The sequence below is a fragment of the Micromonospora sp. NPDC005979 genome, from assembly GCF_040614415.1.
In the GTDB taxonomy this organism is placed as follows: Bacteria; Actinomycetota; Actinomycetes; order Mycobacteriales; family Micromonosporaceae; genus Micromonospora.
In genome coordinates this window covers 1-57671 of record NZ_JBEXUR010000019.1, presented here as the reverse complement: position 1 = coordinate 57671, position 57671 = coordinate 1, and the positions used below count along the sequence as shown (strand labels likewise).

General features: G+C 72.8%; 49 protein-coding genes. 34 read left to right on the top strand and 15 right to left on the bottom strand.

Features of this window, described 5'->3' with window-relative positions; translation table 11 throughout:
- Positions 1–174 precede the first annotated feature (174 nt).
- Genes ABZ272_RS26620 through ABZ272_RS26605 form a run of 4 tightly spaced genes read left to right on the top strand, consistent with a single transcriptional unit; the run spans position 175 to position 4398 of the window.
- A complete protein-coding gene (locus ABZ272_RS26620) occupies positions 175–1065 on the top strand; it encodes a glycosyltransferase (protein WP_355052650.1) in 891 nt (296 codons plus the stop codon).
- Positions 1066–1088: 23 nt separating this feature from the next.
- Entirely contained in the window at positions 1089–2060 is a 972-nt protein-coding gene (locus tag ABZ272_RS26615; protein ID WP_355052649.1) for an NAD(P)-dependent oxidoreductase, read from the top strand.
- Between the two features lie 21 nt (positions 2061–2081).
- Positions 2082–3389, top strand: a complete 1308-nt coding sequence (locus tag ABZ272_RS26610) for an acyltransferase (protein ID WP_355052648.1) — start codon at positions 2082–2084, stop codon at positions 3387–3389.
- Between the two features lie 37 nt (positions 3390–3426).
- Positions 3427–4398 carry a DNA primase small subunit domain-containing protein gene (locus ABZ272_RS26605; protein ID WP_355052647.1) on the top strand — a complete coding sequence of 324 codons (972 nt, stop codon included), beginning with the start codon at positions 3427–3429 and terminating at the stop codon, positions 4396–4398.
- 53 nt (positions 4399–4451) lie between these two features.
- Here the strand turns inward: ABZ272_RS26605 and ABZ272_RS26600 are convergent, their stop codons facing one another.
- Entirely contained in the window at positions 4452–4934 is a 483-nt protein-coding gene (locus tag ABZ272_RS26600; protein ID WP_355052700.1) for an Lrp/AsnC family transcriptional regulator, read from the bottom strand.
- A 97-nt stretch (positions 4935–5031) separates the two neighbouring features.
- Here ABZ272_RS26600 and pdhA point away from each other — a divergent pair, with 97 nt between their 5' ends.
- The 4 genes from pdhA to ABZ272_RS26580 all read left to right on the top strand — a co-directional run bounded on the left by pdhA (position 5032) and on the right by ABZ272_RS26580 (position 10542).
- Entirely contained in the window at positions 5032–6231 is a 1200-nt protein-coding gene (gene pdhA, locus ABZ272_RS26595; protein ID WP_355052699.1) for a pyruvate dehydrogenase (acetyl-transferring) E1 component subunit alpha, read from the top strand.
- The gene (locus ABZ272_RS26590) at positions 6228–7232 is read left to right on the top strand and encodes an alpha-ketoacid dehydrogenase subunit beta (protein ID WP_355052698.1); all 1005 of its coding nucleotides are present in this window, start codon (positions 6228–6230) and stop codon (positions 7230–7232) included. Before pdhA ends, ABZ272_RS26590 begins: the two co-directional genes overlap by 4 nt.
- Positions 7229–8725, top strand: coding sequence for a dihydrolipoamide acetyltransferase family protein (locus ABZ272_RS26585; protein WP_355052646.1), 1497 nt, complete (start codon positions 7229–7231; stop codon positions 8723–8725). The genes ABZ272_RS26590 and ABZ272_RS26585 overlap by 4 nt, the downstream gene beginning before the upstream one ends.
- 137 nt (positions 8726–8862) lie before the next feature.
- Positions 8863–10542: a right-handed parallel beta-helix repeat-containing protein gene (locus tag ABZ272_RS26580; protein WP_355052697.1), complete on the top strand. Its 1680-nt coding sequence runs from the start codon at positions 8863–8865 to the stop codon at positions 10540–10542.
- 137 nt (positions 10543–10679) lie between these two features.
- Here the strand turns inward: ABZ272_RS26580 and ABZ272_RS26575 are convergent, their stop codons facing one another.
- Both ABZ272_RS26575 and ABZ272_RS26570 read right to left on the bottom strand, forming a co-directional pair.
- Positions 10680–12779 (bottom strand): PQQ-dependent sugar dehydrogenase, encoded by a 2100-nt coding sequence (locus ABZ272_RS26575; protein ID WP_355052645.1) that lies wholly within the window; start codon positions 12777–12779, stop codon positions 10680–10682.
- Between the two features lie 20 nt (positions 12780–12799).
- Complete coding sequence (locus ABZ272_RS26570; RefSeq protein WP_355052644.1) at positions 12800–13774, bottom strand: sugar phosphate isomerase/epimerase; 975 nt, start codon at positions 13772–13774, stop codon at positions 12800–12802.
- Positions 13775–14689: 915 nt separating this feature from the next.
- On the opposite strand from ABZ272_RS26570, the gene ABZ272_RS26565 reads away from it, so the two are divergent.
- Positions 14690–15958, top strand: a complete 1269-nt coding sequence (locus ABZ272_RS26565) for an Ig-like domain-containing protein (protein WP_355052643.1) — start codon at positions 14690–14692, stop codon at positions 15956–15958.
- 121 nt (positions 15959–16079) lie between these two features.
- On the opposite strand, the gene ABZ272_RS26560 is transcribed toward ABZ272_RS26565, so the two are convergent.
- Positions 16080–17096, bottom strand: a complete 1017-nt coding sequence (locus ABZ272_RS26560) for an SMP-30/gluconolactonase/LRE family protein (RefSeq protein ID WP_355052642.1) — start codon at positions 17094–17096, stop codon at positions 16080–16082.
- A 189-nt stretch (positions 17097–17285) separates the two neighbouring features.
- On the opposite strand from ABZ272_RS26560, the gene ABZ272_RS26555 reads away from it, so the two are divergent.
- Entirely contained in the window at positions 17286–17708 is a 423-nt protein-coding gene (locus ABZ272_RS26555; RefSeq protein WP_355052641.1) for an STAS domain-containing protein, read from the top strand.
- Between the two features lie 178 nt (positions 17709–17886).
- On the opposite strand, the gene ABZ272_RS26550 is transcribed toward ABZ272_RS26555, so the two are convergent.
- Entirely contained in the window at positions 17887–18279 is a 393-nt protein-coding gene (locus ABZ272_RS26550) for an FKBP-type peptidyl-prolyl cis-trans isomerase (protein ID WP_355052640.1), read from the bottom strand.
- A 183-nt stretch (positions 18280–18462) separates the two neighbouring features.
- On the bottom strand, positions 18463–19020 hold the full coding sequence (locus ABZ272_RS26545; protein ID WP_355052639.1) for a hypothetical protein: 558 nt from the start codon (positions 19018–19020) through the stop codon (positions 18463–18465).
- Positions 19021–19271: 251 nt separating this feature from the next.
- Here ABZ272_RS26545 and ABZ272_RS26540 point away from each other — a divergent pair, with 251 nt between their 5' ends.
- The gene (locus ABZ272_RS26540; RefSeq protein WP_355052638.1) at positions 19272–20210 is read left to right on the top strand and encodes a TerC/Alx family metal homeostasis membrane protein; all 939 of its coding nucleotides are present in this window, start codon (positions 19272–19274) and stop codon (positions 20208–20210) included.
- An 18-nt stretch (positions 20211–20228) separates the two neighbouring features.
- Here ABZ272_RS26540 and ABZ272_RS26535 read toward each other — a convergent pair whose 3' ends face one another.
- Positions 20229–20789 (bottom strand): hypothetical protein, encoded by a 561-nt coding sequence (locus tag ABZ272_RS26535; protein ID WP_355052637.1) that lies wholly within the window; start codon positions 20787–20789, stop codon positions 20229–20231.
- Positions 20786–21856: an Asp23/Gls24 family envelope stress response protein gene (locus ABZ272_RS26530; RefSeq protein WP_355052636.1), complete on the bottom strand. Its 1071-nt coding sequence runs from the start codon at positions 21854–21856 to the stop codon at positions 20786–20788. Before ABZ272_RS26530 ends, ABZ272_RS26535 begins: the two co-directional genes overlap by 4 nt.
- 320 nt (positions 21857–22176) lie before the next feature.
- Between ABZ272_RS26530 and ABZ272_RS26525 the strand changes: the two genes are divergently transcribed.
- The 3 genes from ABZ272_RS26525 to ABZ272_RS26515 all read left to right on the top strand — a co-directional run bounded on the left by ABZ272_RS26525 (position 22177) and on the right by ABZ272_RS26515 (position 26338).
- Positions 22177–23793: an Ig-like domain-containing protein gene (locus ABZ272_RS26525; protein ID WP_355052635.1), complete on the top strand. Its 1617-nt coding sequence runs from the start codon at positions 22177–22179 to the stop codon at positions 23791–23793.
- Positions 23794–23882: 89 nt separating this feature from the next.
- Positions 23883–24749, top strand: a complete 867-nt coding sequence (locus ABZ272_RS26520) for a hypothetical protein (RefSeq protein WP_355052634.1) — start codon at positions 23883–23885, stop codon at positions 24747–24749.
- A 293-nt stretch (positions 24750–25042) separates the two neighbouring features.
- Complete coding sequence (locus ABZ272_RS26515) at positions 25043–26338, top strand: hypothetical protein (protein WP_355052633.1); 1296 nt, start codon at positions 25043–25045, stop codon at positions 26336–26338.
- 110 nt (positions 26339–26448) lie between these two features.
- Here ABZ272_RS26515 and ABZ272_RS26510 read toward each other — a convergent pair whose 3' ends face one another.
- Together ABZ272_RS26510 and ABZ272_RS26505 are read right to left on the bottom strand one after the other, a co-directional pair.
- A complete protein-coding gene (locus tag ABZ272_RS26510) occupies positions 26449–26796 on the bottom strand; it encodes an Lsr2 family protein (RefSeq protein WP_355052632.1) in 348 nt (115 codons plus the stop codon).
- A gap of 155 nt (positions 26797–26951) precedes the next feature.
- Positions 26952–27560 (bottom strand): response regulator transcription factor, encoded by a 609-nt coding sequence (locus tag ABZ272_RS26505; protein ID WP_355052631.1) that lies wholly within the window; start codon positions 27558–27560, stop codon positions 26952–26954.
- Between the two features lie 98 nt (positions 27561–27658).
- Here ABZ272_RS26505 and ABZ272_RS26500 point away from each other — a divergent pair, with 98 nt between their 5' ends.
- From ABZ272_RS26500 to ABZ272_RS26480, 5 genes are all read left to right on the top strand, one after another.
- Entirely contained in the window at positions 27659–28390 is a 732-nt protein-coding gene (locus ABZ272_RS26500) for a HAMP domain-containing sensor histidine kinase (protein WP_355052630.1), read from the top strand.
- A gap of 85 nt (positions 28391–28475) precedes the next feature.
- On the top strand, positions 28476–29318 hold the full coding sequence (locus ABZ272_RS26495) for a manganese catalase family protein (protein ID WP_355052629.1): 843 nt from the start codon (positions 28476–28478) through the stop codon (positions 29316–29318).
- 95 nt (positions 29319–29413) lie between these two features.
- Complete coding sequence (locus ABZ272_RS26490; protein ID WP_355052628.1) at positions 29414–29695, top strand: hypothetical protein; 282 nt, start codon at positions 29414–29416, stop codon at positions 29693–29695.
- Positions 29696–29732: 37 nt separating this feature from the next.
- The gene (gene lon / locus ABZ272_RS26485; RefSeq protein WP_355052627.1) at positions 29733–32063 is read left to right on the top strand and encodes an endopeptidase La; all 2331 of its coding nucleotides are present in this window, start codon (positions 29733–29735) and stop codon (positions 32061–32063) included.
- Positions 32064–32148: 85 nt separating this feature from the next.
- Positions 32149–32604: a DoxX family protein gene (locus tag ABZ272_RS26480; RefSeq protein WP_355052626.1), complete on the top strand. Its 456-nt coding sequence runs from the start codon at positions 32149–32151 to the stop codon at positions 32602–32604.
- Positions 32605–32651: 47 nt separating this feature from the next.
- Here ABZ272_RS26480 and ABZ272_RS26475 read toward each other — a convergent pair whose 3' ends face one another.
- Positions 32652–34376: a DEAD/DEAH box helicase gene (locus ABZ272_RS26475; protein WP_355052625.1), complete on the bottom strand. Its 1725-nt coding sequence runs from the start codon at positions 34374–34376 to the stop codon at positions 32652–32654.
- A 219-nt stretch (positions 34377–34595) separates the two neighbouring features.
- Here ABZ272_RS26475 and ABZ272_RS26470 point away from each other — a divergent pair, with 219 nt between their 5' ends.
- The 4 genes from ABZ272_RS26470 (at position 34596) to ABZ272_RS26455 (ending at position 38984) form a co-directional block, all read left to right on the top strand.
- Positions 34596–35114 carry a 2'-5' RNA ligase family protein gene (locus ABZ272_RS26470; protein ID WP_355052624.1) on the top strand — a complete coding sequence of 173 codons (519 nt, stop codon included), beginning with the start codon at positions 34596–34598 and terminating at the stop codon, positions 35112–35114.
- Between the two features lie 419 nt (positions 35115–35533).
- On the top strand, positions 35534–36496 hold the full coding sequence (locus tag ABZ272_RS26465; RefSeq protein ID WP_355052623.1) for a DUF5715 family protein: 963 nt from the start codon (positions 35534–35536) through the stop codon (positions 36494–36496).
- Positions 36497–36500: 4 nt separating this feature from the next.
- Positions 36501–38102 (top strand): asparagine synthase-related protein, encoded by a 1602-nt coding sequence (locus ABZ272_RS26460; RefSeq protein ID WP_355052622.1) that lies wholly within the window; start codon positions 36501–36503, stop codon positions 38100–38102.
- Positions 38103–38156: 54 nt separating this feature from the next.
- On the top strand, positions 38157–38984 hold the full coding sequence (locus tag ABZ272_RS26455) for a MerR family transcriptional regulator (RefSeq protein WP_355052621.1): 828 nt from the start codon (positions 38157–38159) through the stop codon (positions 38982–38984).
- 20 nt (positions 38985–39004) lie between these two features.
- Here ABZ272_RS26455 and ABZ272_RS26450 read toward each other — a convergent pair whose 3' ends face one another.
- Both ABZ272_RS26450 and ABZ272_RS26445 read right to left on the bottom strand, forming a co-directional pair.
- Positions 39005–40231 (bottom strand): SLC13 family permease, encoded by a 1227-nt coding sequence (locus ABZ272_RS26450; protein WP_355052620.1) that lies wholly within the window; start codon positions 40229–40231, stop codon positions 39005–39007.
- Positions 40232–40356: 125 nt separating this feature from the next.
- Positions 40357–41808: a hypothetical protein gene (locus ABZ272_RS26445; RefSeq protein WP_355052619.1), complete on the bottom strand. Its 1452-nt coding sequence runs from the start codon at positions 41806–41808 to the stop codon at positions 40357–40359.
- A gap of 140 nt (positions 41809–41948) precedes the next feature.
- Here ABZ272_RS26445 and ABZ272_RS26440 point away from each other — a divergent pair, with 140 nt between their 5' ends.
- The 4 genes from ABZ272_RS26440 to ABZ272_RS26425 all read left to right on the top strand — a co-directional run bounded on the left by ABZ272_RS26440 (position 41949) and on the right by ABZ272_RS26425 (position 47172).
- On the top strand, positions 41949–42650 hold the full coding sequence (locus ABZ272_RS26440) for a DUF305 domain-containing protein (protein ID WP_355052618.1): 702 nt from the start codon (positions 41949–41951) through the stop codon (positions 42648–42650).
- Between the two features lie 23 nt (positions 42651–42673).
- A complete protein-coding gene (locus tag ABZ272_RS26435; RefSeq protein WP_355052617.1) occupies positions 42674–43879 on the top strand; it encodes a sensor histidine kinase in 1206 nt (401 codons plus the stop codon).
- Positions 43876–44541, top strand: coding sequence for a response regulator transcription factor (locus tag ABZ272_RS26430; protein WP_355052616.1), 666 nt, complete (start codon positions 43876–43878; stop codon positions 44539–44541). Before ABZ272_RS26435 ends, ABZ272_RS26430 begins: the two co-directional genes overlap by 4 nt.
- A gap of 147 nt (positions 44542–44688) precedes the next feature.
- Positions 44689–47172: an ABC transporter permease gene (locus ABZ272_RS26425; RefSeq protein ID WP_355052615.1), complete on the top strand. Its 2484-nt coding sequence runs from the start codon at positions 44689–44691 to the stop codon at positions 47170–47172.
- A gap of 96 nt (positions 47173–47268) precedes the next feature.
- Here ABZ272_RS26425 and ABZ272_RS26420 read toward each other — a convergent pair whose 3' ends face one another.
- Entirely contained in the window at positions 47269–48531 is a 1263-nt protein-coding gene (locus ABZ272_RS26420) for a nucleotide sugar dehydrogenase (RefSeq protein ID WP_355052614.1), read from the bottom strand.
- A 101-nt stretch (positions 48532–48632) separates the two neighbouring features.
- The gene (locus tag ABZ272_RS26415; protein ID WP_355052613.1) at positions 48633–50003 is read right to left on the bottom strand and encodes a serine/threonine-protein kinase; all 1371 of its coding nucleotides are present in this window, start codon (positions 50001–50003) and stop codon (positions 48633–48635) included.
- A gap of 515 nt (positions 50004–50518) precedes the next feature.
- Here ABZ272_RS26415 and ABZ272_RS26410 point away from each other — a divergent pair.
- The 7 genes from ABZ272_RS26410 to ABZ272_RS26380 all read left to right on the top strand — a co-directional run bounded on the left by ABZ272_RS26410 (position 50519) and on the right by ABZ272_RS26380 (position 57532).
- A complete protein-coding gene (locus ABZ272_RS26410) occupies positions 50519–51241 on the top strand; it encodes an RNA polymerase sigma factor (RefSeq protein WP_355052612.1) in 723 nt (240 codons plus the stop codon).
- A gap of 16 nt (positions 51242–51257) precedes the next feature.
- The gene (locus ABZ272_RS26405; RefSeq protein WP_355052611.1) at positions 51258–52085 is read left to right on the top strand and encodes a hypothetical protein; all 828 of its coding nucleotides are present in this window, start codon (positions 51258–51260) and stop codon (positions 52083–52085) included.
- Positions 52086–52264: 179 nt separating this feature from the next.
- Complete coding sequence (gene egtA / locus ABZ272_RS26400; protein WP_355052610.1) at positions 52265–53500, top strand: ergothioneine biosynthesis glutamate--cysteine ligase EgtA; 1236 nt, start codon at positions 52265–52267, stop codon at positions 53498–53500.
- Positions 53501–53595: 95 nt separating this feature from the next.
- Positions 53596–54933 carry an ergothioneine biosynthesis protein EgtB gene (gene egtB / locus ABZ272_RS26395; protein ID WP_355052609.1) on the top strand — a complete coding sequence of 446 codons (1338 nt, stop codon included), beginning with the start codon at positions 53596–53598 and terminating at the stop codon, positions 54931–54933.
- 28 nt (positions 54934–54961) lie between these two features.
- Positions 54962–55708: an ergothioneine biosynthesis protein EgtC gene (gene egtC / locus ABZ272_RS26390; RefSeq protein ID WP_355052608.1), complete on the top strand. Its 747-nt coding sequence runs from the start codon at positions 54962–54964 to the stop codon at positions 55706–55708.
- A gap of 55 nt (positions 55709–55763) precedes the next feature.
- Entirely contained in the window at positions 55764–56729 is a 966-nt protein-coding gene (gene egtD, locus ABZ272_RS26385; RefSeq protein ID WP_355052607.1) for an L-histidine N(alpha)-methyltransferase, read from the top strand.
- A 215-nt stretch (positions 56730–56944) separates the two neighbouring features.
- Positions 56945–57532: a TMEM165/GDT1 family protein gene (locus ABZ272_RS26380; protein ID WP_355052606.1), complete on the top strand. Its 588-nt coding sequence runs from the start codon at positions 56945–56947 to the stop codon at positions 57530–57532.
- The last annotated feature ends 139 nt before the right edge of the window (positions 57533–57671 follow it).

The following is a 57671-nucleotide window of genomic DNA, read 5'->3' as shown; positions in this document are numbered from 1 at the left end:
ACGATGATAGCCGTCGGCGTGGTCGCCGGAGGACCCGTCGTCCGGTCACCGCCGGTGGTGGCGACGGCGAGCCCCGGGGCCGGATCGCCGGTACTGGATTCGGACGCCGTGCCTGATAATGTGGCCCGCGCCCGTCGCGCACGTCCACCACGCAGAGTAAGGCCCGGGGAACCGATGATTGTCGACATCATGTTGCCGTACTACGGGAGTGTGCCCCTCATGCAGGCGGCGGTGCGCAGCGTGATGGCACAGAGTGATCCGGGTTGGCGTCTGACCGTGGTCGACGACGGCACCGAGCCGGGCGTGCCGGAGTGGTTCGCGCAGATCTCCGACGAGCGGGTCCGCTACCAGCGCAACGAGCGCAACCTCGGCATCACCAACAACTACCGCAAGTGCGTCGGCCTCGCCGAGCACGAGTACCTGGTGATGATGGGCACGGACGACATCATGCACCCCAACTACGTCGCGACCGTGCGATCGGTGATCGAGCAGTACCCGGGCGTCGGTATGGTGCAGCCGGGAGTCGAGATCATCGACGCCGACGGCACGGTGGTCAACACCATCGTCGACGAGGCCAAGCGTCGGCTCTACGCCCCGCGCGTGGAGTCCCGGACGCTGATGGGTGGCGAGGACCTGGCGGCCAGCCTGCTGCGCGGCTGCTGGTTCTACTTCCCGTCGATCTGCTGGCGGACGGACGCCCTCAAGGCCGTCGACTTCCGCGAGGAGTTCCAGGTCATCCAGGACCTCGCGCTGGTGATCGACCTGATCCAGCGCGGCGAGCAGATGGCGATCGACAACACCCTGTGCTTCCAGTACCGGCGACACGCGGTGAGCAAGTCCGCCGCCGACGCGATCACCGGCACCCGGTTCACCGAGGCGCGGGCGTACTTCGTCCAGGTCGCCCGGCGGATGGACGAGCAGGGCTGGCCCCGGGCGGCACGGGCGGCCCGCCGCTACATGTCGTCCCGGCTGCACGCCATCACGCTGCTGCCGACGGCTGTGCTCGCCGGCCGGATGACCGGTGTGAAGAGCCTGTCGCGGCACGCGTTCGGGCCGGGCCGATGAGCGACCACAGCCAGGGAGAAGCCATGATCGTCGAGCAGCGGCAGCCGGCGCCGGAGGGCGACGGGCGGCGGGTGGTGGTGCTCGGCGGCACCGGCTTCCTGGGCCGTCCGATCTGCCGGGCGCTGGCCGACGCGGGGCACACCGTCATCGCCGTCGCCCGTACGCCGCGCGACATCGGGCCGGGCGTCGCCGTCCGTGCTCTGGACCTCGCCGCAGCCGACGTGGACGAGATCACCGCCCTGCTGCGCGACCTCGAACCGGACGTGGTCGTCAACTCCGCGGGCGGCATGTGGGGGCTCAACGACGCGCAGATGCTCGCCGTCAACGTGACCCTGGTCGAGCGCCTCATCGAGGCCGCCGGCCGGCTGCCCGGACGGGTCCGGGTGGTCCAGCTGGGCAGCGTGCACGAGTACGGGCTGGTGCCGGTCGACACGTCGATGGCCGAAGGGCTCCGGCCCGCGCCGGTGATGCCGTACGGCGAGTTCAAGCTCCGCTGCACCACCGCGGTCGCCGAGGCCGACCGGGCGGGCCTGATCGAGGGCGTGACGCTGCGGGTCGGCAACGTGATCGGCGCCGGCCAGCCCGGGCACAGCCTGCTCGGGGTGGTCGCGGGTCGGCTGCGCGACGCCCAGCGCGCCGGCGAGCGGGCCCGGCTGGAGCTGGCTCCGCTGGGCTCGCGGCGGGACTTCGTGGGCCTGAGCGACGTGGTGGCCGCCGTGCTGCTGGCCACGACCCGACCCGCGGCGGCCGGCCACGTGATCAACATCGGTCGCGGAGTCGCCGCCAGCGCCCGTGATATGGTCCAGCTCCTCATCGACGTCAGTGAGGTGCCGACCGATCTGGTCGAGGCCGAGCACACCGGCCCGGCCGAGACGAGCTGGCAGCGGCTGGACGTCGGGCTCGCCGCCGAGGTGCTCGGCTGGTCGCCGGGCGACGATCTGCACACCGAAATGAAGCAGTTGTGGGAGCACGCCGGCGCCGAGGTGCCCGCCTGATGGTCGAGAGGTCCTGACCGCATGACTACCCCCGCCCTCGTCCGCTCCCGTGGCACGCTCGCCGACCTGCTCTCCGGCCGCAGCAACGGCATCGGGCTCATCCGGCTCTGCCTCGCGGTCGGCGTGGTGTTGTCGCACTCCAAGCCGCTCGGCTTCGGCGCCAACGACCTCGGCTACCACCTGACCGGCCGGCAGACCAACGTCGGCACCATGGCGGTGTACGGCTTCTTCGTGCTCTCCGGCCTGCTGATCACCCGCAGCGCCCGGCGTACCGGCATCATCCGCTACGCCTGGCACCGCGCGCTGCGCATCTTCCCCGGCCTCTGGGTGTGCCTGCTGATCACCGCGCTGGTGGTGGCCCCGCTGGTGGCCCTGCGCGAGCACGGGACCACGGCCGGCTTCTTCGAGAACGCCTGGGACCGGGGCGGCCCGCTGGCCTACCTACAGGCCAACTGGTGGACCGGTGTCCGTCAGTACGGCATTCAGGACCTGCTCAAGGCGACCACCCCGTGGGGTGAGAAGAGCGGCTCCAGCGTCTTCAACGGCGCCCTGTGGTCACTCAAGTACGAGATGTTCTGCTACGTCGTGGTGGGTGTCCTGGCCATCACCGCGGTGCTGCGCAACGCCCGCCGGTTCGTGCTGTTCCTGACCGTCGCGCTCTACCTGAGCATCCTGCAGGACTGGGTGAGCTCCGGGCAGTTCAGCGGGCCGGCGTCCACGGCGAGCTGGTCGTTCGACTCGCCCCTGGTGGGCGTGATGAGCTTCCACTACATCGTCTACCTGGGCTTCCTGTTCGCGTTCGGCGCGACCCTGGACCTCTACCGGGAGCGGGTGCCGATCAACGACGCGCTGGGCATCGGCTCGGCCGTGGCGCTGGGACTGTCCCTGCTCTTCGGCGGGTTCTTCGCCATCGGGCTGCCGGCGTTCGCGTACCTGCTGGTGTGGCTGTCGGTGCGGATGCCCCGCCAGCTGCACTGGGTGGGCCGTAAGAACGACTACTCGTACGGCATCTACATCTACGGGTTCGTCGGCCAGCAGGTGATGGCGAGTCTGGGTTGGAGCCGCTGGGGGTACGTCCCGTTCGCCGCGATGTCGCTCGCGGTCGCCTTCGTCGCCGCGTTCGTCTCGTGGAAGCTCGTCGAGCGCCCGGCGCTGCGATTGAAGGACTGGACGCCGGGCTTCGTGGCCCGCCGGTCGGCGCAGACGCTACCGGTCGAGCAGCAGACCGCCGTGGCCGAGGAGCCGCCCGGGACGACGCAGCCGGCGTCGGTCGGCGGCCCGACCGAGGAACTGCCGCAGCAGCACGCCACGCTGGTCACCGGCCGGTAGCCCACCGGGTCCGCCCCCACGTCGTACCCTCGGGGGCATGGCCACGGCGGCGGAGGAGATCCGGGTGGGGGAGCGGCTGGTCCGCGTCTCCAGCCCCGACAAGCCGTACTTCCCGGAACGTGGGCTGACCAAGCTGGACGTGGTCCGCTACTTCCTGGCGGTCGGCGACGGGATCCTGCGGGCGCTGCGCGACCGGCCGACCATGTTGGAACGCTGGCCGCGCGGCGTCTTCGAGGGCGCGACGATCGCGACCCGGCAGACCAACCGCGGCGACGCGTTCTACCAGAAGCGGCTGCCGGCGGGCGCGCCCGAGTGGGTGCGCACCGCGCACATCACGTTCCCGAGCGGCCGGACGGCCGACGAGGTCGCGCCGAGCGAGCTGGCCGTGGTGATCTGGGCGGCCAACCTGGGCACCCTGCGGTTCCATCCGTGGCCGGTCTCCGCCCGCGACGTGGAGCGCCCCGACCAGTTGCGCATCGACCTCGACCCGCTGCCGGGCGTCGGCTTCGAGCAGGTGGTGCCGGTGGCCCGGGAGGTACGCGCGTTCCTCGCCGAGCTGGGCATGACGGGCTACCCGAAGACGACCGGCGGGCGGGGCCTGCACGTGTACCTGTCGATCGAGCCGCGGTGGAGTTTCGGCGAGTGCCGCCGGGCGGTGCTCGCGCTGGGACGGGAGATGCAGCGTCGGCTGCCGGACCTGGTCACCACCACCTGGTGGCGGGACCAGCGGGACCGGCCGGTCTTCGTCGACTACAACCAGATGTCCCGCGACCACACCATGGCGTCGGCGTACTCGATCCGGCCGACGCCGCAGGCGTTGGTGTCGGCGCCGTTGGACTGGGCGGAGCTGGACGACGCCCGTCCGGAGGACTTCGATGTGCTCACCATGCCGGCCCGGTTCGCCGAGCGCGGCGACCCGCACGCCGGCCTGGACGGCGACCGGCACTCGCTGGAGCCGTTGCTGGAACTGGCCGACCGCGAAGGCCTGGAGGCCCCGCCTGAGGTGTAAGGAAGGGCCCCTTATTAGACACCAGGCGGTAATAGGGGGCCCTTCCTTACACCTCAGGCCCACGGGCTCTGCGTGCCCTCGAACTCCTCGAAGACCAGCCACGACCGCGTCGACAGCACCCCGGAGATGCGCTGCACCCGGTCGAGTACGACGTCCCGCAGGGCGGCGTTGTCCGGCGCCCGGACCAGGGCCAGCACGTCGTGCTCGCCGCTGAGCAGTGCGACGTGCTCGACGTAGCGCACCTGGGCCAGCTCGGCCGACACCTCCCGCCAGGTGTTCTGCTCGATCGTCAACGCCATGTACGCCGAGGTGCCCAGACCGGCCGCCTCCGGCGCGACCTGTGCCCGGAACCCCGTGATCACGCCGTCGCGCACCAGGCGCTCGACCCGGGCGTACGCGTTGGTGCGCGAGATGTGGATCCGTTCGGCCAGCGTGCGCACCGACGTACGCCCGTCGCGGACCAGTTCGTCCACGATCCGCCGGTCGACCTCGTCCAAGGCTCGGGCCGATCGTCCCGCTCCGGCCGCCCGGCCCACCCCGTCTTCGGTCTCCTGGCTCACCGATCTGCCTCCCGCATGCCAGACGTCCCGCCTTCTTCGTGGATCTTGAGTCAATCATCCGTCAGGCGGAAGCATAGGCTCACCACACGTCCCAGGAGGTCCCGCCGTGACGACCACACCCCAGGCGGTCCGCAGGGCATCCCCGCGCGCCCGTCGGACGGTCACCCCGCCCGACCCGGCGCGTTCGCTGCTGCCGGACGCCGAACCGGTCCGCCTGCTCGACGAGACCGGCACGCCGCTGCCGGCCCGCACCGACTACCCGGAGCCGCCCGTCGAGGCGCTGCGGGAGCTGTACCGCCGGATGGTGCTCGGCCGCCGGTTCGACACCCAGGCGACCGCGCTGACCAAGCAGGGCCGCCTCGCCGTCTACCCGTCGTCCCGGGGCCAGGAGGCGTGCCAGGTGGCCGCCACGCTCGCCGTCCGCGACACCGACTGGGTGTTCCCCACCTACCGCGAATCGATGGCGCTGGTTGCCCGAGGCATCGATCCGGTCGAGGTTCTCACCCTGCTGCGCGGCGACTGGCACTGCGGCTACGACCCGACCCGGGTGCACACCGCGCCGCAGTGCACCCCGCTCGCCACCCAGTGCGTGCACGCCGCCGGCCTCGCCCACGGTGAGGCGTACCAGGGCCGCGACACCGTGGCGCTGGCCTTCATCGGCGACGGGGCGACCAGCGAGGGCGACTTCCACGAGGGCGTCAACTTCGCCGCCGTGTTCAAAGCCCCGGTCGTCTACTTCGTGCAGAACAACAGGTACGCCATCAGCGTCCCGCTGTCCCGGCAGACCGCCGCGCCCTCCTTGGCGTACAAGGGCGTCGGCTACGGCGTACCCAGTGAGCAGGTCGACGGCAACGACCCGGTCGCCGTGCTCGCCGTGCTGACCCGCGCGGTCGCGCACGCCCGCGCCGGCAACGGGCCGTTCCTGGTGGAGGCGCACACCTACCGGATGGAGCCGCACACCAACGCCGACGACGCCAGCCGCTACCGCGACGGCGCGGAGGTCGACGCCTGGCGGGACCGCGACCCGGTCGCCCGCCTCCAGGCCTACCTGCGCGCCCGTGGGGTGCTCGACGACGCGGCGGTCGCCGAGATCGCCGAGCAGGCCGAGGCGTACGCGGCGGACCTGCGGACCCGGATGAACAGCCAGCCCACGGTCGACCCGCTGAGCCTGTTCGACCACGTCTACGCCGAGCCCACCCCGCAGCTCGTCGAGCAGCGCGAACTCATCCGCGCCGAGCTGGCCGCCGTGCACGACCAGGAGGGTGACGCCTGATGGCCACCACCATGGCGAAGGCCCTCAACACCGCCCTCGCCGACGCGCTCGCCGCCGACGAGAAGGTCGTCGTCTTCGGCGAGGACGTCGGGCAGCTCGGCGGCGTCTTCCGGATCACCGACGGCCTCCAGGCACGCTTCGGCGAATCCCGCTGCTTCGACACGCCCCTGGCCGAGGCCGGCATCGTCGGCTTCGCCGTCGGCCTCGCCATGTCCGGGCTGCGGCCGGTCGTCGAGATGCAGTTCGACGCGTTCGCGTACCCGGCGTTCGAGCAGATCGCCTCGCACGTGGCGAAGCTGCGCAACCGCACCCGGGGGGCGCTCAGCGTGCCCATCGTCATCCGGGTGCCGTACGCGGGCGGGATCGGCGGGGTCGAGCACCACTGCGACTCGTCCGAGGCGTACTACGCGCACACGCCCGGCCTCAAAGTCGTCACCCCGGCGACCGTCGACGACGCGTACTCCCTGCTGCGGGAGGCGATCGACGACCCCGACCCGGTGGTCTTCATGGAGCCCAAGAAGCTCTACTTCGCCAGCGCCGACGCGGCCCTGCCGACGCGGACCGAGCCGTTCGGCCGGGCCGTCGTGCGCCGGCCCGGCCGCGACGCGACCCTGGTGGCGTACGGACCGGCGGTGCCGGTCGCTCTGGAGGCCGCCGAGGCCGCGCGCGAGGAGGGCTGGGACCTGGAGGTCGTGGACGTGCGCACCATCGTGCCGTTCGACGACGCCACCATCACCGCCTCGGTCCGGCGCACCGGTCGGTGCGTCGTCATCCAGGAGGCGCCCGGCTTCGCGGGCGTCGGCGCGGAGATTGCCGCCCGGGTGCAGGAGCGCTGCTTCCACGCGCTGCACGCTCCCGTGCTGCGGGTGGCCGGGCTGGACATCCCGTACCCGGCGCCGATGCTGGAACACACCCACCTGCCCGGCGTGGACCGCGTCCTCGACGCGGTCGCCCGCCTGCAGTGGGACGACCAGCCCGACGCGCGCTGGGCGGCGGCATGACCACCGTCGAGCGGACCCAGGTCTTCCTCCTGCCCGACCTGGGCGAGGGGCTGAGCGAGGCCGAGATCGTCGAGTGGCGGGTCGCCGTCGGTGACGTCGTCGAGGTGGACCAGAGCGTGGTCGAGGTGGAGACCGCCAAGGCGGTCGTCGACGTGCCCTGCCCGTACGCCGGACGGGTCGTGACCCTGCACGGCGCGGCCGGCGAGGTCCGCCCGGTCGGCCAGCCGTTGATCACCATCGCGCCGCTGGACGGCGACGGTGGCGAGCCCGCCGGGCACGCCACCTACCGCGAGGAGGAGCGGGCCGGCTCCGGCAACGTCCTGATCGGGTACGGGACGGGCCACGGCGGCGCGACCCGCCGTCGCCGCCGGCCGCGCCTGACCCTCGCCCCCGACCCGACCGACGCCGCGCCGACCGCCCCCGGCCCGACCGGCGTTGGCGCGACCGGCGCGGGCTCGGCTGCCGCCGGTCCGGCCGCCATTGGCTCGGCCGCCATTGGCTCGGCCGCCACGGGCTCGGCCGGTACCGGCGCGGTCGGGGTCGACCGGCCCGGCGCGATTCCGGCCTCGCACTCCGCTGCCGCCGAGGGCGGCGCGACGGTTGGTGCCCAGTCGCCGAGTGCCCTGGTCATCTCGCCGATCGTCCGTCGGCTGGCCCGCGAGCGCGGCGTCGACCTGAGCGCGGTGCGGGGCACCGGACCCGGCGGGGTGATCCGCCGCGCCGACGTGGAGGCGGCCTCGACCGCGCCCCGGCTCGCCGCCGTGCCGGAGCCCCACGTCGCCCTGGCCCCGACCGGGGACGGCGACGTGGTCATCCCGCTCACCGGCATCCGCAAGGTCATCGCCGACAAGCTCTCCCGCAGCCGGCGGGAGATCCCCGAGGTGACCATCTGGGTCGACGTGGACGCCACCGGGCTGCTGGAGACCCGTGCGGCCATCAACGCGGCGACGCCCGACGCCCCGGTGAGCATCCTGGCCCTGCTGGCCCGGATCTGCCTCAGCGGCCTGCGCCGGTACCCGCAGCTCAACGCCCGTGTCGACACCGAGGGCCAGCGGATCGTCCAGTCCGCCGGCGTGCACCTGGGTATCGCCGCGCAGACGGACCGGGGCCTGCTGGTGCCGGTGCTGCGGGACGCCCAGCGGCTCACCACGGCCGAACTGGCCGCCGCGCTGGCGGAGACCACGGCCGCGGCGCGGGCCGGGACGCTCGCGCCGGCCCGGCTCACCGGCGGCACCTTCACCCTCAACAACTACGGGGTGTTCGGCGTGGACGGCTCCACGCCGATCATCAACCACCCCGAGGCGGCGCTCCTCGGCGTGGGGCGGATCGTGGACAAGCCATGGGTGGTCGACGGGCAGTTGGCCGTCCGCAAGGTCACCCAGTTGAGCCTCACCTTCGACCACCGGGTCTGTGACGGCGGGGTGGCCGGTGGCTTCCTGCGACACGTCGCCGACTGCGTGGAGCGCCCGGCGCTGCTGATCGCCGCCGTCTGACGCGTACCCCCTGAGGCCCCGACGCCGCTTGCGCGGCGTCGGGGCCGGCGCGCGGCCTGGGGTTTCCCGGCCGTGTCACCGGGAAGTCGGCCCCGCCGGTACGCGCCGGACGCGTCGAAGGGAGCCGACAGGTGGCCGTGGCGAACGAGCTGCTACTCAACTCGATCCGCGTGCGGCGGCCTGCGGCGGCCGGCGCGCCGCTCTACTGCGACGCCCGGGAGTACGGCCTGACCGGTGACGGCGCGACCAACGACCAGCCGGCGCTGGCCGCCCTCGTGGACCGCCTCGGTGCGGGGTACGCCTCGGACGGCCGGGCCCGCGTCATCTACTGCCCGCCCGGCATCTACTCGATCCGCGACGCCGGAACGGTGTGGCGCAGCGGCGTCTCGCTGGTCGGCGCCGGTCCGGCGGCGACCCGGTTCATGCTCAGCAACGAGGGCAACCGCGCCGACCCGACCCCACTGGCCTTCTGGACCACCGTGCAGCACGGCGCCGACCGGGACCGCCACATCGCCGACTGCACCTTCGCCGACTTCCAGATCGACGGCTCGGGCGTCGCGATGGCCGAGTACAACTACCTCGCCAAGGGGCTGGGCCTGCAGTACGTGGTGCGCGGCGTGTTCCGCAACCTCTACATCCACCACACCGCCGCCACCGGGCTGGGCTGCGACTTCCTACAGGACTCGCTGATCGACGGCGTGGTCGTGGTCGGCTGCGGCCGACTGGACAACGGCGAGCAGATCGGCGGCGCCGGGATCGGCGTGGGCATCGGCGGGTGGGGGCCGATGGAACGCCTCACCATCGCCAACTGCACCACCCTCGCCAACGGCACCAACGGGATCTTCCTCGAACTGCAGAAGGACTACTGGACTCCGCCGCGCGGTTACCGCATCGTCGGCTGCCACAGCCAGGGCAACCGGTTCGGCATCTCCGACTGGGGCGCCGACGGTCTCATCGTCTCCGCCTGCACGATGGCCGGCAACCTGGAGGCCGGCTTCGACATCTCCGCCCAGGGCACCGCCGCGGTGGCCGGGCGCGGCGGGCTGGTCGCCGACTGCGTCATCGACGGCAACATCCGCGACGGGGTCAGCCTCGGCAACACCCCAGGCCCGTACACCATCCGGGGCAACCGGATCAGCGGCAACGGTCAGCACGGCTACCACGCGCACGACCTCGGGCGGGGCTACCAGGGCCCGATGCGGGACGTGGTGATCGAGAGCAACGACTTCTGGGGCAACGGGCTGGACGCCATCCGGATCGACCACCAGATGACCGACGCGGTGTTGCTCAACAACCGGATCCGCAACAACGGCCGACAGTACGCGCAGGCCGCCAGCGGTAGCGGCGAGACCGTCCGCTACGCCGAACGGTCCGTGGTGGACCGGTCCGCGAACTGGCCGCGCGACGGTCACCGCGGCAAGGTCCTGCGGGTGGGGCGGGCCGTGGCCATGGTCGCCGCGAACACCGGCGACGAACTCGTCCTGGCGCCGGTCCGGCCCGACGGCATCAGCGCGTGGAGTGGGGACGTACCGCCGCCGGGCTGCGGGTACGAGCTGTCCGCGGCGCCCGAGCGGCGGGCCGGCATCACCATCGACGCGGCGTTCGACTCGGCCACCATCCGCGGCAACCGGATCTGGGACAACCACGAGGACCGGACCCAGACCCACGGCCTGTGGATCACCGGGCGGGGAAGCTGCGTGGACTGCCGGGTCGAGGACAACGACCTGGCCGGCAACGCCGACGACGGGATGCGCCTGGACACCCCGCCGGTGGGCGGACGCTGGCGCGATAACCACGTCGACAACGACTGGAGCTGACCGGCGCTCGCGTCGACCGGATCAAGGTGACCTCCGGCTGGCAGGCCCCGGGCCGCGACGCGAGGCGGCGGCGACCGGAAGAAACTCCGGTCGCCGCCGCCGCTGTCGGTACGGGTTCGTGCTGGTGTCGCGGCCCGTCAGCCGGCCAGGCCGGCCACCGGTGTCGGATCGAGCACGACCGTCGCCGAGGCCGTCTGCGGCGGCACGCCGGGCTCCGTCGGCGCGTCGGTGTACTCCGCGACGAACACCGCGGTCAGGTTGTCCGCGCCGCTGTGCCCACCGTCGAGGAAGGTGGGGATGGTGCCGGAGCAGCCGGTCGCGGTGGAGAGCGGGTGCCCGTGCTCATCGTGGCCGAGCACGTAGGTGACCTTCACCCGCGAGCAGTCCACCGGCAGGTCGTCGGTGACCTTGACCTCGTACGCGACCGTCTGCCCGAACTGGAAGGGCTGCCCGGCCACCGGGGCGACGAACTCGATGACCGGCGCGGTCGGCCCGACCACCAACGGCAGGGTCGCCGAGGCCGAGCGTCCGGTGCGGTCCGTCACCTTGAGCGTCGGCGTGTACGAGCCGTTCTCCTGGAACGTCCACGTCGGATTGGGGTTGGTGCTGTCCACCGAGCCGTCCGCGTCGAAGTCCCACGCGTAGCTCAGCTTGTCGCCGTCCGGGTCGGTGGTGCCGGCGCTGGAGAACGCCACGGTCAGCGGGGCCTGCCCGACGGTCGGCGTACCGCTGATCTTCGGGATCGGCGTCCGGTTGCCCCGGACGAAGTCGATCCGCGACAACTGCGCGTCCGGGTTCTCGGCGAAGTACCCGTCGCCGTACTCCAGAACGTAGAGCGCGCCGTCCGGACCGAACTCCATGTCCATCGGGTTGTCCACCACGATCGACGGCGCCACCGGCCGGATGTCCGTGACGTCGCCGTCGGCGTCGAGGCGGAACTCCTTGATGTAGTCCCGGGTCCACTCGTAGAACAGCGGCACCCCGTCGTAGTACGCCGGCCAGCGGGTACGCGACGTGCTGGTCCCGTCGTAGTCGTACGCCGGGCCGCCCATCGGGGCGATGCCACCTGTGCCGAGCTGCGGGAACTCGGCCGAGGTGGCCGCCGAATACCAGACCTGCGGGGCCTCGACCGGCGGCAGCACCCGCTTGCCGGTGTTGTGCGGTGAGTCGTTGACCGGGCGCGCGCAGTTGAACTTCGGACCGGACTCGCCGGTGGCGAAGTCGTAGTCGCGGTAGGCGATGGTCCGCGTCACGCAGTACGGCCAGCCGTAGTTCGCCGGCTTGTCGACCACCATCCACCGGCCGTGTCCGGCCGGCCCGCGCTGCGGGTTCGCCGTGGAGGCGTCGGGGGAGTAGTCGCCCACGTACACGTCGTCGGTGCGCCGGTCGACGACGAACCGGAACGCGTTGCGCAGCCCCATCGCGTAGATCTCCGGTCGGGTCTGCGCGGTGCCCGGCTTGAACAGGTTGCCCGCCGGCACCGTGTACCCGCCACCGGCCTTCACCTTGATGCGCAGGAGCTTGCCGCGCAGGTCGTTGGTGTTGGCCGCGGTGCGCTGGGCATCGTACGCCGGGTTCCGGTCGGCCCGCTCGTCGATCGGGACGTAGCCGTCGGAGGCGAACGGGTTGGTGTCGTCACCCGTCGACAGGTACAGGTTGCCCTTGCTGTCGAAGTCGACCTGACCGCCGACATGGCAGCAGATGCCCCGGTCGGTCGGCACGTCGATGATCTGCTGCTCGCTGGCGAGGTTGAGTTTCATCCCCTCCAGCTTGAACCGGGACAGCCGCAGCGCGCCCTTGAACCGCTGCCAGTCGGCCTCGGTGCCGGTCTCCGGCGCGTCTCCCTCGTTGACACCCGGGGTGGCCGGGTCGTCCACCGGAGTGTCCATCGGCGGCGAGTAGTACAGGTACACCCACTTGTTCTGGGCGAAGTTCGGGTCGATCGCGATGCCCTGCAGCCCCTCCTCGTCGTGCTGGTACACGTCGATGTCGGCGGCGAGGGTGTTGAGCCCGGTGCGCGGGTCGTGGATGCGTACCTCGCCGGTCCGGGAGGTGTGCAGCACCCGCAGGTCGGGCAGGACGGCGAGGCTCATCGGCTCGCCCGGGAAGTCGTTGAGCGTCACCTTCTGGAAGCTGCTGTCCGGTGGCGGAGCCGGCGCGGCGGTCGCCGCCGTCGTCGGCGCGACCAGCCCGGCGGTCACCAGGAGCAGGGCGGACGCGAATGCGGTTCTGTTCATCAAATAGCCCTTCACGGTGCTCAGTACCGGAGCGAGGCGAGATAGTCGAAGCCGACCCGGGCGGTCTCGAGGGCGTCGGCCGGCACCCGCGGCGAGGTGCCCGCGTCGTCGCGCTCCACGATGTACTCCTCGATGCCCGCCTCGCGCTCGTGGGCGAAGATGCGACCGAAGTCGATGACGCCGTTGCCGAGATCGGCGAAGCCACCCTCGACGTCCAGGTCCTTGACGTGCACCTGACGGATTCGCCCGCGGTTCTCCCGGATCACGTCGACCGGGTCGTGTGCTCCCCGCCAGGTCCAGTAGAGGTCCAGCTCGAAGTGGACCAGCCGGGGATCGGTCTGCCCGGTGAGGATCTCGAAGCCGGTCGACCCGTCGGTCAGCGGCACGAACTCCAGTTGGTGGTTGTGGTAGCCGAAGTCGAGGCCCGCACGCTCGGCGAGCCGGCCGGCCTGGTTGAGGTCCCGGGCCAGGGCGCGGTAGATGGCCGGGTCCCGGTACGGGCGGCCCTCGGCGTCCCTACCGAAGTACGGGTGCACGATCTTGCTGGAGCCCAGCGTGTTCGCGTCGGCGAGGGCGCGTTCCCAGGTGGCGGCGTCGAACGGCTGGGGGATACCGGTGTGCCCGGAGGTGGCCCGCAACCCGGCGGCGTCGAGCGCGGCGCGGAACTCCGCGGCCGTACGCCCGACGAAGCCGGCGTGCTCCACCCGCCGGTAGCCGATGCGACGCAGGGCGGCGAGGGTGCCCGGCAGGTCGGCGGCGAGTTGGTCGCGCAGGGTGTAGAGCTGGATGCTGATGCGGTCCACCGGCACCCGACGCCGGCCGTGGGACTGACCCGCGGCGGCGGTGTCACCGGCAGGCGCCGCGTTGGCCGGGCCGGCGAAAAGCCCGGCAGCGCCGACAGCGGCGGCGGAGACGGTCGCGGCGCGGAGCAACCCTCGCCGACTGACCGACTCGGACGCCCCGATCGACTCCGAGCGGTTGGCCTGGTGATCCATGGTGGTGGTTCCTTCCTGACGGATGGCGTGCCGTCGGCAGCGGTCAACCGGCTGCCCGTACCGGGACGCGCCGAACCGGCCGGAGATGTGCTCCGGCGTGGACGGTGTGGACGACGCGTTGTTCCGCGGTCGGGGACCCTGTGGGCGGACCGCGGCCGACCCCGGCAGGGGCGGCAGGCAGGCTGATCGACGAATGGGCAACCCTCTATCTGGAAAGCGACCCTACCCTTGACTATGGACAAAGGCAAAGCTCCCTCGCGATCAGCAGAAGTTTCGCTCCACCTGACAAAAGTCCGCCCACCAGGTGCGGGACCGCGGGAGGCGCGGGGCCTTGCCTCTTGTCACGCCCGGCCCGCCGCCGCGCGCCCCGCAACTGCCTTGTGTGCCCCGCGCCCGCGCCTGCCACGTGCGCCGTGATCTTGAGACCTATGAGGCGGACCCTCGTCCCTCGCGCAGGGTCGATCGCTGCTCGTGGGGTCGAGGGCGCGCCAAGATCCACGCAACATCGGGGATCTTGCTGCCTCCCGCGCGTCGGAGGCAGCAACATCGGGGAAACTGCGCGGATCTTGCCCAGCCCAGTCCAGTCCAGCCCAGCCCGGCCCCGGCCCGGGCCGGGCCCGGCCCGGCCCGGCTGAGCCCAGCCCGGCCGGTCCTGTGCTTGCTGCGTCAGTCGTGCACCTAGGGCGATAGGTGCGGGAGTGGCGGCGGCGTGGTCGGACGGGACGTTGCGGGTCGGCGGGCGTGCGGACGGCCGGAGACTACCCACAACCGGCAGAGGTGCGCTTTCTCGGCAAGCGGCTCAGCGGCGGAAAATGCGTCGATAAATGCGCTCGCGATTATCTCCGAATGCCCTGAATGCTCCTGTCGAGGCGGCCAGAATATGAGCGAGGGAAGCCGAAAACGGGGGGACTGAACATGACGTCTAGGCGGCGATTGACGCTGTTGGCGGTAACTGTCGCGGCCGCACCGCTCATGTTGGGCGGGTGCACGATCGGTGGGGATCCGGCGGCCGGGCCGGCCAAGCGGCACGCCGCGCCGCCGGAACTCACCGTCACGCCGGGCGACAAGACCCGCGAGATCCCGGTCAGCGCCGAGGTCGGCACGGTGGTCAAGGGCGGACGGGTCACCGCCGTCCGACTCACCGACGACAAGGGCACGCAGGTCAAGGCGGAGCCACGTGAGGACGGCTCGGGTTGGGTGCCGAGCAAGCCGCTGCAGCCTCGGCGCACGTACACCGCGGAGGTGACGGCCACCGGCGACTCGGGCGCGACGACCACGCGGACCACCACGTTCACCACGATGGCCACGTCCACGAAGCCGCAGGTGACCAGCACGCTCTATTTCGTCGGCAACCGGACGTACGGTACTGCCATGCCGGTAACGGTGGCGTTCGACCCGGCAATTCCGAAAGAGGCCAGGGCGGATGTGCAGCGCCGGTTGTTCGTGAAGACGAATCCGCCGCAGCCGGGCACCTGGTCGTGGCTGGACGACGGGAGTCAGGTCTATTACCGGGCACCCGATTTCTGGCAACCGGGGACGACGATCAGCGTCCGGGCCGGCCTCCAGGGCCTGCCGATCGGCAAGAAGTTGATGGGGGACGCCGAGCGGACCGCGACGTCGAAGATCGGCAAGCAGGTCTCCTTGGAGATCGACAACGCCACGAAGCAGATGTCGGTGCTGCGCGACGGCAAGCTGGTCCGCCGGATCCCGGTCAGCCTGGGCAAGCCGAGCACGCCGAGTTCCAGCGGCAAGATGGTGATCATGGAGAAGCACGAGCGGACCACCTTCGACACCCGGGGCGAGCCGAACGGCGGCTACGTGGTCGACGTCGACGACGCCCAGCGGCTCACCTGGGGCGGCGAGTTCATCCACTCGGCCCCCTGGTCGGAGGGCGAGCAGGGCTACACCAACACCTCGCACGGCTGCGCGAACGTGTCGGCCACGGCCGCGGACTGGCTGATGGGCGTGACCCAGGTCGGCGACCTGGTCACCGTCAAGGGCACCGAGGTCGAGTTGCAGCCCGGCAACGGCTGGACGGCGTGGAACGTGAGCTGGGACGAGTTCGTCAAGGGCAGCGCGCTACCGGTACCTCCGGGGCTCAAGCCCGCGCCGGCCGCCCCGGCGCACCCGGGCGCGGTCGCCGGTGGGTCGCCGGCCCCGGCGCCCTCGGTGAGCGGCCGCTGACACCCGCCCTCCGGGCCGGTCCACCCACGCGGTGGGCCGGCCCGTCCGCCTTCGCGGGGGGCGGGACACCCGCCGTCGGGGCCGGCCGCCGCCCGGGGGCGTGGGGCGCGGGCCAGGCTCTTCACCCCAGGGGTACGCGGGCCACACCGGATCCGGTCAGGCTGCCCAACCACAGGTGGTCGCCGTGCTGTCGTACCCCGGTGATCATTGAGTAGTGCCCGGTCGGGCCGTGCAGCGTACGACGGACCGTGCCCTCGCCGTCGACGAGCGCGACCAGCCCGTAGCGGCGTGGCTGCGGCTGCATGGCGTCGGGCAGCAGCGCGGCGAGCTGGCGCAGCCGGGGGTGCGGCAGCAGCCGTTCGGCGATGGGCACGCGGGGGCTGGGCAGGGCGATCCAGTACGTCCCGTCGCCCACGGCGCAGAGATTGTCCGGGTACGCGGGCAGGTCGGCGAGCACCCGCACCCCGCCGCCCAGCTCGACGCGGAGCAGCCGGTGGGTGGTCGTCTCCACCAGCATCAACGCCGACTCGTCGGGCGTCAGGGCGATGCCGTTCGGGAAGTACAGCCCCTCGGCCACGACCTCGGTACGCCCACTGCCCGGGTGGTGGGCCAGCACCCGGCCGTTGGGGCGGTGCTCCAGCAGGTCCCGTTTCCAGTGCGAGACCGGGAAGCGGTCCGACGAGTCGGTGAAGTAGACGGTGCCGTCGCGGGCCACCGTCGCGTTGTTGGCCAGGTGCACGGGCGGCGCCGTCCCGGTCAGCTCGCGGACCGTTCCGTCCGGCGTGACCCGCAGCAGCCCCCGGTACGCGTCGCAGACGACCAGAGCCTCCCCGGACGGGTCCAGCTCGATCCCGAGCGGTCGGCCGCCGGTCTCGGCCAGGAGCCGTCCTCGGGTGCCGGCCGGCGCGTCGACCGGCCACCACCAGAGATTGCCGTCCTCGTCGCCGCTCACGACCCGACCGGCCGGGTCGACGAGCACGTCCTCGGGCCCGACGGCCCCCTCGGGAAGGGGCAGGAGGTCGACCTGGTCGAGGCGGCGATCGGTGGCCGCCCACACGCCGCGAAGCGGAGGCGGGACGGTGGCCGGTTCGCGGACGGGCCGGATCAACCGTGGCGGCCGGGGTCGGGGGATCACCATCGGCTCATTCTCCAACGCCGATGTGGGTCGTCCCGGATCCGGCGCGCCACCTGGCCGTTCGGCCGACCCCGAGGCCCTGACCTCCATCCTCGGGCGGATGAGGGGAAGCCTGGGGGATGACCCTGGACGTACCCGGAATCACTCCCCGGACGGGCGAAACTGTCGGTGGTGGGGGCTAGATTTCAGGGCATGGAAGAGCGCAGCGACCGGATCGACGTGCAGGTCAGCGTGGGTGACCAGGTGGTCCAGGTGCGGGTGACCGGTGAGGTCGACATCGCCACCGTGGCCGCGTTCCGGTCCGCGCTGTGGTCCGCGCCGGCGCGTCCCGTCGTCCAGCTCGATCTGTCCGGGCTCCGGTTGCTCTCCGCCGCCGGGGTGCGAGCCCTGCTGGCCGCGCATCTGCGTGTCCGGGCGCGGGGCGGCGAGCTGGTCGTGGTCGATCCGACGCCGACGGTGGCCCGCGTGTTGCGCGCCACCGGCCTGCACCGGGTGGTGCCGATCCTCGAGCCCGCCCGGGTGGTCGAGGCCGCCCGTCGGGGGACGCCGGCCGACCTGGTCGTGCCCGTCCGCCGTCCACCGGCCGCGTCCGGTGACCTGGTGCTGGCGGCCTGACTCTCACGTGGCCGAGGGCCGCTGAGGTGTCGAGGTGCGGCGCCGCCTGACTGGACATGCCGCGACCGACGGCCGGGGACGCTGAGGTGCTGCGGAGCGACGCCGACCTTCTGCCGCCGGGCCTGACGTGCGAAGGGGCCGCCCGGCGTCGAGCCGGACGACCCCCACGCCGTGTCGGTCAGCGCACGCCGAGCAGGTCGACGATGAAGATCAGCGTCTCGCCCGGCTTGATGACGCCAGCGGCACCGCAGTCGCCGTACCCCAGGTGCGGCGGGATGGTGAGACGCCGCCGGCCGCCGACGCGCATGCCGGCCACGCCCTGGTCCCAGCCGGCGATGACCTGACCGCCGCCGAGCGGGAACTCGAACGCCTCGCCCCGGTTCCACGACGAGTCGAACTCGCCGCCCGTGGAGTGCGACACGCCGACGTAGTGGACGCTCACCAACTGGCCGGGCTCGGCCTGCGGGCCGTCGCCGACGGTGATGTCCTCGATCACGAGGTCGGCCGGCGGCGCACCCTCGATCGGGCCCACCTCGGGCTTGCCCGATCGGGCGCCTGCTGCCTGGTTCATGCGGGATCTCCTGCCGTGTTGCGGTGATGTGTCCGGTCACCGTCGATCCTGCCGGATCGCCGACGGCCGATGCACGCCACACCCGTGAACCGACCGCGGATGATCGACACCGGTTCGGGCCCACGGGCGCACGCGTACGTTCGCGGGCGTCACCCCCGGGGGTGACGCCCGCGTCGGAAGGGCTCACCGGAGCCAGGGCGCCTGCCGGACGATCGGCAGCCTCGCCCACACCTTCCCGAGGCCCCAGGTGTCGCCGGCGTCGACCAGCGCCAGGACGGCCAGCACCGCGGCGTAGATCAGGTGGTCGTCCATGAAGAGGTTGTTCTCCGGGGGCAGGACGGCGGTCCACATGAGGACCAGCAGCAGTCCGCCGGCCACGGCCGCGACCCGCATGCCGACACCGAGCAGGAGCGCGACGCCGATCCCGGCGAGGCCGACCATGAACAGCCAGTCCGCCCAGGCGGCGCCGGCGATGTTCGTGTACAGGTCCTTGAACGGCCCGGCGACCCCGAAGGTGAGGAAGCCCTTGGTGGGGCTGCCCCCGTTGATCCAGGCGTTCTTCGACCCGGTCTCGTGGCCGAGGCCGAACAGCTTGTCGAGGAACGCCCAGAGGAAGATCCAGCCGAGCGCCATCCGGGTGCCCGCCAGGACGTACCGGGCGGCCCTCTCTCGGGTGGTGCCGGCCGCCGGAGCGGTGGTCTCGGCGGTGGTCCGCTCGATCGTCGCGGTCATGGTGTCCACGTCCCTTCTCAGCCTCGCACCGCGCTTCCCGGTGGCATCTCCAGTGGACGCCCTCCGCCCCGGGGGGCGGCAGGGCCGACCGGACCGCACCGGCCCGGGACCTTGGACCCCTGACGGCTGGGCCTGGTGGCACCGCGCGGGGTGTCGACTTCGCCGGAGCGCCGACGGCGGGTGAGCCGCTCGCATAGGCTCGGGAGCGCCGGCCGGCGGGGGCAGCGGGCGGTGCGCCGTGGTCGATGCGGAGGGCACCGGTGGCAGAGGCGACGGTCACGGTGCCGCTGTGGGCCTGGGCGGCGGTCGGCGGTCTGCTCGCCGTGCTGCTGGCGATCGACGTGGTGGCGCACCGGGACAACCACGTCATCGAGCTGCGCGAGGCGTTGCTCTGGAGCGCCGTCTGGATCGGCGCGGGTCTTGCATTCGGGTTGGTCGTCTGGTGGGCGCTCGGCGGCGACCCGGCCGTCGCGTACTTCTCCGGCTATCTGCTGGAAAAGGCGCTCTCGGTGGACAACGTCTTCGTCTTCGCCCTGCTCTTCGGTTATTTCCGGGTGCCGGCGCGCTACCAGCACAAGGTGCTGTTCTGGGGTGTCGTCGGCGCGCTCGCCTTTCGCCTGGTGTTCGTCCTCGCCGGTGCCGAGCTACTGGCCCGGCTCGCCTGGGCCGGGTTCGTGCTCGGCGCGTTCCTGATCTGGACCGGCTGGCGGCTGGCCGTACGGGGGGAACCGGACGTCGACCCGGACCGCGTCCTCGCCGTCCGGCTGTTCCGTCGGGTCGTGCCGACCGACGCCAGCTACCACGGTGACCGCTTCACCGCCCGGGTCGGCGGCCGTCGGGTGGCGACGTTGCTGCTCGTGGCGCTGGTCGCCATCGAGGCCACCGACGTGGTGTTCGCCGTCGACTCGGTGGCGGCGATCCTCGCCATCACCACCAACACGTTCCTCGTGTGGACGGCCGTCGCGTTCGCCGTTCTCGGGCTGCGCAGCCTCTACTTCTGCCTCGCGGGCCTGCTGCGGCACTTCGGTCACCTGCGGTACGGGCTGGCGCTGCTGCTGGCGTTCGCGGGGGTGAAGCTGCTCCTCGCCGAGACGCCGGTGGGCAAGCTGCCGGTCTGGCTGACGCTCGCCGTGGTGCTGTTGACCCTGGCGGTCGCCATCTCGTCGAGCGTCGTGGCCGGCCGTCGGGCCGCGCGCTGACCCGTACGGACGCTCGGCTCACGGCCGGTCCGGCTCGACCCGGGCCGTCACGTCGAGGTGTGCGGGTGCGCAGCCGGCCGTCGTGGCGAACCGGTGGACGGCGGCATGGACGTGCTCGCGGACCCGCGCGGCGGGGGCGTCACTGGTCAGGTCCACCTGGACCCACACGTCGGGTCGCGGTGGCGCGCCGGTGAGCACGACCCGGGCGCGGCGTACCCCGGCCGTCCGGACCAGGTCGCGTTCCAGGGCACAGACGAGCACCTCGGTGGCCAGCCGGGTGCGACCGGGACGGTTCCCGGCGTGGCTCAGCATGCCCCGCAGGGGCCGGTCGGGTCGGCGTACCGCCCGGTGCAGCAGGCGCTGGCCGGCGACGGCGGTCAGCAGCCCGGCCACCGCGGCGGCCAGGGTGCTCCAGGGCGTCGCCAGCCGCCACGCGTCGACCAGGCCGCCGCCGAGCAGGACCAGGTCGGGGCCGCCGCCCGACAGCGCGCCGGCGCCGATCGCCAGCGCGGTCGCCCCACCGGCCACCAACAGCAGCGCGACGATCGTCCACAGCAGGCGGTGCGCGGCGTCGGTCATGCCGGTCCCCGGGAGGGCAGCAGTCGGATCTCGACACGGTCGACGTGTGGCCGGGCGAGCCGGCGCAGCTCCTGGCGCACGGCGAACTCGACCTCGGCGCGGGCCGCGGGGTCGCCGGTGGCGTGCAGCCGGGGTCGCCACCGGTCACCGTGGCGACGGACGCGCGCTCTCGTCCGGCGTACGCCCGGCACGGTGTCCACCGCCTCGGTCAGTCGACGTTCCACACACCGGCGGCGCAGGTGCCAGCCGTCGCGTTCGTCGACCCGCAGCCGGACCGGCGTCCACCGGCGCAGTTGAGCGGCCAGGACGACGAGGCCCAGCAGGACGGCGGCGCCGGCCGCCGCCCGGACGCCCGGATCGGCCCAGCGGGTGCTGGTCAGCGCCTCGTACCAGCCGGGGCGGACGAGCGGTGGCGTCGGGACGTCGAGCGTCACCAGCAGCGCCTGCGCGGCCAGCAGGGCGCCGCCGGCCAGCAGGGCCACACCGAGCAGGAATGAGGCCGCCCGGTTGACGGTCGCCATGGTCAGCTCTCCCCGCGTGGTCGGGCGGCGGAGAGCGGCCTCGTCCGAGCCGGGCACCACGAGATCCCGCACCGTGATCGTCACCGCGACGACGGTGTGGCCGGTGTCGGCGTACACCCGGTCGGCGACCGCGCGCCGGACCGCGTCGGCGACGGCGGGCACGGTGTGTCCGTACTCGGTGATGAGGTCGAGGTCGAGGCCCACGGTCCGGTCGTCCACGCGGACGGTGACCGGGCGGACGTCGCGGATGCCCGGCACCCGGCCGGCGGCGGCGACGGCGCTCCGACCGATCTGCGCTGCCGTGCCGGTGTCGCGGCGCGGTGGTTCGGCGCCCGGCGGCGGGCCGGCGGCCGGCGTGGCACGGGTGGGAGGGGGCGGCCCGGGAAGCCGGTGGTGTCGTTCCGCCCGATCCGTGCTCGGTCGACGGCGGATGGTCGGCTCGCCGGCCGGTCGCGGGTGCCGGGGCCGGCGCGGGTGCTCTCCCTCGCGTCGGCGGGGACGCGGCCCGCTCGGGGCGAGGGCGCCGAACCGCAGCTGTCGCGACATGCTCCGACCTCCCAGCCGATCCGCCTTCGGGCGACCTCGCTGGATACACCCTGGCAGGTCGACTGGAACGCAACAGCAGTGTGATACGGGTCACAGAAGGTTGGCCGGCGCTGGCGCGGCTCGGCGTTCCTCGGCTCGCTTCTACAACGTTGTAATAGGTGCCTGAGGGGTCGCCGTGCGCCCTCCCTCGGCCCGGCCGGCGGCGTGGAGTTGACGTCGACACCTTCGCCTCGGGGGGCGACGTAGCCCTGCGCGCCTTGACGTCCGACACCGGCCGGGACGACGATTCCAGTGACGAATATCGATGACGGGGGTCGTTGATGAGGAATCGGATCGTCTTGCTGGCCGTCGTGGCGCTCGTCGCCGTCACGGGTGCTCTCGCCGTGGTTCTCCCGGCCGCCGCCGCCAGCGGGTGCGCGGCGGAGCTCCTGGTCCACGCCCGGTACTCGTCGATGCTGCGCGGCGAACTCAGGGTGCACAGTTTCGGTCAGCCCCTCGCGGAGTGGACGCTGCGGTTCCCGCTGCGCTACCCGACCGAGCAGATCAAGAACGTCGACGGCGTGCGCTGGGAACAGCACGGCGCGCAGGTCACGATCCGTAACCTGCCCGGCGTCACGCTGCCGGCCGACCAGACGGTGTCCTTCCCGTACGCCATGACGCACGGGGTGGTCTGGACCAACCAGCCGCAGGGCTTCACGCTCAACGGCGTCACCTGCACGACCTCCGTGCCCGCGCCTCCGCCCCCGTCGAGCCCACCGCCGACCTCGCCGAGTCCGCGGCCGAGCGGGTCGCCCAGCCCCACCCCCGACCCGAACCGTCCGTCTGTGCGGATCACCAAGCCCGAGGAGGGCGACCACTTCTTCGCTCCGGCCACCATCACCGTGGAAGCCGCCGCCACGGCCGCGCCCGGCCGACGGATCACCCGCGTCGAATTCTTCGGCTGGGACAACTGGTCGGACAGGATCTCGCTCGGCACCGACACCACCGCGCCGTACACCGCCCGCTGGCGTGATCTGCCGGCCGGCCTCTACACCGTGAATGCCCAGGTGTACGACGACCAGGGCGCGACGCTGAGCAGCGAGAAGAGCATTTCCGTACGGGTGTTGACACCGGGTGAGGAGCGGCAGGCGCCGTACGTCAGCGTGGTGCGTGACCAGCTCTGGGGCATCTCCCCGGTCATCGACACGGCGGCGCCCCGACGCCTGACGCCGCTCGCGCGCACCGGAGCGGAGGCCCGTTGCGTGCAGGGGCGCGGCATCTGGGACGGCCCGGTCGACGCCACCGCCGTGGCCGGGCTCGCCGCACGCGGCGTGCAGGCGGTGTACATCCCGCTCAACGAGGCCTGTTGGCTGGGCCTGTCGTATGTCGACCCCCGCTACGGCGGAGAGCCGTACCGGCAGGAGATCGTGGCGTACACGCAACGGCTGACGACCGCCGGCATCACGCCCATCGTCGCGCTCGCGTGGAGCCACGGCCGCTACACCGGGCCGGGGGCGACCTGCCGGGACGAACGGGCCGTCTGCGCCAAGCCGATGCCGGATGCCGCGTACGCGATCGACTTCTGGGAGAGCGTCGGTCAGAGCATCTTCGGTGAGACGGTGGTGTTCGACCTGTTTACGGCCCCGTACCCGGATCGGGCCATCGCCGACCCGGCACTTGCCTGGACGTGCTGGCGCTGGGGCGACCAGGCATGCGCCGCGCTCGGCTACCCGACGGTCGGCATGCTGCAGTTGCTGGCCGCGCTCCGCAGCGGTTCCCGGGGCGTGGTGCTGGCCAGTGGCCTGAACGGCGGCAACGACCTGTCCCAATGGGCCGCGTACGTGCCGGACGACTGGTTTTACAACGTCGCGGCGGCGTGGCGGCCGACAGCGCCCGGGGGCTGCCACCCGCCGACCCTGTCGCAGGCGCCCGTCGTCGTCACGGCCGTCTGCCGCTAGCGCGGCGGCCGGCGGGCCGCGCCACCGGAACGGGTGATCGACCGCCTAGACTCGGCGCGGTTCGACCGACCGGCGGATGGATCAGGCAGATGACGAGCACCGACGAGCGCGGCTGGCTGCGGGCGTTGCCCGCCGATTCTGGACGCGACGCGCTGTTCAGCCGCGCCGGCCACCGGGTGTACGGGACGCGTCGGCTCAGCGAACTGGTGCAGGGGCGTCCGCCGGGTGTCACGGGCAGCCAGTGGGGCTCGGCCAGCCGGACGGCGTTCGACCTCGTGGTCTGCGCGCCCGACACCCAGCGGCCGGTCGTCGCCGTGACGATCGGACCGGTCCCGCTGCCCGGGTCGGCCGAGCAGCGCGCCGAGCGGCTCGCCGACGCCGTGGGCGCGGCCGTCGGCCTGCCCGTCCTGCGCATCGGTTCGCCGACGCTGCGGGCCGCCGAGCACGGCCGGCGCCTGATCGAGTACGTGCTCGACGCGCGCGCCTACGCGGCGGGCGGCACCGGGGACGAGCCCGCCCCGGTGGGGTTCCGCGACATCCTCGGTCGGATGCCGGACGGGCGGACCGGCCCGGTGAACGACCTCGGCGCGTTGGCCCGGGCGGCGGCCGTCGAGGCGTACGTGGCCGGGCAGCTCGCCGACCCGATCGTGCGTGGGCTGCACGTGCGCTGGACCGAGGGCCCGGCGCAGGGGTGGAGCTGGGTCCAGCCACGCCTGGACGGCTGCCTCGTCGAGCGGGTGTCGATCACCGCGCAGCGCTTCTCCTGCGGTGTCGACGAGGCCCGTCTGGCCGAGGACCTCGCGACCGTCGCGATCGGTGAGCGGCTGCGCGTCGCCCGGCCGGAGGACCCGGATCTGCTCGCGCGTGCGGACCTCACCGCCGAGATCGCCGCGTTGAGCCGCCGCCGCGACGAACTGGTGGGCGGTTTCGCCTTCGATCACCTCTGCGTGGACTGACCGGCGACTCTCCGCTGCCCAAGACCGCTCGGCTCCCGATCCGTTTCGGGTGCCGAGCATTTTTCTGTGGGGTGGTTGAACCTTCCCCGTCGCCGTCCCGTACTCCTGCGCGAATGAAGAGGATCTCCCCAACCGCGTCGATCGGGCGCGGGCGACGGTGCGGAAAGGGCATCGTCGGCCGTCGACACGTTACCGGGTAGGTCGCGGTGGCCGCCACCGTGGCGTGCCATCTCACATCCGTCGGTCCGCCGAGGGCAGGAATCCACTACCGGATCGAGAAGGAGAGCAATTCGATGCGCAGGTCCACTCGGGCGCGCCGGTCACCCGGCATCGCGCGGAGCAAGCGTCTGCTGGCCGTTGTCGGCACGCTGGTGGTCTTCGGTGGAGTAGTCGCCGTCACCCAGATTTCGTCGGCCCAGGACCGGCGGACGAACAAGCCTCGGCCCGCCGCCGGGCAATGCGTGGAACCGAGCCCCGGCTCGACCGCGCCGAGCGGCACCTCGACCAGCCGTACGTGGCAGAACGGTCGGTGGGTGCGCAACCACTGGGGTGACGGTCAGGAGTCGGTCGCGGAGTGCGAGGACGGAAAGGACGGCACGGTCGGCACCGGCTCGGCCATCGCCTGTCCGGATGTCCTGTCCAAGCTGCCGCAGGTGCCGGAGCGGGCGCGCGCCGAGGTCGACCGTAACCTCGCGCAGCTGCAGACCCAGATCGCCGAGGCCGACCGCCGGCTCGCCGCCGAGGGCAACAAGGGTCAGGCGTTCATCAACAACGCGATTCTGCGGCCGTTGGCCGACAAGCGTAAGGCGGTTCTGGACCGCATCACGACCGCCATCGACCGGGTCGGGCCCCGCCCCCAGGGCCTGGCGCAACTCGCCCAGTGTCAGGTGCAGCCGACCGGTAACAACAACGGTGGCGGCAACAATGGCGGGAACACCGGCGGCGGTACCAACAACGGTGGGAACACCGGCGGGAACACCGGCGGTGGCAACACCGGTGGGAACAACAACGGTGGGAACAACGGCGGCAACGCCCCCGGCGCTGGCCTCGGTGTGCTGGCCAATAACTGCGACGAGAGCAAGTTGGAGCCGCACAACGGTTTCCAGCTCGGCAACCGTTGTGTGAGCACCGAGTTCGGTGAGGTCGGCGCCGCCGCCAACAACCCGTCGCTGCTGATCACCCAGTTCCCGCAGCAGGTCGGCCGCAACCAGCCCTTCACCCTGCGGGTCAGCACCAAGAACCTGGTCCGGGACCGGTTCCTGGCGGCCGGCCAGGGTGGCTACTACGTGGAGAGCTCGCTGCTCAACGACCAGGGCCTGGTCCGGGGTCACTTCCACACCGCCTGCCGGATGCTGGACAGCCTGACCGCTCCGCCCGAGCCGCAGGAGGTGCCGGCGTTCTTCGTCGCCACCGAGGACGGCCGCGGTGGCGCCCAGCCGGACGAGGTGACCATCCAGATCCCGGGTCTGCCGGAGTCGGGCACCGCGCAGTGCTCGGTCTGGGCCGGTGACGGCTCGCACCGTCTGCCCATGATGGAGCGGGCGAACCAGACCCCGGCATTCGACTCGATCCGCGTCACCGTCAACTGACCGGTCGATGAGTGGCCGGCCACCCGGGTGGACAGCACCCCGGGTGGCCGGCCACGCACACAGCGACGGGGTCCCGCCGTTTCGGCGGGACCCCGTCGCTGTGCCGCGTGTCAGCGGTTTTTGTACGCCTCGACGACCTCGACCGGGATCCGGCCACGCTCGGAAATCTTGTAGCCGTTCTTGACGGCCCATTCCCGGATCGCCCGGTTTTGTTCGCGGTCCATTCCCGCGCCGGTGGGTCGCCCCGGCCGCCGAACTGTCCGCGCGTTCTCCGCCGGGCCTCGGCCGATCCGCCGGCCCGCATTGATGTATGGGTCCAGCGCCTTACGCAGGACACCCGCATTCTCGTCCGAGACGTCGATGGTATACGCGACGCCGTCGAGACTGAACTCGACCGTCCGATCGGCCTTCCCGCCGTCGAGGTCGTCGGTCAGCACCGTGATTACTTTTCTCGCCATTGCCGATTACTCCCTGTGTGTGGCGGGATGTTTCCAAAGTCTGACCTATCACCCGGGGAATCCGCAACAATGTGCGTGCCATTCATTTCGGCGCGTCGCGATTCAGCGGGGCACAAAACAGCGGACTGGCCGTAATCGCAGGTCGCGGTGCGGTGTCAATCGGTGAGCAGACCGGCGTGGCCGGCCACCGCCGCCGCCTCCGCCCGGTTGGAGACCCGCAGCTTGCGCAGCAGAGAGGCGGTCATTCGTTTCACCGTCCGTTCCGACACGTGCAGTTCCTCGGCGATGTCGACGGTGCTGCGCCCGGTCGCGATCGCCCGCAGCAGACGGCGCTCCTCGGCGTCGAGGTCGACGGACGCCGCCCGGGCGGGTCCGAGCAGGGCGCGCAGCAGTTCCGCCGGCAGGACCGCCCACCCGTCGAGGATGGCCAGCAGCGGGGGTAGCAGCTCCTCCGGTTCGCTGGTCTTCGGCAGGAACCCCTCCGCGCCGGCCCGTAGCGCCTCCAGTGCGGGCGCTGGGTCGGTCGAGCCCGACATGGCGACCACCCGTACGCGGGGGGTGGTCCGCCGGATGGCCGCCACCGCCCGGACGCCGCCGGGTGGTGGCATGTGCAGGTCGACCAGCGCGAGGTCGGGATGGCAACGACTGATCATGCTGGCTGCCGCGGCGGCGTCCCCGGTCGAGCCGACCACCTCGGCGCGTCCGTCGGTGGTCACCGGAAGCAGCAGCTCCAAGCCACGGACGAACAGGGGATGATCGTCCACGACAGCGAGTCTGAGGTTGGGGGCGTCCGGCATGTCTGGGCCGTTCCCCAGCGGGTACCGATCATGCGGGTACGCACCGATCGGGGGGAGTCGGATGGATGCGCGCACGCCAGGGGTGGCAGGGCTGGTTGCGAGGATTGCGACGTACCGGGTCCGGACCGGGCATCGCACCCTCCCCGGCGGTCGACGCGGACCTGCTGCTGCGGGTGATGTGTCACGAGTTCCGTACCCCGGTCAGCGCGCTGACGTCGTTGACGCGGGCGCTGGCCGATGACCACCGGCCGCTGACCGGCGCGGACCGGCGGGCGGTCAGCGCGCTGGCCCGCGACCAGGCCGTCCACCTGCAGGGCCTGCTGCGCGACGCGACGGCCGGCGCCGGCGTGCTGACGCCGATGGCCGATCCGGAGGCGACCGTGCCCCTGGCCGGCCTCCTGCGTGAGGCGGCCGCGCTCGTGCCGGCGGGCCGGCGTCGGGTCCGCGCCACCCGACGGGCGGCCTCCTGGCCGGTGCCGGCCGGTCGCACCCGGCAGGTGCTGGGAAACCTGGTGGAGAACGCGCTGCGGCACGGGCCGGCCGGCGGGCACGTCGGGCTCTACGCCGCGCTGCGCGGCCCCGGCCTCAGCATCGTGGTCACCAACGAGGGGCGGGTGGACGACGGGCTGCTGGTGGCGCTGCGCCGTCCGGCCCCCGTGGTCGGGATGTCCGGTCTGGGGTTGTGGATCGTGCGGCACCTGGTGGCCGCCGACGGGGGAGCGCTGCGGGCGCACCGGTTGCGCCCGCGGGGCGTGGCGCTGGAGGTGCTGCTGCCGGCAGTCGGTCCGCTGCGCTGACCCGAGCGGGACACGCATTGGCCCGGCCGGGTCAGCGGGATGGGAATCGTCCTTGACGCCAGCCAGCCGGTGCCGAGGAGGTCGCATGTTCAGCCACGTCAAGGACCTGCAGTTCGAGGCCAAGCCGGACGCTCCGGACGCCGCGTTCGCCCGCCGTCTGCAGGAGGTGCTGGGCGGCAAGTGGGGCGAGATGACCGTCGCCAACCAGTACCTCTTCCAGGGCTGGAACTGCCGACTCCCCGGTAAGTACAAGGACCTGCTGCTCGACGTCGGCACCGAGGAGGTCGGCCACGTCGAGATGCTCGTGACGATGATCAGCCGGTTGCTGGACAGCGCGCCGCTGGCGCTGTCGGAGGCCATCGCGGACAACCCCGGGGGCGGGGCGGTCTACGCCGGGTCGAACCCGGCGCACTTCATCCACGGCGGGGGCGGGGCGCTGCCCGTCGACGCCAGCGGGGTGCCCTGGAACGGCTCGTACGTCACCGCGAGCGGCAACCTCCTGGCCGACTTCCAGCTCAACGTCACCGCCGAGGCGCAGGGCCGGTTGCAGGTCGCCCGGCTGTTCAACATGACCGACGACCCCGGGGTCAAGCAGATGCTGCGCTTCCTGCTGGCCCGCGACACCATGCACCAGAACATGTGGCTGGCGGCCATCGAGCAGCTGAAGGAGGACGGCCTGGAGGAGATGCCGGTGCCGGACGCCTTTCCGGACTCGGAGGAGTTCACCAACGAGTTCGGCTACACCTACCTGGGCTTCTCCTCGGGCACCGACGCCGCCCAGGGGCGGTGGGCGTCCGGGCCCGCGCCGGACGGCAAGCGTGAGTTCCGGTACGACGACAACCCGCGCGCGAACGCCCCGGAGCCGGTGCTGCCACCCGGTGACCCGCGGCTGTACGGCACCAACCCGGGCGGCTCGGCCGGGTCGTGAACACCGTCACGAGGTCGACCGGTGTCGGACCGGCCGTCCCATGCGGGACGGCCCGGCGGCACCGGATCTGTCGGTCGACGAAGGAGGAGAAGCGAATGTCTGTCGTCGCGCCCGCCCGCGAGTCCGCAGCGGTCCCGCTGTCGCGTACCCGGGTGAAGTTGGTCGTCTGCACGGTGCTGACGGCGCTCGCCGTGGGGGTCGGGTTGCCCGCCCGGGTGGTCCTCGCGCTGGCGCTGACCAGCCTGGCCATCCCCGTCGCCGTGGCGCTGGCCGGAGGCGGCCGGGCGGTGCGGGAGCTGCTGCTGCCGGGTCACCGCCGGGCCCCGGACAGTGGCCTGGGTCACACACCGGAACAAGGGGAACGCTTTGTTACTTGAGTGAGACACGCTCAACTCAATGGATAGCAGGTGTTCGATGGCAACTCTTCCGGTTCTGCCCCTGACCGACGCCGTGCTGCTGCCCGGCATGGTCATCCCGGTGACCCTCGACCCGACCACCCAGGCCGCCATCGACGCGGCACGGGCGACCGGCGACCGCAAGCTGCTGGCCGTCCCGCGGATCGACGGCGAGTACGGCCCGATCGGCGTGGTCGCCACCATCGAGAAGGTCGGCCGGCTCCCCGACGGTGAGCCCGCCGCAGTCGTCCGTGGGCTGTCCCGCGCGCGCATCGGCTCCGGCGTGCCCGGTCCCGGCGCGGCGCTCTGGGTCGAGGCGACCGAACTCGACGAACCCGCTCCCGCCGGCCGCGCACGTGAGCTCGCCCGCGAGTACCGCGCCCTGGTGACCTCCGTGCTCCAGCAGCGGGGCGCCTGGCAGGTCATCGACGCCGTGGAGCGGATGACCGACCTCTCCGAGCTGGCCGACTCGGCGGGCTACGCGCCGTGGTTGACCCTGGAGCAGAAGACCGAACTGCTCGCCGGGCCGGACGTCACCGCCCGGCTGGAGCTGCTGGTCGGCTGGGTGAAGGACTACCTGGCCGAGCAGGAGGTCACCGAGCAGATCAACAGCGACGTCCGCGAGGGCCTGGAGAAGTCGCAGCGGGAGTTCCTGCTGCGCCAGCAGCTCGCCGCGATCCGCAAGGAACTGGGCGAGGACGAGCCGGACGGCTCCGCCGACTACCGCTCCCGGGTGGAGAGCGCCGAGCTGCCGGACAAGGTCCGCGAGGCGGCCCTGCGCGAGGTCGGCAAGCTCGAGCGGGCCAGTGACGCCTCCCCGGAGGCCGGCTGGATCCGTACTTGGCTGGACACCGTGCTCGAGATGCCGTGGAGCACGCGTACCCAGGACAACACCGACCTGGCCGCGGCCCGGGAGGTGCTCGACGCCGACCACGCCGGTCTGTCCGACGTGAAGGACCGCATCCTGGAGTACCTGGCCGTGCGCAACCGGCGTGCCGAGCGCAACCTCGGCGTGGTCGGCGGTCGCGGCTCCGGCGCGGTGCTCGCCCTCGCCGGCCCTCCCGGGGTCGGCAAGACCAGCCTCGGCGAGTCCGTGGCGCGGGCCCTCGGGCGTAACTTCGTCCGGGTGTCGCTCGGCGGCGTCCGCGACGAGGCGGAGATCCGCGGCCACCGGCGCACCTACGTGGGCGCGCTGCCCGGCCGGATCGTCCGGGCCCTGCGCGAAGCCGGCTCGATGAACCCGGTCGTGCTCCTCGACGAGGTGGACAAGCTGGCCGCCGGCTACGCCGGTGACCCGGCCGCCGCCCTGCTGGAGGTGCTCGACCCGGCCCAGAACCACACCTTCCGGGACCACTACCTGGAGGTCGACCTGGACCTGTCCGACGTGCTCTTCCTCGCCACCGCCAACGTGGTGGAGTCCATCCCCGGCCCGCTGCTGGACCGGATGGAGCTGGTCATGCTGGACGGGTACACCGAGGACGAGAAGGTCTCCATCGCCCGTGACCACCTGCTGCCCCGGCAGCGGGAGCGGGCCGGGCTGACCGACGACGAGGTGACCGTCGCCGACGAGGCGCTCGCGCTGATCGCGGGGGAGTACACCCGCGAGGCCGGTGTCCGGCAGCTCGAACGGGCCCTGGCCAAGATCCTGCGCAAGGTGACGGTGACGCTGGCGACCGACCCGTCGCCGGTACGCGTCGACACCGACAACCTCAGCGGCTATCTGGGGCGGCCGAAGTTCACCCCGGAGTCGGCCGAGCGTACGGCGGTTCCCGGTGTCGCCACCGGGCTCGCGGTGACCGGCGCCGGCGGCGACGTCCTCTTCATCGAGGCGACGAGCATGGAGGGCGAGCCGGGGCTGACCCTGACCGGTCAGCTCGGCGACGTGATGAAGGAGTCGGCGCAGATCGCGCTCTCCTACCTGCGCTCCAACGGGCGGCGGTTCGGCATCGACCCGAACGCCCTGGCCGGACGCCGGATCCACGTCCACTTCCCGGCGGGCGCGGTGCCCAAGGACGGCCCGAGCGCCGGCATCACCATGGTCACCGCCCTGGCGTCGCTGGTCACCGGCCGGCCGGTCCGTCCCGAGTTCGGGATGACCGGTGAGGTGACCCTCTCCGGTCGGGTGCTGCCGATCGGTGGGGTGAAGCAGAAGCTGCTCGCCGCGCACCGGGCCGGCCTCACCGAGGTGATCATCCCGGCGCGCAACGAGCCGGACCTGGACGACCTGCCGGCCGAGGTGCGCGAGGCGCTGACCGTGCACACCCTGGCCGACGTGGCCGACGTGCTCGCCCTGGCGCTGCGCCCGGCCGACGTCCAGGCGTTGGACGGACCGGCGCTCTTCACGGTCTGACGCTCCACCACGATGACCCCCGCCGTCCGTCGACGGCGGGGGTCATCGGCGTCCGTGCATCGAGGGCTAGTGTCTGTTCCGCTCGATGCGTCGACCACCTCTCCGCCGCGAGGCGGTGCCCCCGGAGGTAACCCCCGTGAACCTGGTGCTCTGGATCATCCAGATCCTGCTCGCCGTCGTCTTCGCCGGCGCCGGCCTGGCCAAGCTGACCCAACCCAAGGACAAGTTGCGCGACCTGATGCGGTGGGTGGACCCGGTCCCGCCGTCGCAGGTCAAGGCTCTCGGCGCGGTCGAGGTGGCGGCCGCCCTCGGGCTCGTGCTGCCCGCGCTCACCGGCATCGCCACCGTGCTCACGCCGCTGGCCGCCGTTGGGCTGGTCATCGTCATGATCGGCGGCGTCCTCGTGCACCTGCGCGACCGGAAGAAGCGCGACACGGCGGCCGAGCGTCGGCTGGAGATCCAGGGCGCCATCACCTGCGCGGTGCTGCTCGTCCTCGCCGCCGTGGTGGCGTGGGGACGGTTCGGCCCGTACTCCTTCTGAAAAGCCCGTCGGCGACCGCCGTACCCGGCGGTCGCCGACGGCTCGGCTCAGCGCTCGTCGCGTCCGCGGTCGCGGCGCACGGTCGCCTTGCGGCCCTTGATCGTGCTCTGGCGCAACCCGGAGATCACCTCGTCGGCGACGCCCTGCGGCACCTCGACCAGGGAGAACCGGTCGGCGATCTCGATCGAGCCGATGTCCCGGCCACGGATGCCGGTCTCGCCGGTGATGGCCCCGACCAGGTCCTGGGGACGTACGCCCGCCCGCCGGCCCAGGCCGACGAAGACCTGGACGGTGTTGCCGCCCCCGGGGCGCGGCCGGCCGGCGCCCCCGCGCCGATCGCCGCCCCGCCCGCCGAACTCCGCGCGACCCTCGCGCGGGGCGCGGACCGGAACCTGCGGAATCTCCTCCTCGTCGTCGGAGCCCGGCGACGTCACCTCGTGGGCCAGCTTCACGGCGGCGAGGGCGACCTCCATCAGGTCGAACTCGTCGGTCAGCGTCTCCACGATCACCCGGTACGGGTCGAGGTCGTCCTCCAGCAGGCTCTCCCGCAGCGCCGCCTGCGTCAGCTCCAGCCGGCGGGTCCGCATGTCCGCCACGGTCGGGATCTTGTCGATGGTGATCCGCTGGCCGGTCACCCGCTCGATGGTCTTGAGCATCCGGTGCTCGCGCGGCTCGGCGAGGGTGATCGCCACGCCCTCGCGTCCGGCCCGGCCCACCCGACCGATGCGGTGCACGTACGACTCGGGCGCCGACGGCACGTCGTAGTTGACCACGTGGGTGAGCTGTTCGACGTCGAGTCCACGGGCCGCCACGTCGGTCGCCACCAGCAGATCCGCCGTGCCGGCCCGCAGCCGGCCCATCACCCGGTCCCGCTGTTCCTGGCTCATCCCGCCGTGCAGCGCCTCGGAGCGGTAACCCCGGCCGTTCATCGTCTCGGTGAGCCGGTCCACCTCCTCGCGGCTGCGGCAGAACACGATCGCCGCCGTGGGCGACTCCACGTCGAGGACCCGGCCCAGCGCGGCCGGCTTGTGCGCGCGGGTCACGATGTACGCGCTCTGCCGGACCCGGGGCGCCTCGCCCGCCACCGGCTGCTCCCGGCCGATCTCGATGCGGACCGGCTCGGTCAGGTGCTGGCGCGCCATCCCGTCGATCCGTGACGGCATGGTGGCCGAGAAGAGGACCGTCTGCCGCTCGGCGGGCGCGTGCTCCAGGATCGCCTCGATGTCCTCGGCGAAGCCCATGTCGAGCATCTCGTCGGCCTCGTCCAGCACCACGGTGGCCAGGCCGCTCAGGCGCAGCGTGCCTCGGGCGATGTGGTCCAGCGCGCGCCCGGGGGTGGCCACGACCACGTCGACGCCGCTGTCCAGCGCCCGCAACTGCCGGCCGATCGGCTGCCCGCCGTAGATCGGCAGCACCCGCGCGCCCAGGTCCTTGCCGTACCGGTGGAACGCCTCGGACACCTGCACCGCCAGTTCCCGGGTCGGCACCAGGACCAGCGCCACCGGGTCCCCGCCGTCGCGGTGGGGGGACATCCGGTGCAGCAGCGGCAGCGCGAACGCCGCCGTCTTGCCGGTGCCGGTGGCGGCCTGACCCAGCAGGTCCCGACCCTCGATCAGCGGTGGGATGGCCTCCCGCTGGATCGGCGTCGGCTCCTCGTAACCGAGGGCGGACAACGCGCCCAGCAGTTCGTCGCGCAGCCCCAGGTCCGTGAACGCGGTCACCTCGGGCTCGCTGGCGGTCGGTGCGTCGTGCTGTGCAGGTGCGGAACTCATGTGCCAAGCCTTTCATCACCCCGTCGGGGCCGCTGCGCCGACCGGCACAACACCGCTCGCGACCGTCCGGGCGCCCCGGTGATCAAGAGGTTCGCGTCAGGAATCGTGGTCAGCCTGACGCGAACCTCTTGATCACCGCAGGTGGGTGGCGGGGGGCGGATCGTGCGTCGGTCACCTGTACGGCCGGGGCCGGTGACGCGTTCGGGCTAGCGTGTCTGCGTGCGTACGGTGGAACTGGTCTGCTCGCCCGGGTTGGACGCCGCGGTCCGCACGGCCTGGGCGCGGTTGGCGGCCGCCGGACTGCCGAGCCTGGCCCGCAACATCCACCCGACGAACCGGCCCCACCTGACCCTGGCGGCCGTGGACGAGTTCCCGTCCGGCGTCGAGCAGCAACTGTCCGACCTGTTCGACACCGCGCTGCCACTGCCGGTGACCCTCGACCGGGTCGTCGTCCTGGACGGCAGCGCCCCGCTGGTCTGGCTCGTCCGGCCCACGCCGGCGTTGACGGCGTTGCACGCCGCCGTCTGGGACGTCCTCGACCGGGCCGCCGGACACCGTCCCTGGCACGCCCCGGGCGCGTGGGTGCCGCACCTCAGCCTGGCGCTGCGGTTCCGTGACGCGGACCTGCGAATGGCCCGCGCCGTGACCGGCGGACAGCGCCCGAACGGCACGTTCGACGCGGCGCGCAGCTACGACGGCACCGACCGGACGGTCACTCCACTCTCCCTTCTGCCGTGAGTTGGGCTGGACCACGCCGGACGCCTGCCTCCACCCCGCGCCGTGTGCCGACGGACGCCAGCCGGCGCACGTGGCGCTGGGCGGCGCCATCGGTCGGTTTGCCCCTTTGCCCCACTGCGGCGGAGTGGGCGCTCGGCTTGGCCACTGGTCGGCTTGCCTCCTTTGCTCTGCTTCAACGGAGGAAACAGTCGGTGACCGATTATCGGACGTCAGGTGTTTCCTGGGTTGAAGCAGAGCAAAGGGCCGGCCGAGCATCGGCGCTGCCCGGCTGCTCCGTGCCGAGCCGGTGCGGTCGGCAAGCGCAGGCCGCCTCCCTTCGGAGTAGATAGGAGGATTGTTCGGTCTGTACCCGGTCTTGGTGATTACGGTGTTTTTCAGGGCGATCCACCCAGTGCCGTGACCGGAGAAGGGACCCCGTCATGCGAGTGCCCAGCCGTAGTCCGGGACAGCAGCCCGCGTCGCCCACCGCCCCACCTCGCCGCCGACCCTCCGGCGCCGCCGCCCGTCGCCCGTCGCCTGCCGCCACCCCCGACCTCGCCGCCTACCGGGCGGCCGTGGCCGACCTGCTCGTCGAGGTGGGAGCGCTGGCCGACGCCACCAGCACCCGGGCACGTCAGGTGCTCGTCGACGAGCGGCTCCGCGAACCGGCTCTGGCGGCCGTGCTCGACGCCACCCCGCAGGGCCTGCTCGGCGCGCGCGAGACGCTGCTGCTGGAGATGGCCCGTTACCAGCCGAACGAGCGCACCTCGGCACGCGACCTCACCGCGCTGGTTCGGATCTACCTGCTCTCCCGCATCGACGTGCTGTGGTGGCAGGACGCCCCCGTGTTCCGTACCGACGACCAGGTCAACGGCAGCGCGGAACTGGTCGATCTGGAGTGGCTGCGCCGCCGGGACCTGCTGCGCTTTCGCTACCAGGAGCAACCCGCGACCGTGCTGGGCCGGGCCGCGCGCGGACTACGCCGGCGGCTGCGCCCCGACGTGACCCCGCGCACCGCCGGTCTGCTGTTCCGTCGCGCCCGCCGGGAGGTGGTGGCGCTGCTCAACGAACTGGCCCGGGAGTTCGCCGCCGCCGCGCCCGCGGGCACCCCGCCGCTCTGGGTGACGAGCCTGGTCCGGAGCACCGAGCACCAGTACCGGCTGCGCCGCCTGGGTTACGCGGCGATGCTGCCCAGCGGCCACTGCCTCGGCTACTCGGTCGACGTCGAGCTGGCCTGGTTCACGCGGTTCGGCGCGCGCGACGCCCTCGCGGAGCTGCTGCTGGCCCGCCAGGAGGCCGGCGACCTGAACGTGATCGATGAGGGGCAGGCCTGGCACCTGTGCCTCGCGCCCACCGCCCGGCATCGCCTGCGCCGGGCGTACGAGGCCGAGATGGGGGTCTGAGACCGTGTGCGGCATCGCGCTCAGCATCGGCCCCGAGGCCGACCCGGCGACGTTCCGACGGATGCTCGCCCTTCTCGCCCCGCGCGGTGAGGTCACCGAGACCCGCTGTGAGACGGGACTGCTCGCCGGCACCCGCCGGCTTCGGGTCGTCGACCGCGACCGGGCCGTGCAGCCCTGGACGTCGACCGACGAGCGGTGGCTGCTCTGTTTCAACGGCGAGATCTTCAACCACGGTGAGCTGCGCGCCCAGCTCACCCGCCTCGGGCAGGTGTTCCGCACCGACAGCGACACCGAGGTGCTGTTGGCGGCGTTCCAGCAGTGGGGCGAGTCGGCGGTGACCCGCCTGCGCGGCGAGTACGCCTTCGCGGTCGTCGAACGCGCCACCGGCCGGGCGTACCTGGCCCGCGACCCGCTCGGCGTGAAACCGCTGTACTGGTCCCGACGGCCGGGCTGCCTGCACCTCGCCTCCGAGGTCAAGGCGCTCGTCGGGCACCACGCTCCGGTCAGCGAGGTGCCTCCCGGGCACCACGGTTGGGCGGAGCCGGACGGGTCCGTGCGACTCCGCCCGTACGTCGACCTGCTCACCCTCGGCGAGGGCCTGCCGGTCATCGACGACCCGGACGAGGCCACCCTGCTCGTCCGGGCCGCCCTGACCGACGCCATCCGGATGCGGGTGGACACCGACCTGACCGTCGGCGTCGTCCTCTCCGGTGGGCTGGACAGCTCCTTGACGCTGCGGCAGGTACGCGACATCCACCCGGACTGCGTGGCGGTGACGGTCGGCGTGCCGGACAGCCCCGACGTCGCGTACGCCCGTCGGCTCGCCGCCGACCTCGACGTGCCGCACGTCGTGGTCGAGCTGCGCCCGCGCGACATCCGGCTGGCCGACGTCCGGGAGGCCATCCGGATCTGCGAGCTGACCGAGTACGGCGACATCATCAACGCCGTCGTGTCGGTGCCGATCTTCCGGCGGCTGCGCGACCTGGGCGTCAAGGTGGTGCTCACCGGCGACGGCTCCGACGAGCTGTTCGGCGGGTACCCGATGTACCGCCAGGTCGACCCGATCGCGTCCCGCCGGCTGTTCCTGCACCGGATCCGCAACCTCTGCCGTACCGAGTTGCAGCGCGTCGACCGGGCCGCCATGGCTCACGGCGTGGAGGCGCGGGTGCCGTTCCTCGACTTGAGCGTCGTGGAGCTGGCGATGCGGCTGCCCCTGAACCTCAAGGTGCGTGACGGCCAGGAGAAGTGGATCGTGCGGCGGGCGTTCGCCGACGTGCTGCCCGACTACGTCGTGCGGCGGCCGAAGCACCCCATGTCGTACTCCTCCGGTCTGCACGAGCGGGTGCGGCTCTACAAGCCGCTCTTCGCCCGGATGCACCGGTCGTTCGGCTACGACCTGCTGGAGCCGGTCCGCCGCGACTTCGACACCGTGCTCAGCGGGTGCGGCAACGACCTGGACCGGGCCATCGCCGACGGGATGAACCGACCCGACTACACGGTCCTGGAGCACGCCCGTGACCTGGTCGGGGCCGCGAAGTGGAACGCCGCGCCGATGGTCCGCCGACTGGTCGGACCCCGCCCGTCCCGCCGCTCACCGGTGGGCTGACCCCCGCCCGACGCTTGACTCTGACACCGTGTCAGGGACCAGCGTGAGGGGATCATGTTCACCATCGGAGACTTCGCTCGACTGGGCCGCGTGTCGGTGCGGATGCTGCGTCACTACGACAGCATCGGCCTGCTTCACCCGGCCAGCGTCGATCCGCACACCGGCTACCGCTCCTACCGGGCCGAGCAGTTGCGTCGGCTCAACCGGGTGATCGCCCTCAAGGACCTGGGGCTCACCCTGGAGCAGGTGCGGGCGATCCTGGACGAGACGGTCGACACCGCCGAGCTGCGCGGCATGCTGCGGCTGCGTCGCAGCGAGCTGGCCAGCCGGTTGGCCGCCGACACGGCCCGGCTCGCGGCGGTCGAGGCGAGGCTCCGGATGATCGAATCGGAGGGTCGGATGACCGACCAGGACGTCGTACTCAAGCAGATCGCGCCGGTGCGCGTGGCGGAGCTGACCGCCGTCGCGCCCAGCTACCAGAGTCAGGACATCGGTCCGGTGATCCAGCCGCTCTATCCGGAGCTGTTCCGCCGGCTCGACGCCGCCGGGATCACCCCGTCCGGGCCGGCCATCGCCTGGTACGAGCCGGCCTACGACGAGGACGAGGCGGTGGTGGTGCACGCCGGGGTGAGCGTCGGCGGCGGTGTCGTGGCGGTTCCCGACGTGACGGTGCGGGACCTGCCGGCGGTCGGGACGGCCGCGACGATCGTGCACCGCGGCTCGATGGACGACGCCGACCGGAGCGTCCAGGCGCTCGCCCGGTGGATCGAGGACAACGGGTACCGCCCGGACGGGTTCGCCCGCGAGGTGTACCTGGAGTACTCCCAAGACGCGCCGGAGCGGGGCGTCACCGAACTCCAGCTCGCCGTCCACCGGGGCTGATTCCTCGCGGCGGTCGGCGCTCAACTCACCAGGAGCAGCGCGCCGACCGCCGCGAGCGTGCCGACGACGGCGAGCAGGGCGCTGGTCAGCACGAACCGTCGCACCGGCACCGTCACCCCGGCCGCCCGGCAGCGCTCGAACCACAGCAGGGTGGCCAGAGACGCCCAGGGCGCGGCCAGCGGGCCGACGTTCGTGCCGATCAGCAGGGCCAGCAGGCGGGTGTGGTCGACGGTCGGCAGCACCGACTCACCCGCCAGGTACGCCGGCAGGTTGTTGACCGCGTTCGCCAGCAGCGCCCCGGTGCCCCCGGCACGCAGCGCGCCGACCGCCCCGCCGTCGGTCCCGACCAGGCCGGCGACCAGGTCGTCGAGCCCGTGCCGGCCGAGGGTCTGCACCACCAGGAACAGGCCGACGACGAAGAGCAGCAGTCGTACCGGCACCAGTTGAACGCGCAGCGTCGCGGGGGAGCGGACCACGAAGCCGACCAGCACCAGCGCGAGGGCGACGGTGGAGGCGAGCCCGATCTCCACCCCGGCGAGGATGCCGGCGACGAAGAGCAGACAACCGGCGAGGGCGGTGCGGTGCAGCACCGGATCGGCCGGCACGTGCGGGGCCGGCGGAACGAAGCGTCCGCCGTCCGGCCGTTCCCGCCGCCACCAGGCGTACCAGAGCAGCGCCATGGTGGCCGTCACGGCGGCGAGCTGCGGCAGCGCCATGCGCTCGGCGTACGCCAGTGGGGTGAGGCCGACCCGGTCGGCGGCCAGCAGGTTCGTCAGGTTCGACACCGGCAGCAGCAGGCTGGCGGTGTTCGCCAGCCAGACCGTGGTGACCGCGAGCGGCCCGGCGGGGACGCGCAGGCTGCGGGCCAGGGCGAGCAGCACCGGGGTGAGCAGCACGGCCGTGGTGTCGAGGTTGAGCACGAGGGTGGTCACCGTGGCCAGCCCGCCGCAGAGCAGGAACAGCGCCGCCCAGCGGCCCCGGGCGGCGATGGCCAGCCGGCTGGCGAGCACGTCGAAGACGCCGGCGACGGCGGTCAGCTCGGCCAACACGATGACGGTGCCGAGGAAGAGCAGCAGCGGCAGGATGCGGTGCAGGGTGCCCGTGGTCTCGGCGCGGGGGAGCAGCCCGGTCAGCGCGCAGACCGCGCCGGCCACCGCGAGGACGACGGCCACCACGTCGAGCGGGTGGGGACGCCAGCGCGCGGTCGGCTCGGGCGGGGCCGGCGGCGCGCCGGCGGCAGACTTCACAGGTGACCACGTTGACACAGCGCCCGGTCAGGCGCTCGTCGACCCCGGCCCGGGTGACCGGGCCCACCTGACGTGGCCGGGCCCGGCCTCTCGAGAAGAGGCCGGGCCCGGTTCGCGCGTCGGTTCTACCAGCTCAGGTAACCGGGCTGGGTCTGCACGTTCAACTCCTTGAACCGGGTCAGGTTCGCCGACCAGGTCCGCCAGTCGTTCAGCTCCAGGACGTCCAGGCCCTTCTGGATGTCGTTGGAGTAGATGTTGCCGTTGTAGTAGTACGTCGACCAGGCGCCGCCGGTGAGGGCCTGGGTGTCGGAGAGCGGGCCGCGCTCCCAGTAGGCGATCTCCTTGGGGTGGCGCGAGTCGGTGAAGTCCCAGACCGAGATGCCGCCCTGGTACCACGCCTGCACCATGATGTCCCGCCCGAGCACCGGGACCAGCGAGCCGTTGTGCGCCACGCAGTTCTCGGTGTCGCCGTTGGTCCGGGGGATCTTGTAGTAGCTGCGGAACTCCAGCTTGCGCGCGTTACCGCGGCCGGTGATGTCGTAGACGGCGTCCGCGCCCCGGTTGGGGCCGACGGTCTCGTTGCAGGTGGCCGCGCCGCCGCCGCCCAGCTCGTCGGTGAAGACGACCTTGGTGCCGGCGTTGTTGAAGGTGGCCGAGTGCCAGAACGCGAAGTTCACCGTGTCCCGGACCTGGGTGATCAGCCGGGGCGCTTCGCGGTTCTTGATGTCGAGCAGGATGCCGTCACCCATGCAGGCCCCGGCGGCCAGGTCCTTCGCCGGGTACGCGGTGATGTCGTGGCAGCCGGTGGTCGCCGAGCCGGTCTCGCTGCCCGGGAAACCGCCGTCCGGGAAGAGGTTCGGCGTCGAGATGACGGCCGCCTCGGTGGGCTTCTTCACCGGCACCTTGACGATGGAGATCGAGTCGTGCGGCGGCTGGCAGTCGGGGAACTCGGCCCGCGGGCTGTACGACGAGACGTACAGGTAGACGTTCTTGCGGTCCTTGCCCGGCACCAGCGTGTGGGTGTGCGACCCGCAGGCGGTCTCGACGGACTTGATGTAGCGCGGGTTGGCCTTGTCGCTGATGTCGAAGACCTTGATGCCCTCCCACGACTCCTTCACCGACGCCGGCTGCGCGACGCTCGCACACGAGTCGTCGCTGCGCGACGAGTCGGTGGAGACGAACAGCAGGTTGCCGTAGACGGAGATGTCGTTCTGCGAGCCCGGGCAGTTGACCTGCGCGGTGATCGTGGGCGCGCTGGGCCGGGAGATGTCGTAGATGACGAACCCGTTGTAGTTGCCGGCGAAGGCGTACTTGCCCTGGAACGCCATGTCGCTGTTGAGCGCGGCCGTCGTGTCGAACGGCGCCTGCTTGGGGAGGTTGGCGATCTGCCGCAGGTTGGGGCTGCTGCGGATCTCGTCGACGCCCGGGATGTCGCTGGCGGCGGCGGCCGGTGCGGCCGGTGCGGCCTCCTGCGCGCTGCTCGGTGTCGCCAGGACGACGCTGGTCAGCAGCAGGCCGGTCGCGGCCAGGCTGATGATGCGGAGTTGTCGGAGCCGTGCGGTGGCCAACTTGATCATTGGCGGCGCCCTTCGAAAGGGGGGATGACGTTGTCGGTACCTTACCGAGCCTCGGAGATCATCGATGTGATCCGGGTCACATATACGTGGACTCTTCAATGGATAGGATCGCTGCGACCTCGACCTGAGGGGAGTGCGGCATGACTGTCCGACGTGGTCGGTTACTCGCCGTCGTCATAGCGGCGGCCATCGTCCTGGTGTTGGTGGTGCTGGCCGTCCGCGCCGCCGGTGATCCCGGCCGGCCGGCCGCCGCGCCCGCTTCGGCGTCAGCCGCGCCGACGACGGCCGGCCCGACCGGCCCACCACCGCCGCCGGTCCTGGTGCCCGGCCGCCCGGGTGAGCCGGCCGTCGCCCGGTCCGCGCACGAGCTGCGCGACGACAGCCCACCCCGCTACAACGGCCTGGACACCGTCTACGTCCAGATGATGATTCCGCACCACGAGCAGGCGCTGGAGATGAGCACGCTGGCGACGGACCGCGCGGCCGATCCGCGGATCCGCGCGTACGCCGACCGGATCCGCGCCGGCCAGGGCCCCGAGATCAAGGTCCTGCGCGGCTGGCTCGCCACCCGTGGGCTGCCCGAGACGGCGCCCGGCCACGACCACGCCGGCATGCGCGGCATGCAGTCCCCCGACGCGATGCGGCGACTGGCCGCCGCCCGGGGCGTCGAGTTCGACAGGCTCTTCATCACGATGATGACCGACCACCATCAGGGCGCCGTGACCATGGCCACCGATCTGTTGTCGGTCGGGGCCGACGCGACCCTCAACGAGCTGGCCACCTCACTCGCCACCGAACAGGCCATCGAGATCAACCGCCTACGCGAGCTGACGCCGCCCTGAGGTGTCGACGACCCGTACGCTGGGTGACCGTGAGACGCACGCTGTTCGGCCGCCCCCTGCGCGGCGTCGCCTTCGACGTGGCCGTCACCGGCGTGGTGGCGTTCGTCGGTCTCGCCTCGGCGGTGTCGCAACCCGGCGGCTGGGCCGCCGCCGGCGTCGGCCTGGGCATGGCGGTGGCGCTGCTGTTCCGCCGCACCCATCCGAGCGCGGTGACCGTCGTCGTGGCGGTGCTCGCCCTGGTCCAGGTGATCGCCGGTTGGGGTCCGCAAGCCTTCGACGTCGCCGTCCTGATCGCGCTCTACAGCGTCGTGAAGTACGGCCGGCGGCTGCGGGACGGCGTGCTGGCCGGCGCGGTCGCGGCCGTGGGCGTGCTGCTCGCCGCCGCGCAGACCCCCGGCGTCATCACGTGGTGGGTGACCGCGCTGTGGTACGCGCTGGTCACCGGCGCGGTCTGGCTCGTCGCGTTGAACGTGCGGACCCGCCGCCTGTACGTGCTGAGCCTCGAGGAGCGCGCCACCACCCTGGAACGCGAGCGGGAGGCCGAGTCGCGGGCGGCGGTCGCCGAGGAGCGCACCCGCATCGCCCGCGAGCTGCACGACGTGGTGGCGCACAGCATGGCGGTGATGATCGTCCAGGCGGACGGCGCCCGGTTCATGCTCGACCGCGACCCCGAGCAGGCGCGCGCCGCCGTGAAGGTGGTCGCCGACACCGGCCGCTCCGCGCTGGAGGAGATGCGCCGGCTCGTCGGGGTCCTGCGCGACGCGGGCCCGGCCGGCGCGGACGTCGTCGCCGCCGACCCGGAGCACCGCCGGTTGGCCCTGGCCGAGCTACCCGACCTGCTGGCCCGCTTCCGCGACGCCGGACTGCGCGTCCGGGACGCCGTCAGCGGCGAGCCACCGGCCCTGCCGCCGGGCCTGGAACTGACCGTCTACCGCGTGGTGCAGGAGGCGCTGACCAACGCGCTCAAGCACGCCGGCGTCGGCGCAACCGTCGACCTGCGGATGACGTACTCCGCCGACGCCGTCGAGGTCCGGGTCGTCGACGACGGTCGAGGCCGCCCGGTCGTCAGTCCGACGCCGCCCGGCGGTCACGGACTGCTCGGCATGCGCGAGCGCGTGACGGTGTACGACGGCAGCCTCACCGCCGGCCCCCGGCCGACCGGGGGCTGGCAGGTGCGGGTACGGCTCCCGCTACCGTCGGAGCCCTCAGCGGAGGTGATCGCGGCATGACGGTCCGGGTGGTGATCGTGGACGACCAGGCGCTGGTGCGCGCCGGATTCAGGATGGTGCTGGACTCGCAGCCCGACCTGACGGTGGTCGGGGAGGCCATCGACGGCGCCGACGCCCTGCGCGTGCTGGCCCGCACCGAGGCGGACGTCGTGGTGATGGACATCCGGATGCCGACCATGGACGGGGTGGAGGCCACCCGCCGGATCTGCGCCGACCGGCCGTCGGGTCCGCCCCGGGTGCTGGTGTTGACCACCTTCGACACCGAGGCCGACGCGTTCGCCGCGCTGCGGGCCGGCGCGAGCGGTTTCCTGCTCAAGAACGTTCCGCCGGAGGAACTGCTGGACGCCATCCGCGTGGTCGCGCGGGGCGACTCGGTGGTCGCCCCGTCGATCACGCGGCGGCTGCTGGACCGCTTCGCCGGCCAACTCGGCGTCACCCCGACCGCCGACCCCCGGCTGGCCCAGCTCACCGAGCGGGAGCGGGAGGTCCTGTTGCTGGTCGCGCAGGGACTGTCGAATGCCGAGATCGCCGTCAAGGCGCACGTGGCCGAGGCGACGGTGAAGACCCACGTCGGGCGGATCCTGGCGAAGCTGCACCTGCGCGACCGGGTGCAGGCGGTCGTGTTGGCGTACGAGAGCGGCCTGGTCACACCCGGGCGCTGACCCGCCGTACGACCGCGGTCGTACGGCCGGCGTGTCCGTGCGCCACCTGCGGCGTACGCGGGTCGAGAGCGCAGGTGGAGATCGATCCGTCCGAACCGGCCATAGCGTCGGAGGGGTCCGATCCGCGCCGGCACCGGGAGCCCGCACATGATCCGCCTGACCCTGCGTACGCTGCGCGCCGAGGCGCTGCGCATGCTGCTGTCCGCGCTCGCCGTCGTGCTCGGCGTCGCCTTCGTCGCCGGCACGCTGATCGTCGTGGACGGGATGCGCGCGGGCGCGTACCAGCGGGCCGGCGCCTTCGACCGGCACACCGACCTCGGCGTCTACCCCGACGGCCACCAGCCGCTCCCAGCGGGGCTCGTCGACGACGTCCGTACGGTCGACGGGGTGGCCGCCGCAGCCGGTGAGCTGCTCGGCGCAGGTGGGCTCCTCGGCGCGGACGGGCGACCGGTGCTCGGCTACGCCGTGCTCGCCGCCATCCCCACCGAGACGGCCCTGCGCTCGTACGACGTGGTCGCCGGTCGCCTCCCCGACCGCGCGGGCGAGGTGGTGCTCGACGCGCCGACCGTGGCGGAGGAAGGCTTCACCCTCGGCGCTCCGGTTCTCGTCGGCGGGACCGGCGGGGCGGCCCGTCCGTACACCCTGGTCGGCACGGTCGACGTGGCGGGCAGCGTCCGCGATGTCGGCGGCCCGTTCATCGGTCTGGTCGGCGCGGACGCGCTCGCGGTCACCGGCGGGCGTGGCTACGACCGGATCCTGGTGGCGGCCCGGCCGGGAACGGCCCAGGCGGAGTTGGCCGACCGGCTACGCGCCGCCGTCGGGAGCGCCGACATCCACGTGAAGGGCCGCCAGCAGATCCTCGACGAGGCCGTCGAGGACGCCGTCCGCAACCTGAACCAGTTCCTGATGCTGCTGCTCATCTTCGTCGGGGTCGCGGTGGTGGTGGCCGGCTTCGTGATCGCCAACACCTTCGCGATCGTGCTGGCGCAGCGCACCCGCCGCACCGCGCTGCTGCGCCTGGTGGGCGCGACGCGGGGGCAGGTCTTCCGGGCGGCGCTGCTGGAGTCGGCGCTGCTCGGCCTCGTCGCCTCCGCTCTCGGCGTGGTGCTCGGGGTGGCACTCGCCGGCGGACTCCGGCTGCTGATGTCTCGACTCGACGTGCCGCTCTCCGGCGGGTTGACCGTCGCCGGCTCGACCGTGCTGACGAGCCTGCTGCTCGGTACCGGGCTCACCGTCGCCGCCGCCCTGCTGCCGGCCTGGCGGGGTACCCGGGTCGCACCGGTGGCCGCGCTGACCGACGCCGCCGTGCAGCCCGCCCGGGGAGCGGGCCGGGCGCGCCTCGCCCTCGGCGCGGTGGTGCTGGGCGCGGGAGTCGCGGCGCTGGCCGGCGCGGCCGACGCCGGTCAGGTGCTCCTCGTGGCCGTGGGCGGTGTGCTGGCCTTCTTCGGCATCGTGCTGTTCGGTCCGGTGCTCGTCCCGGCGCTGGTCCGGCTGATCGGCTGGCCGGCCCGCCGGATGTTCGGTATGACCGTCGGGCTGGCGGTGGCGAACGCGGTTCGCAACCCGCGTCGGATCGCCGCGACGGCGACCGCCCTGGTCATCGGAATCGGGTTGGTGTCGGCGTTCGTGGTGGGCGCGCGCAGCACCAAGGACGGCATCGAACGCAGCGTCGACGCCGAGATCGGGACGGACTTCGTGGTCAGCGGCATCGGCCAGAATCTGCCCGCCGCGCTCGCCGGTGAGCTGGCCGCACGCCCCGAGCTGGGCGTGGTGCACGAGCAGCGCAGCGTCGTGACCGGCGACATCGAGGTCCGGGCCGCCCACCCGGCGCTGGTCGGCCGGACGTTGTCCGGCGTGGTGGCCGGCGACGAAGACCGACTCGGGCCGGGGCAGGTGCTGGTGCACCAGGAGTTGGCGCGGGCGCACGGCTGGCAGGTCGGTTCCGCCGTCACCATCCAGGGGCGGGCGTTCCGGGTGGCCGCGGTGGTCGCCGACGACGCGCCGGCCATGGTCTCCAGCGCCGCGCCCGAGGGACACGTCATCGAGCTCGACGACCGGGACTTCGCGGTGCTCTTTCCCCGCGAACGGGGTTTCCTGGCCGAGATCGACCCGGCCGACGGCGTGAGCGCCGAACGGGCCCGCGCCGCGATCGAGGCCGTGCTCGCCCGCTATCCGACGGCGAACCTCATGGACCAGGGCGCGTACAAGAAGATGCTCACCGGCACGGTGGACATGCTGTTGGCCTCCGTCACCGCGCTGCTCGGCCTGGCCGTCGTGATCGCCCTCGTCGGCGTGGCCAACACGCTGAGCCTGTCGGTGGTCGAGCGCACCCGGGAGAACGGCGTCCTGCGGGCGGTCGGGCTGTCCCGCGGCCGGATGCGGGCCATGCTCGCGGTCGAGGCGATCCTCATGACGCTCGTCGGCGCGATCCTCGGCATCGGGTTGGGCACCGGCGTCAGCGCCGCCGGGATGGCGCTGCTGGCCCGCCTCGGCGGGGACTTCCACGTGGTGCTGCCACTCGGCCAGCTCTCCTCGATCCTCGGCGTGGCGGTGCTGGCCGCTCTGCTCGCCTCGGTGCTTCCGGCCCGCCGGGCGCTGTCGCGGCCCGTCGTCGAGGCGCTCGCCGACTAGGGCGCGTGTCGTCCAAGAGATGCGACATCCGCCGGCCGGCCCCGCCGTCTTCCCCGGCGGCGGGACCGGCCAGCGGTGCCGGGTCCGGGGCGCGCCCTACAGGCGCTCGACCACCTCGCCGGAGCACCGGTTGCGGGTGTCGAAGACGTAGCGGGCGTGCCGAACCACCAGGTCGTAGTCGAAGCAGTCGTGGTCGGTGACCACCACGACCGCGTCCGCGGCCCGTACCTCGCGCTCGGTGAGCCCGACGACCGCGACCCCGGCGGGGATCTGGTGGGCCTCCGCGTACGGCTCGACCGCGTACACCTCGGCGCCGAGTGCCTGCAGACGGCGGGCCACGTCGACGGCGGGGGAGTCCCGCATGTCACCGGTGTTCCGCTTGTACGCGAGCCCGAGCAGCAGCAGTCGCGCGCCGCTGACCGCCCGGCCGGCGCGGTTCAGCCCAGCCATGATGCGCTGGGTGACGTGCTCGGGCATCTCGTGGTTGATGTCGTTGGCCAGCTCGATGAACCGGAACTGCCGGCCGAGGCGTCGCTTGACCTGCCAGGACAGGTAGCACGGATCGATCGGCAGGCAGTGCCCGCCGACGCCCGGCCCGGGCCGGAACGGCAGGAACCCGAAGGGCTTGGTCGCGGCGGCGTCGATCGCCTGCCAGACGTCGATGTCGAGGTGGTGCGAGAGCATCGTGAGCTCGTTGATGAGTGCGATGTTGACCTGGCGGAACGTGTTCTCGATCAGCTTGGTCAACTCGGCCACCCGGGTGGAGTCGACGGGGACGGTGCGCTCCACGAGCCGCTGGTAGAACCCCTGCACCCGGTCCAGCGACGCCGCGTCGATCCCGGAGACCACCTTCGGGGTGTTCTCCAGTCGCCACGTCGGGTTGCCCGGGTCGATCCGCTCCGGGCTGTAGCCGAGGTGGAAGTCGCCGGGGCTGGTCAGCCCGCTGGCCGACTCCAACAGCGGCCGAAGCAGCTCCTCGGTGGTGCCGGGGTAGGTGGTCGACTCCAGGATGACCGTGCAGCCCGTCCGCACGTACGGGCCGACGCGGATACCGGCCTGCTCGACGAAGCTCAGGTCCGGGGTGCCGTCGCGCAGCGGGGTGGGCACGGTGATGACGCAGACGTCGAAGCCCTCGGCGTCGGTGTAGTCGGTGCTGGGGCGGTACCGGCCGCTGCCCAGCGCCCGGCCCAGCCGGTCGGTGGGGATGTCCTCGACGAACGACTCACCCGACGCGAGCCGCTTCACCCGGTCGGCGTCGACGTCCAGGCCGACGACGTCCAGGCCCGCCTCGACGGCACGCATGGCCAGCGGCAGTCCGACGTACCCCTGGCCGATCACGACCAGCTTCTCAGCGCTCACCCGGGCTCCCGCAGACGGTGGAAATGACCTGCGGAGAGCCTAGAGCGGTTTTCGGCGACGTAAGTCCGTTTTGGGGATATCGGTGCTGGTGGGACGGCTGGTCAGCCGCCTACCTCCCCGGAACCGGTCGACGGATCGGTGGAGGGGCTCGGGTCGGTCGCCGGCGAGTTGCTCGGCGACGACGGGGTCTTTGGGGGGTCGCTCGGCGGCGGCGCGGTGGTCGCGCTCGGCGTCGGCGATGGCGAGCTGGCGGACTGGCTGGGCTGCACGCTCGGCGTGGCGCTGACCGACGCGGACGTCGTGGTGTCCGGGACCGTCGGCCGGTTCGGCCGGCCCGGGTCGTTGGTCATCTGCTCGTTCGCCGCCGGCAACTCCACCTGCTCGGTCGGCCCCTGCGTCGGCGCGACCGTCGGCAGCTTGACGGCCGGATCGTTGCCGGTGTTGCGCGCCGCGCCCAGGGCCGCGCCGAGGCCGACCAGGGCGACCAGCATGGCCAGCGCCGCACCGACCAGCGGCCCGCGGCGTCGCGGGCGTCCCGCGTCGGTCGTGCCCGCCACCGCCGCGCCGACCGGCACGTCGGTGCGGGTGCCCGGGCCCGCCTCGCGCAGCGGCACCGACGACGCCAGCGCCGTCGGTGGTTCGCCGCCGGTCACCGCCGTGCGCGCCGCCTCCGCCATCGCCGAGCCGCTCGTGAAGCGGTCCAGCGGGTCCTTCGCGAGGGCCCGCGACACCAGGGCGCGGACTGCCTCCGGGATGTCGTGCGGCAGCTCCGGGGGCTCGTCGTCGAGGTGCCGGACGGCGACCTGGAGGGGGTTGTCACCGGTGAACGGCGGGCCGCCGGTGAGGCAGCAGTACGCGACCGCCCCGAGGGCGTAGATGTCGGTGGCGCCGCTGACCGGCCGGCCCGCGGCCTGTTCGGGCGCCATGTAGAGGGCGGTGCCGGGCACCGCGTTGGTGCTGGTGATGCTGGTGACGTTGGTGGAGCGGGCGACGCCGAAGTCGACCAGGACGACCGTGCCGTCCTCCTGCACCAGCAGGTTGCTGGGCTTGACGTCGCGGTGCACGATGCCGCCGCGATGCGCCGCGCCCAGCGCGTGCCCCGCCTGGGCGACGATCGACATCGTCTCGGCCACGTCGAGGCGGCCGGCGGCCTCGATCCGCTTGGACAGCGGTTCGCCCTCGACGAACTCCATGACCAGATAGTCGGCCCGGCCGCCGTCGGGCAGGTCGTCCTCCCCGCAGTCGTACACCTGCACGATGCCGGGGTGCCGCAACGCCGCCATGATCCGCGCCTCGGCACGGAAGCGGGCGATGAAGTCCGGGTCGGAGACCAGCGCCGGCAGCAGGACCTTGACCGCGACCTGTCGGCCGAGGACGAGGTCGGAGGCACGCCAGACGTCGCCCATGCCGCCCGTGGCGACACGTTCGTCCAGGCGGTACCGACCGCTGAGTACGACCTCCGATGACAACACAGCATTACCGTACCCAGAGTGGCGACCAACGGCTCGCTGTGGTGGACCCGGTGCGGGGCCGCACCCGTCGGTCCGCCGGGGGCGACCTCCGGCGGCCGGGCCGGTCTGTGACGCGTCGATGACGCCAGGTCACAAAAGCCGACACATTTCGGCGTACGCCCGCCTGGTCGGCGCCGAGGGCGCTCACCTGAGCCGGGGAGCGCCCGAGGGGCGTCGTCCGTTACGGCGGCACGCCGGTCGGACGGCTTGATAATTGTCACTCTTCTGTAATGCGATCCCAACTTGTCGCATGAAACGCCCCCTCCTACCGTTAGCCCGGCTCGGGCCGCCGACGGGCAGCCCGTTCCGGGCCATCGTCGGGTGTGCACACCCCGGCCGGCGCCGGGACGCGGGCCCAATCGAAATCGGCGGGGGGCGGTGCGGGTGCGGGAGCGGGTGGGGCCGACGGTTCACCGTGCGCGCACGACGCCGACGCGTGTCGCGCCGATCCGCTCCGTGCGGCCCGTGGGCCGCCGATGACGGGCGAACTGTCCGAGGCGGTCACCGCCGCGCAGTCCGGGGACGAGGACGCCTTCCGTTTCCTGTACCGCAGCCTCCAGCCGGGGCTGCTGCGGTACCTGACCGCCCTGGTTGGCGCGGACGCCGAGGACGTCGCGTCGGAGACCTGGTTACAGATCTCCCGAGACCTGCCCACCTTCACCGGCGGCGAGTTCCGCGCCTGGACGGTCACCATCGCCCGCAACCGCGCGATGGACCACCTGCGGCGGCTGCGGCGACGACCGTCGCTGCCGGTACCGGTGCAGGCGCTCACCGAGCTGGCCGGCGACGGCGACACCGCCGAGCGGGCCGACGAGACGATCAGCACCGAGGCGGCGCTGGCGCTCATCGCCACGCTGCCACCCCGCGAGGCCGAGGCGGTGCTGCTGCGGGCCGTGATCGGGCTCGACGCGGAGTCCGCCGGCCGGGTGCTCGGCCGCCGGGCCGGCGCCGTCCGGACCGCCGCGCACCGCGGTCTGCGGCGACTCGCCACCCTGCTGGACCGGCAGGCCGTACCGTCGCCGTCGCCGTCGCCGTCGGTCGACGGCGACGCCACCGCCCCGCTGCGCGCGCCCGACACGTCGAGCGCGCCGACCGACGGCGGCCCACCGGCGGTCGGCGCCGAGGTGGTTCCGCCCCCTCGTCGCCGGATCGGGCGTACCCGGCAGCAGACCTCACACGCCGAGCAGGCGGAGGGCTGACGTGAAGGGATTCCGGATGAACCCGCACCGGCCGGACCGGCGTGCCGGCCGTGCCGAGACCGAACGGCTGCTCGAGGCCGCCCGCATCGGCACGGCCCCCGCCCTCCCGTCGGACGTCGCCGACCCGGGTGCGGCGAGCGTCCCGGAGTCCGGGGCTTCGCCGGACTCCGGGACCGAGCCGCTGGCCCGGCTGCTCGCCGCTGCCGCTGGCCCGGCCCGGCCGACGGAGATGGCGGGCGAGGAGGCGGCGCTGTCCGCGTTCCGAGCCGCCCGCGCCGTCCCGACGCCCGCCGTGGCCCGACGGCCACGCCGTCTGCGGCTCACGACCAGCGCGGTGGCGTGGATCGGCGCGCTGGCGGCCACCGCCACCGCTGGCGTCGCATTCGCCGCGGCCGGGTTCGAGACGGCACCGGAACCGCCGCCGCCGGCACCGACTAGCGCGCCACCCACCGCCAGCGCGCACGTGACGACCGGGTCCGTCGCGCCGAGCGGGTCGACACCGCCCGGCCGCCCCTCGCTGTCCGGCTCGCCGTCGATCGGAGCGTCGCCGAACGGTCAGGTGCACGGTTTGTGCCAGGCCTGGCGGGCCAAGAAGCCCGAGCAACGGGAGAAGGCGCTGCGAACGCCGGCCTTCGAGCGGTTGGTGACGGCCGCCGGCGGGATCGGCGCGGTCGAGGAGTACTGCCAGCGGCTGGTGCCCGAGAAGAAGTCCCCGCCGCCCCCGTCCCCGTCCCCCTCCGCTCCGCCGCCACCGTCGCCGCCTGCGGAGCCGTCCGCCCGGGCGACGCCACCCGGTCAGGCGAAGGTCAAGCCCCCGCACCCGGCCGGCCCGGCCGGCGACTGAGCGTACGGGCGCGCGGTTCGTTCTGCCCTGCACCGGGAAACGCGTCTGTTAGACAGGGGTTGGTGGTGCCGTCGACGCTCGGAAAGGGAAGTGTCGGTGGTCGGGTCTACGGTGGCACCCGTGCTCCGGAGCTGGGGCACGGCGCACGCAGTCGTCGCACGACGAGGGAGGCTGCACCGATGGTGACGTCGCCGGAGCTGGACCAGGGCGAGATCCTGCGTGAGTCCGCCGCCGCGAGCCGATACCTCGCGCGCATCTGCTTCAAGACCGGCCCGCCCACCTACACGGGCGTCGAACTGGAATGGACCGTGCACGACGCCGCCGACCCCGCCCGAGGAGTCGACCCGGCGCGGCTGCGGACGGCGCTGGGGCGGCACAGCCCCGTCACGCTGGATCCGGCGAGCCCCGCCGAGCCGCTGCGACACGGCGGCACGGTGACCCTCGAACCGGGCGGCCAGCTGGAGATCTCCACCCCGCCGCGCACCTCGACCGGCGCGTTGATCCAGGCCACCGAGGCGGACATCGCCCAGGTCACCGGCCTGCTGGCCGCCGCCGGGCTGACCCTGGGGCGCAGCGGCATCGACCCGCACCGTCGGCCCCGCCCGGTGTTGGACACTCCCCGCTACCGCGCCATGCGCCGCGTCTTCGACCGGCGCGGCCCGGCCGGCCGGACGATGATGTACAGCACCGCCGGCCTGCAGGTGTGCCTCGACATCGGCGAGCCGGACCAGGTCGCCCCGCGCTGGGCGGCGGCGCACGCCGTCGGCCCGCCGTTGCTCGCGGCGTTCGCCTCGGCGAGTCGGCACGCCGGGCGGCGCACCGGTTGGGCATCCGCGCGGATGGCCGCCTGGCTGGCGATCGATCCGGCGCGTACCCGGCCGGTGTGGGAACCCGAGCGCGCGGACGACGACCCGCCGGCCGCCTGGGCGCGCTACGTGCTCGCCGCGCCGCTGCTGTGCCTGCGCCGGCCCGGCCCGGACTGGGCCCCACCACCGGGTGTCACCTTCGCCGACTGGCTGGACGGCGCGGTGCCCCGCCCGCCGACCACCGACGACCTCGACTACCACGTCAGCACCCTCTTTCCGCCGGTGCGCCCGCGCGGCTACCTGGAGCTGCGGTACCTGGACGCCCAACCCGACCGGGACTGGCGGCTACCGCTGGCGGTGCTGAGCGCGCTGTTCACCGACCCGGGCACGGTCCGCGCGGCGTACACGATCGGCGCGCCGGTGGCGCACCGCTGGTCGGCCGCCGCCCGGCGCGGCCTCGCCGATCCGGCGCTGGCCGCCGCGGCGGCCGCGCTGCTCGACCTGGCGCTGGCCGCCCTGCCGCGCCTGGGCCTGCCGGCCGGCACCGACGACGACATCCAGGACGGCGTACGGCGGCGGCTCGCCGCCATCGCAAGGGCCGACCGGTGAGCGCGAGAGCGAGCCTCGAACGAAAGGTGCGTCGGGTGAGCGCGAGGAGTGAGCCGGGTTTGCGAGCCCCGCAGTCGCGAACGAAAGGTGTGACGGTGAGACCGAGTACGACGGAGCATGCCGACGGTGAGCTGTTGCGGGGGCGGATCGCACAGGAGTTGGCGCGCGCCCGCTCCCGCACGGCCCTGCTGACCGAGGCGGTCGACGACGCCGACCTGATGCGCCAGCACTCTCCGCTGATGTCGCCGTTGGTCTGGGACCTGGCGCACGTCGGCAACCAGGAGGAGCTGTGGCTGGTGCGCGACGTGGGCGGCCGTGAGCCGGTCCGCTGCGACATCGACGACCTGTACGACGCGTTCAAGCAGCCCCGCCGGGACCGTCCGCAGCTGCCCCTGTTGCCACCGGCGGAGGCGCGCGCCTACGTGGGCACGGTCCGCGACAAGGTGTACGACCTGCTCGACGCGGTGCGCTTCACCGACCGGCCGTTGGTCGCCGACGGGTTCGCCTTCGGCATGATCGTGCAGCACGAGCAGCAGCACGACGAGACGATGCTCGCGACCCACCAGCTGCGCGCGGGCGCGGCGGTGCTGCACGCCCCGCCGCCGCCCGAGCCGACCGTCCGGGTCGGCGGGGAGGTGCTGGTGCCGGCCGGCGAGTTCACGATGGGCACCGACACCGATCCCTGGGCCCTGGACAACGAACGGCCCGCGCACCAGGTCCACCTGCCGGCGTACGTCATCGACGCCGCACCGGTCAGCAACGGCGCGTACGAGGAGTTCATCGCCGACGGCGGCTACTCCGACCGGCGGTGGTGGAGCGCGGCGGGCTGGGAACACCGGGTGCGCGAGCGACTCGTCGCGCCGCTGCACTGGCGTCGCGACGGTGACGGGTGGGTGTACCGGCGGTTTGGCCGCTGGGACGCCGTACGCCCCGACGAGCCGGTGGTGCACGTGTGTTTCCACGAGGCGCAGGCGTACGCGACGTGGGCCGGTAAGCGTCTGCCGACCGAGGCGGAGTGGGAGAAGGCGGCGCGGTGGGACCCGGCGACCGGGCGGTCCCGCCGCTACCCGTGGGGCGACGACGACCCGACCGAGGCGCACGCCAACCTCGACCAACGTCACCTGCGGCCGGCGCCGGTGGGCGCGTACCCGGCCGGCGCCTCGCCGCTCGGCGTGCACCAGCTCATCGGGGACGTCTGGGAGTGGACGTCGACCCCGTTCAACGGTCATCCCGGCTTCGTCGCTTTCCCGTACCGCGAGTACTCCGAGGTGTTCTTCGGTGACGACCATCGGGTGCTGCGCGGTGGCTCGTTCGGCACGGACCGGTCGGCGTGCCGGGGGACGTTCCGCAACTGGGACTATCCGATCCGCCGGCAGATCTTCAGTGGCTTCCGCTGCGCCCGCGACGCCGGTCCGGACGAGTCGCCGCGGTGAGGCGCCCGACGCCACGCGGGGTGCGCTGATGTGCCGGCACCTGGTCTACCTCGGCCCACCGGTCACGTTGACCGCGTTGCTGTTCGAGCCGGCGTACGCGCTGGTCCGTCAGTCCTGGGCGCCGCGTGACATGCGCGGCGGCGGCACGATCAACGCCGACGGGTTCGGCGTCGGCTGGTATCCGGACGACGGTCCTCCGGTGCGGTACCGGCGTGCCCAGCCGATCTGGAGCGACCCGACGATCGCCGAGCTGGCGGCGGTGACCCGTGCCGGCGCGGTGCTCGCCGCGGTCCGGTCGGCCACCGTGGGGATGGCGGTGGTCGACGGCGCGGCCGCGCCGTTCGCGGAGGGCCGGTGGCTGTTCAGCCACAACGGTGTGATCCGGGGCTGGCCGGATTCGATGGTGCCGCTCGCCGCCGGCCTGCCGGTGCGGGACCTGCTGACCCTGGACGCGGCCACCGACTCGGCGTTGCTGTGGGCGCTGGTGCGGCATCGGCTGCGTGCGGGTGACGACCCGGCGGAGGCGGTCGGCCGGACGGTGGTCGAGGTCGCCGCGGCCGCTCCGGGGTCGCGGCTGAATCTGCTGCTCACCGACGGCCGGCGGGCGGTGGCCACCGCGGTCGGTCACGCGCTGTCGGTGCGCGCGGGGGCGGGCTCGGTGGTGGTGGCGTCCGAGCCGCACGACGACGACGCCGGGTGGCGGCCGGTGCCGCAGCAGCGCCTGGTCACCGCCACGGCGGACGAGGTGCGGGTGTGCGGGTTGCCGGCCGGGTGAGCGTTGCCGGCCGGGCTACGCGAGGTGTCTGACGACCACGAAAGAGGCGGGGGCGATGAGTGCGGAACCGTTGGAGATCTACCTCGAGCCGCAGGACCTGGAGAGTGGCCTGCGGGCGGACGTCCGGGCGGGGTTGACCGCCGAGGCGAAGTGGCTGCCGCCGAAGTGGTTCTACGACTCGCGGGGCAGCGAGCTGTTCGAGGAAATCACCCGGCTGCCCGAGTACTACCCGACCCGGGCCGAGCGGGCGGTGCTCGCCGCGCACGCCGACGACGTGGCGGCGCTGACCGGCGCGAAGACTTTGATCGAGCTGGGCTCCGGCTCGTCGGAGAAGACCCGGCTGCTGCTGGACGCGTTCACCCGCCGGGGAGGGCTCGGCACGTTCGTCCCGCTCGACGTCTCGGTCAGCGCCCTGCTCGGGTCGACGGCGCAGATTGCCGCCGAGTATCCGGGGCTGCGGGTCCGGGGGATCGTGGGCGACTTCACCCGCCAGCTGGACCGGCTGCCGACCGGCGGGCGGCGGCTGGTGGTGTTCCTGGGCGGCACGATCGGCAACCTGTTGCCGGCCGAGCGGGCGGGGTTCCTGACCGCGATGCGCGCCGCGCTGGAGGAGGGGGACTGGCTGCTGCTCGGCACCGACCTGGTGAAGGATCCGTCGGTGATCGTGCCCGCGTACGACGACGCGGCCGGGGTCACGGCCGAGTTCAACCGCAACGTGCTGTATGTGATCAACCGGGAGTTGGGGGCCGACTTCGACCCGGAGGCGTTCGCGCATGTCGCCCGGTGGGACCCGGAGCGAGAGTGGATCGAGATGCGTCTGCGGGCGACGCGTCCCCTGCGGGTCCGGGTGCTGGACCTCTCGGTGGCGTTCGACGAGGGAGAGGAGCTGCGGACGGAGGTGTCGGCGAAGTTCCGCCCGGAGGGGGTGGCCGCCGAACTGGGCGCCGCGGGCTTCGCGGCGTCGTACTTCTGGACCGACCCGGACGGGCTGTTCGGGGTGACGCTGGCGCGGGCGCGGTGAGCCTGTTCACCCGCGCCGTCCGGCTCGCTCGCTGATCGGTTAGGCTGGTCGCGCGAAGGGGAGTAGCCCCCAATGTCGTGGTCGACATACTGGTGCGTTCCGCATCCGGCCACGCGGCCCCGGTCTCCGGGGCGGGCGAGACCTTCGACTCAGGCTGTCGCAGCCGGGTCGAGGGCGCCCCCGCACCTCCTCCCGGTCTGAACGGGAAGGATGTCATGGAGGGATTCCTCGTCGCGCTGGTCGTCAGCTTCGGCGTCATCTTCGTCGCCGAGCTGGGAGACAAGTCCCAGTTGATGGCGCTGACGTTCGCCACGCGGTTCAAGCCGCTTCCGGTGCTGATCGGCATCACCGTCGCCACGGCGGTGGTGCACCTGGCGTCGGTCGCCATCGGTTCGGGTCTCGGCGCCGTGCTGCCCACCGAATGGATCTCGCTGGTGGCCGGTGTGGCCTTCCTCGGGTTCGGCGCGTGGACGCTGCGCGGTGACAAGCTCACCGAGGAGGAGAAGCGTAAGGCCGAGAAGACCAGCAAGACCGCGATCGTGGCGGTGTCGGTGGCGTTCTTCCTGGCCGAGCTGGGCGACAAGACGATGCTCGCGACGATCACGCTGGCCACCAAGTACGGCTGGTTCGGCACCTGGCTCGGCTCCACGGTGGGCATGGTGGCCGCGGACGCGCTGGCCATCCTGGTCGGCCGGATGCTCGGCCGCCGGCTGCCGGAGAGGACCATCAGGTACGGCGCCGCGGTGCTGTTCGCCATCAGTGGCCTCTGGCTGATCCTGGAGGCCGTGAACGAGCTGACCTGAGGGCGTAGGCCCTGTTTCATAAGAACTGGCCGGCCTGCGGCGGGCCCGAACGACGACCGGCGGCGTTGGGGGGGGGGGGGGGGGGGCCGCCGCCGTCCTCGCGTCACAACGCCCCGGCGCCCCGCCCCCCCCCCCCCCC

Bases quoted from the DNA above. Each gene is read 5' to 3' on its own strand.
- ABZ272_RS26620 (WP_355052650.1), top strand. From the start codon at position 175: ATGATTGTCGACATCATGTTGCCGTACTACGGGAGTGTGCCCCTCATG.
- ABZ272_RS26535 (WP_355052637.1), bottom strand. From the start codon at position 20,789: ATGACCGACGCCGCGCACCGCCTGCTGTGGACGATCGTCGCGCTGCTG.
- ABZ272_RS26550 (WP_355052640.1), bottom strand. From the start codon at position 18,279: ATGAACCAGGCAGCAGGCGCCCGATCGGGCAAGCCCGAGGTGGGCCCG.
- lon (WP_355052627.1), top strand. From the start codon at position 29,733: ATGGCAACTCTTCCGGTTCTGCCCCTGACCGACGCCGTGCTGCTGCCC.
- ABZ272_RS26410 (WP_355052612.1), top strand. From the start codon at position 50,519: ATGACGGGCGAACTGTCCGAGGCGGTCACCGCCGCGCAGTCCGGGGAC.
- ABZ272_RS26490 (WP_355052628.1), top strand. From the start codon at position 29,414: ATGTCTGTCGTCGCGCCCGCCCGCGAGTCCGCAGCGGTCCCGCTGTCG.
- egtA (WP_355052610.1), top strand. From the start codon at position 52,265: ATGGTGACGTCGCCGGAGCTGGACCAGGGCGAGATCCTGCGTGAGTCC.
- ABZ272_RS26430 (WP_355052616.1), top strand. From the start codon at position 43,876: ATGACGGTCCGGGTGGTGATCGTGGACGACCAGGCGCTGGTGCGCGCC.
- egtD (WP_355052607.1), top strand. From the start codon at position 55,764: ATGAGTGCGGAACCGTTGGAGATCTACCTCGAGCCGCAGGACCTGGAG.
- ABZ272_RS26440 (WP_355052618.1), top strand. From the start codon at position 41,949: ATGACTGTCCGACGTGGTCGGTTACTCGCCGTCGTCATAGCGGCGGCC.
- ABZ272_RS26560 (WP_355052642.1), bottom strand. From the start codon at position 17,096: ATGGTGATCCCCCGACCCCGGCCGCCACGGTTGATCCGGCCCGTCCGC.
- ABZ272_RS26515 (WP_355052633.1), top strand. From the start codon at position 25,043: ATGCGCAGGTCCACTCGGGCGCGCCGGTCACCCGGCATCGCGCGGAGC.
- ABZ272_RS26510 (WP_355052632.1), bottom strand. From the start codon at position 26,796: ATGGCGAGAAAAGTAATCACGGTGCTGACCGACGACCTCGACGGCGGG.
- ABZ272_RS26480 (WP_355052626.1), top strand. From the start codon at position 32,149: ATGCGTCGACCACCTCTCCGCCGCGAGGCGGTGCCCCCGGAGGTAACC.
- ABZ272_RS26500 (WP_355052630.1), top strand. From the start codon at position 27,659: ATGCGCGCACGCCAGGGGTGGCAGGGCTGGTTGCGAGGATTGCGACGT.
- ABZ272_RS26405 (WP_355052611.1), top strand. From the start codon at position 51,258: ATGAACCCGCACCGGCCGGACCGGCGTGCCGGCCGTGCCGAGACCGAA.
- ABZ272_RS26585 (WP_355052646.1), top strand. From the start codon at position 7,229: ATGACCACCGTCGAGCGGACCCAGGTCTTCCTCCTGCCCGACCTGGGC.
- ABZ272_RS26615 (WP_355052649.1), top strand. From the start codon at position 1,089: ATGATCGTCGAGCAGCGGCAGCCGGCGCCGGAGGGCGACGGGCGGCGG.
- egtC (WP_355052608.1), top strand. From the start codon at position 54,962: ATGTGCCGGCACCTGGTCTACCTCGGCCCACCGGTCACGTTGACCGCG.
- ABZ272_RS26445 (WP_355052619.1), bottom strand. From the start codon at position 41,808: ATGATCAAGTTGGCCACCGCACGGCTCCGACAACTCCGCATCATCAGC.
- ABZ272_RS26575 (WP_355052645.1), bottom strand. From the start codon at position 12,779: ATGAACAGAACCGCATTCGCGTCCGCCCTGCTCCTGGTGACCGCCGGG.
- ABZ272_RS26610 (WP_355052648.1), top strand. From the start codon at position 2,082: ATGACTACCCCCGCCCTCGTCCGCTCCCGTGGCACGCTCGCCGACCTG.
- ABZ272_RS26425 (WP_355052615.1), top strand. From the start codon at position 44,689: ATGATCCGCCTGACCCTGCGTACGCTGCGCGCCGAGGCGCTGCGCATG.
- ABZ272_RS26555 (WP_355052641.1), top strand. From the start codon at position 17,286: ATGGAAGAGCGCAGCGACCGGATCGACGTGCAGGTCAGCGTGGGTGAC.
- ABZ272_RS26465 (WP_355052623.1), top strand. From the start codon at position 35,534: ATGCGAGTGCCCAGCCGTAGTCCGGGACAGCAGCCCGCGTCGCCCACC.
- ABZ272_RS26520 (WP_355052634.1), top strand. From the start codon at position 23,883: ATGACGAGCACCGACGAGCGCGGCTGGCTGCGGGCGTTGCCCGCCGAT.
- ABZ272_RS26475 (WP_355052625.1), bottom strand. From the start codon at position 34,376: ATGAGTTCCGCACCTGCACAGCACGACGCACCGACCGCCAGCGAGCCC.
- ABZ272_RS26380 (WP_355052606.1), top strand. From the start codon at position 56,945: ATGGAGGGATTCCTCGTCGCGCTGGTCGTCAGCTTCGGCGTCATCTTC.
- ABZ272_RS26570 (WP_355052644.1), bottom strand. From the start codon at position 13,774: ATGGATCACCAGGCCAACCGCTCGGAGTCGATCGGGGCGTCCGAGTCG.
- ABZ272_RS26605 (WP_355052647.1), top strand. From the start codon at position 3,427: ATGGCCACGGCGGCGGAGGAGATCCGGGTGGGGGAGCGGCTGGTCCGC.
- ABZ272_RS26495 (WP_355052629.1), top strand. From the start codon at position 28,476: ATGTTCAGCCACGTCAAGGACCTGCAGTTCGAGGCCAAGCCGGACGCT.
- ABZ272_RS26525 (WP_355052635.1), top strand. From the start codon at position 22,177: ATGAGGAATCGGATCGTCTTGCTGGCCGTCGTGGCGCTCGTCGCCGTC.
- ABZ272_RS26455 (WP_355052621.1), top strand. From the start codon at position 38,157: ATGTTCACCATCGGAGACTTCGCTCGACTGGGCCGCGTGTCGGTGCGG.
- ABZ272_RS26565 (WP_355052643.1), top strand. From the start codon at position 14,690: ATGACGTCTAGGCGGCGATTGACGCTGTTGGCGGTAACTGTCGCGGCC.
- ABZ272_RS26530 (WP_355052636.1), bottom strand. From the start codon at position 21,856: ATGTCGCGACAGCTGCGGTTCGGCGCCCTCGCCCCGAGCGGGCCGCGT.